The organism is Streptomyces siamensis (assembly GCF_039543605.1).
Lineage (GTDB): Bacteria > Actinomycetota > Actinomycetes > Streptomycetales > Streptomycetaceae > Streptomyces > Streptomyces siamensis.
In genome coordinates, this window is record NZ_BAABKB010000009.1 from 1 (window position 1) to 57,671 (window position 57,671).

The following is a 57,671-nucleotide window of genomic DNA, read 5'->3' on the forward strand; positions in this document are numbered from 1 at the left end:
CGGTATTCCAGGACCTCGGGGAAGTTGTGTCCGGTGTCGACGTGCAGGAGGGAGAAGGGGACTTGGGCGGGGGCGAAGGCCTTCAGTGCCAGGTGGAGCATGACGATGGAGTCCTTGCCGCCGGAGAAGAGGATCACCGGCCGCTCGAACTCGCCCGCGACCTCGCGGAAGATGTGGACGGCCTCGGACTCCAACGCGTCCAGATGCGACAGGGCGAAGCCACGGCCCGACGGGGCCGGCACGGCGGGTGCGGCCCCGGACAGGGTCTGCGTCATACGAGCCCCCTCGCCGAGAGCACCGCGTACACGGACGCCGCGGACTCCTCCGGGGTCTGCAGATCCGTCTCCAGTGTCAGCGCCGGGTCGAGCGGAGGCTCGTACGGATCGTCGATCCCCGTCAGCCCCTTGAGCCGGCCCGCGGCCTGCCGGGCGTACAGGCCCTTCACGTCGCGCACGGAGCACACCTCCACCGGAGTGGCTACGTGCACCTCCACGTACGGTGTCCCGCTCGCCGCGTGCCGTTTCGCGACGGCCTCGCGGCTGTCGGCGTACGGCGCGATGACGGGCACCAGCGCGAGCACGCCGTTGCGGGCGAGGACCTCGGCGACCAGGCCGATGCGCTGGACGTTCGTGTTGCGGTCCTCGCGGGAGAAGCCGAGACCGGCGGAGAGGAAACGGCGGATCTCGTCGCCGTCGAGGACCTCCACGCGGTGTCCCTCGGCCCTCAGGCGACTGCCCAGGACGCGTGCGATGGTCGTCTTGCCCGCGCTCGGCAGTCCCGTGAGCCAGACGGTGGCTCCCTGAGCCCTTGCCGTGGTCGTCATACGTGCTGTCCTCTTCCTCTCCTGGCGTGCGGCTCACGACGCTAGGCAAGGAAGATGAGAAGAGGGACGGAGGAGCCTGAGGGTTCCCTTAGCCACCGTTGATGTTACCGGGATCACACCCGGCGGAGTCCCCGGGTCCCCCGGGCACCTGCGCGAACTCCGCCCCGGCGTCCCGCAGTCGTGCGTGCAGCGCCCTGAACACCGCGGCCGAGCGGGCACCGGGCCAGTCCCGGGGGAGCAGCACGGCGGGCAGCCCAGGGTCGGTGTACGGGAGGTGCCGCCAGGAGTCCAGGGCCAGCAGGTAGTCGCGGTAGGCCTCTTCGGGCGGGGTGTACGTACGCCGCTCCCAGTCGTGCAGGACGCGCGCGTGCTGGTCGAGGAACGCCTCGTGCTCCTTGGCGATCGCGGCCAGGTCCCACCAGCGGGCGACCGCGTCGGCCGTCGCCGCGAACCCCAGATGCTCCCCGCGGAACAGTTCGACGTACGGGTCGAGCCGCAGGCGCTCAAGAGTGTGCCGCGTCTCCTCGTGGAGCCGCGCCGGGGCGATCCAGACCCCGGGGGCCGCCGTCCCGAAGCCGAGTCCGGCGAGCCGGGAGCGCAGTACGTGCCGCTTCTGCCGCTCCGACTCCGGTACCGAGAACACGGCGAGCACCCAGCCCTCGTCCTCGGGAGGCGTCGTCGCGTACACCCGGCGGTCGCCGTCGTCGAGCAGCTGCCGCGCGTCGGGGGAGAGCGCGTACCCGGCCGCGCCCGCCGCCGTGCGGACCGGTTCGAGAAGGCCGCGGCGTTTGAGCCGTGACACCGACGACCGCACGGAGGGCGCGTCGACGCCCACCGCGGCGAGGAGCCGGATCAACTCGGCCACCGGCACGGGGCCGGGCATGAATCGGCCGTACGCGCCGTAGAACGTGACGATGAGGGACCGGGGGGCGTGCTGCTCTGACACGTTGATCACTCTAGTGCGCGAAGATCACTTGGAATCGCCGCCCGCGGGCACGCCACCGGCCGCCGGGGGACCGGGGACCGCGCCGGAACCCGTCCCGGCGCGCAGCCGGAAGCGCTGGAGCTTCCCCGTCGCGGTGCGTGGCAGCGCGTCCAGGAAGACGATCTCGCGGGGGCATTTGTACGGCGCCAGCTCGGACTTGAGGAAGCCGCGCAACGCCTCGGAGTCCCGGTGCGCGCCGGGCCGCAGCACGACGTGGGCGACGACGACCTGCCCGCGGTCCTCGTCGGGTCTCCCCACCACCGCGGTCTCCACCACGTCGGGATGGCGCAGCAGCGCGTCCTCGACCTCGGGCCCGGCGATGTTGTAGCCCGCCGAGATGATCATGTCGTCGGCGCGGGCGACGTAGCGGAAGTAGCCGTCGGGGTCGCGCACATAGGTGTCGCCGGTGATGTTCCAGCCGCCGCGCACGTACTCGCGCTGCCGCGGGTCGGCGAGGTAGCGGCAGCCCACCGGGCCGCGCACGGCGAGCAGTCCGGGCTCCCCGTCCGGCACCGGCTCCCCGTCGGCGTCGACCACGCGCGCGTGCCACCCCGGTACGGGGACGCCGGTCGTGCCGGGGCGGATGTTCCCGTCGGCGGCGGAGATGAAGATGTGCAGCAGCTCGGTGGCGCCGATGCCGTTGATGATGCGCAGCCCGGTGCGCGCGTGCCAGTCCTGCCAGGTCCCGGCCGGCAGGTTCTCGCCCGCCGACACGCAGCGCCGCAGCGACCCGGTGTCATGGTCGTCCAGCTCGGCCAGCATCGCCCGGTAGGCGGTCGGAGCGGTGAACAGCACGGAGACGCGATGCTCGGCGATCGCGGGCAACAGCTGCTTCGGGCCCGCCTGTTCGAGCAGCAGGGAACAGGCGCCGACGCGCATCGGGAAGACGACGAGCCCACCGAGCCCGAAGGTGAATCCCAGCGGGGGGCTGCCCGCGAAGACGTCGTCCTCCCGCGGCTGCAGCACATGCTTGGAGAAGGTGTCCGCGATCGCCAGCACATCGCGGTGGAAGTGCATGCAGCCCTTGGGCCGGCCGGTCGTGCCCGAGGTGAAGGCGATCAGCGCGACGTCGTCGGCCGCGGTGTCGACGGCCTCGTACGGCTCGTCCGGCGCGCCCGTGATGCGCAGCAGCAGGTCGTCCGGGGTGTCCCCGCCGAAGGTGGTGACCTGGAGCCCGGGGATCTCCGCCTTGACCAGGTCGTCGACCGACCGTACGTCGCACAGGGCGTGGGTCACCCGGGCGATGGCGCAGATCGTGCTCAGTTCGTGCTGCCGCTGCTGGGCGAGCACCGTGACGGCGACGGCCCCGGCCTTCAGGACCGCGAGCCAGCAGGCGGCCAGCCACGGCGTGGTCGGGCCGCGCAGCAGGACCCGGTTGCCCGGGACGACGCCCAGCTCGGCGGTCAGCACATGCGCGATGCGGTCGACGCGGGTGCGGAGCTGGCCGTACGTCCACGGCTCGCCGGAGGCCGTGCGGAACACGGAGCGCTCGGGGCGGCCGTGGCCGAGGAGTTCGGTGGCGCAGTTCAGGCGGGCGGGGTAGCGCAGCTCCGGGAGGTCGAAGCGGAGCTCGGGCCACTGCCCGGGGGGCGGGAGATGGTCGCGGGGGAACGTGTCGACGTGGGCCGAGTCCGTCGGCCGCACGGTGTCACCGGCATCCCTGGGGTCCATGGTGGTTCGCCCCCTCGTCGTGGTGGGCTCGCACAAGGAGCGTATCGTGTTGGTGACGACAGTCAACGGTACGCGATAACGTGGAGGCGCGACCCGACCGGCCCCGACGCGCGGGCCACCGGGGGAGAGGGGACCGGCGATGACCGCATTCTCACTCGATCCGGCGCGGACCGCCTGGTGTGCGGAGCTGCGCGCACTGGCCGGCGAGCGGCTGCTCCCGCTCGCCCAGGAGGGCGAACCGGGCCACGTCAACCGCCCCCTCGTCGCCGAACTCGGCCGACTCGGCCTGCTCGCCCGCCTGTTCACCTCCGACGCGCTCGACCTGTGCCTGATGCGCGAGTCGCTCGCCCAGACCTGCACGGAGGCCGAGACCGCGCTCGCCCTCCAGGGTCTGGGCGCCCATCCGGTGCACGCGTACGGAACCGGGGCCCAGCGCGACCGCTGGCTCCCCGGCGTCCACGCCGGCACGACGGTCGCCGCCTTCGCGCTCAGCGAGCCCGGCGCCGGCTCGGACGCGGCGGCGCTCGCCCTGCGGGCGGACAAGGACGGCTCCGGGGCCTGGCGGCTGACCGGCGAGAAGTGCTGGATCTCCAACGCGCCCGAGGCCGACTTCTACACCGTCTTCGCGCGCACCACCGCCGACGCCGGCGCCCGCGGCGTCACGGCCTTCCTCGTCCCCGCCGACCGGGCGGGACTCACCGGCACCCCGCTCGACATGCTCTCGCCGCACCCCATCGGCGCCCTCGCCTTCGACGCCGTGCCGGTCGCCGCCGACGACGTGCTCGGCGAACCGGACCGCGGCTTCGGCGTCGCCATGAACACCCTCAACCGGTTCCGGCCGAGCGTCGGCGCCTTCGCGGTCGGCATGGCCCAGGCGGCACTCGACGCGACCCTGGCGCACACGAGCCGGCGCGAGGCCTTCGGCGGCCCCCTGAAGGACCTCCAGGCCGTGGCCCACCAGGTCGCCGAGATGGCCCTGCGCACGGAGGCCGCCCGCCTGATGGTGTACGCGGCCGCGGCGGCGTACGACGAAGGGGCCCCGGACGTGCCCAAGCGGGCGGCCATGGCGAAGCTGCTGGCCACCGAGACGGCCCAGTACGTCGTCGACGCCGCCGTCCAGCTGCACGGCGCCCGCGCCCTGCGCCGCGGCCACCTCCTCGAACACCTCTACCGCGAGGTGCGCGCACCGCGGATCTACGAGGGCGCGAGCGAGGTCCAGCGGGCGGTCATCGCCAAGGAGCTGTACCGGCCGGCCGGACCGGCCGGGACACCGCCCCCGGGGAACGCCCGGGAGCACAGGCCGCACTCCGGTGCCGAAGGAGAGAGCGAGGCCCCATGACCGCCGAGCGCGTCAACCCGCCCGGACTGTCGCCGCCCACCGGCTTCTCCCACGCGGTCGTCGCGAGCGGCGGCCGCGTCGTCTTCCTGGCGGGCCAGACCTCGCTCGACGCGGACGGGAAGGTGGTCGGCGAGACCCTGCCCGAGCAGTTCGAGCGGGCGCTGACCAATCTGCTGACCGCGCTGCGCGCGGCGGGCGGCGCCCCGTCGGACCTCGCCCGGGTCACCGTCTACGCCACGGACGTCGCCGACTACCGCGCCCACGCGCCCGAACTCGGCCGCGTCTGGCACCGGTTGGCGGGACGGGACTATCCCGCGATGGCCGTGATCGGCGCGGTCCGCCTCTGGGACGAACAGGCCCTCGTCGAACTGGACGGCTTCGCGGTGCTGCCGTAGCCCCGCAGGGTTCAGGCCGCGACGGCGAGCTGCTCGACGAACACCCGGTGCGGCGCGACGACGCTGCCGTCGGGGAGCAGTTCGCCGCTGTCGTCGAAGACGATCGCGCCGTTGCACAGGAGGTTCCAGCCCTGCTCGGGGTGGGCCGCCACGATGTGCGGGGCGATGGAGTCCGCGGACGGGCACGAAGACCGGTGGGAACACATGGTGCACCTCCACGTCGGATGCGATGAGTGTCGGCGGCGGTGTCGTCGCCCTCGCATGGATAGACCATGCGCGCGCCGCGAACTCATCGGAACAGCCGGCCGTGAAGCGTGACAACACGCGGACAACTCTCGGACGGGCCCGGGACGGACGGTGCGGATCCGCCACGGACTCGCCACCGTTGGGGTGACGGTCGCCGCCCCGGGGCCGCCGGGCCGGTACCTGTGGAGCGCCCGTCCCCGCACCCCGCTCCTGGAGGTACCCCATGTCGCTGCGTCATGCCGTAGCCACGGCCGCCGGTGCCGCGCTGCTCCTGCTCGCCGCCCCGTCCGCGCCCGCCCTGTCCGCGCCCGCCCACTCGACCCCGGGCGACGAACTCACCGTCGACGCGACCGGAAGCGTCGCCGCCGACGGCACCATCACCCTGTCCGGCACCTACCGATGCGCGAGCAGCACCGGACCGGTCTTCGTGTCCTCTGCGGTGTCGCAGGGGGACTCCGAGGTACAGCACGGCATCGGCGGCACCGCCGCGGTCTGCGACGGCGTCCAGCACCGCTGGACCAATTCGGAGAAGCGCGAGCCGGGCACCCTCGTACCCGGCCCGGCCCACGTCGCGGCCACCCTCATGGAACTGAGCTCCGGCCCGCTGCCCCTGCCGATCTTCCACGCGATCCTGGAGCAGGACATCACGGTCGTCGCGGACTGACATGGCCGCGAGGGCCGGAGAGAGACCATCCACGGCCCGCGCCGCCGCACCCGTGCGGCGCGGGGTCCGGTCCCCTCAGATGTCCCGGAACGTCTCGATCTGCGCCCCGATCGAGTTGAGACGCTCGGCGAGGTCCTCGTAACCGCGGTTGATGACGTACACGTTGCGCAGGACGGACGTCCCGTCGGCGGCCATCATCGCCAGCAGCACGACCACGGCGGGCCGCAGCGCGGGCGGGCACATCATCTCGGCGGCGCGCCAGCGCGTCGGTCCCTCGACCAGCACCCGGTGCGGGTCGAGGAGCTGGAGGCGTCCGCCGAGACGGTTGAGGTCCGTCAGGTAGATCGCCCGGTTGTCGTAGACCCAGTCGTGGATCAGCGTCTTGCCCTGCGCCGAGGCCGCGATGGCCGCGAAGAAGGGGACGTTGTCGATGTTCAGGCCCGGGAACGGCATCGGGTGGATCTTGTCGATCGGCGCCTCCAGCTTGGAGGGCCGGACGGTCAGGTCGATCAGCCGCGTACGTCCGTTGTCGGCGAAGTACTCCGCGCTGCGGTCGTGGTCGAGGCCCATCTCCTCCAGGACCGCGAGCTCGATCTCCAGGAACTCGATCGGCACCCGGCGCACCGTCAGCTCGGACTCGGTGACCACGGCGGCGGCCAGCAGGCTCATCGCCTCGACCGGGTCCTCGGAGGGCGAGTAGTCCACGTCCACGTCGATGTTCGGCACACCGTGCACGGTGAGCGTGGTGGTGCCGATGCCCTCCACCCGGACACCCAGGGCCTCCAGGAAGAAGCACAGGTCCTGGACCATGTAGTTGGAGGACGCGTTGCGGATGACGGTGACGCCGTCGTGGCGGGCGGCGGCGAGCAGCGCGTTCTCGGTCACCGTGTCACCGCGCTCGGTCAGCACGATCGGGCGGCCCGGGGTCACCGAGCGGTCCACCTGGGCGTGGTAGAGACCCTCGGTGGCGGCGATGTCGAGCCCGAACCGGCGCAGCGCGATCATGTGCGGCTCGATGGTGCGGGTGCCGAGGTCGCAACCGCCCGCATAGGGCAGCTTGAAGTGGTCCATACGGTGCAGCAGCGGTCCGAGGAACATGATGATGGACCGTGTACGGCGGGCGGCCTCGGCGTCGATGGCCTCCATCTCCAGCTCGCTCGGAGGCACGATCTCCAGGTCGACCCCGTCGTTGATCCACCGGGTGCGGACGCCGATCGAACCGAGTACCTCCAGAAGGCGGTACACCTCTTCGATGCGGGCCACGCGGCGCAGCACCGTGCGCCCCTTGTTCAGGAGCGTCGCGCACAGCAGCGCCACACAGGCGTTCTTGCTGGTCTTGACGTCGATCGAGCCGGACAGACGACGTCCGCCCACGACCCGCAGATGCATCGGCCCGGCGTAGCCCAGCGAGACGATCTCGCTGTCCAGGGCCTCACCGATTCGGGCGATCATCTCAAGGCTGATGTTTTGGTTGCCGCGCTCGATGCGATTGACGGCGCTCTGACTGGTGCCGAGCGCTTCGGCGAGCTGCGACTGTGTCCAGCCCCGGTGCTGACGGGCGTCACGGATGAGCTTGCCGATGCGTACGAGGTAGTCGTCTGCCATGGCGCGACCGTATATCGGATGTGAGATAAAGAAAAATGGAGCGCATCCTTCCGGGTGGTGGGGGTCATCGCGAGTCCGTCACACGGGAGTTCGGGCGCTGTGTTCCAGCAGTGCGGCGACCGTGGTGGCGCATCCGGGGCGCAGCCAGTTCACGTCCTGTCCGGTGAGTGCCGCGAACAGGCGCTTCCATGACGATTCGTCGGTACTGAGAAGCTTTGTCGCAAGTCTGGCGATTTCATCCGTAGCCTCCCGCACCGCCGTGCGGACGGGGTCGGGAAGCTCGCGGCGCACCGCTCCTTCGGCCAGGTAGTGCAGCACCCCTGCCGCGCCCGCGGCGCGGTGCACCAGGTCCCCGCCGGTGAGCAGGCCCCGCTCGACGAGGTGGTCGAACATCGCGGTCCGCACGTCACGGTGACCCGTCCGTTCCCGGTGCGCCACGGCGGCGCGGGCGCACTCGGCGCTGCGCCCGACCAGGGCGCGCCTACGCAGCCGCTGCCAGTCCATGCCGGTCGCGGTGACCGCGTCAGGGGCGTCCGGCAGTTCCCCGAGCGCCCTCCACACGGCGGACGGGAACGGCTGCTCGTCGTGCGCTGCGCGGAGTACGTCCCAATCGCGTACGTACGGCAGTTCGAGGACACGGAGTTCCTCGTTGTACGCCTTGCACGACCGCAACCGCGCCACCAGCCGGTCCGCGCCGAGCTCGCGGTCGAGGCGGGCGGTGAGCACCGCGTCCGGGTCGGCCGAGCCGAGCGCCTTCACGGCCAGTTTGGCCGCGGCGGGACTCAGCAGGTCCCGGTCCACGAGCGACCGCAGCTGTTCCGGACCGCCGGACCGCAGCGAGGCGCGTGCGGCGAGCAGATGGTCGAGCTGAGGGCGTCGCTTCCCCCACGAGGCGAGCGCGTGCTCGACGATCTCCGCGTCCGCGGCTTCGAGCTGGATGCGCTGGAGGGGCTCCCGCTGGGCGGAGTGGTACGAGGAACCCAGCAGCTCCCGGCGCAGCTCCGGCGCCAGCGGCAGCAGGTCGTCCGGGCCCGGTGCCGCGCGGCCCTGCGGGCGGCGGGAGAGGATCGAACGGCGCACGTCCATGGAGGCCGCGCCGCCCAGCGCCCTGCCGTACAGGGCGGCGTTGACCTCGGGTTCGTCGAGACCGAGGAGCCGCAGCTGAAGGTCGTGGTCGCGGTACAGCTCGCGCCACGACCGGGCGAGCACGAGCAGTGCCTCGCGGTCGTCGCGGGCGAAGAGACACGCGACGAGCGCCGCGGGCAGATGGCCGCTCGCGCACGCGTGCCCGGTCAGCGCGGCCGCCGCCCCCGGGCCGAGCAGGGGGAGCACGGCCGTCAGCGCGTCGACGCCGGCGTGCAGCAGGAGTCGCGCGCCCGACGGAGTGACGGACGTGGCCTCCGCGCTCATGCCTCCTGTACCGCTCGTGTCTCCTGTACCGCTCGTGTCTCCTGAACCGCCCGTGCCTCCTGAACCGCCCGTGCCTCCTGAACCGCCCGTGCCTCCTGTACCGCCCGTGCCTCCTGTACCGGCCGTACCGCCTGAACCGGCCGTACCGCCCGGACCGGCCGCACCGCCCGCGTCGAGCGCTTCGCCGAGGGGCCGGTTTGCCGTTCCCGCGTCGAGCGCGTCGTCGAGGGGCCGGTCCGCCGCGCCCGCGTCGAGCGCCTCACCGAAGGTCAGGTCGGCCCCGTCCGCCTCCAGCGCGCCGAGGGCGCGCAGCCAGCGCCCGCCGTCGACGCCGAGCCGCTCGGCGACCAGGGCGCGTGCGGCCCGCAGTTGCGGCTCCTCCGCGCCGTGCGTGCGCCACGCCTTCGGCACGGGGTCCATGGCGCGCACGGGTGTCCGGGCGACCATCTCGCGGGGCGTGACGAATCCGTGCCGGTACTCGTCCATGTCGGACAGCGGCCGCAGCGGGGCCTCACGGGGCACCACCGGCTCACCCCCGGCGGCGGAGCCGTGCGCGGCACAGGCCTCGACGAGCCAGTCGGGGCGCTCTATCCCCGGCACGCTGTAGGGGTAGGCGTTCGCCAGGGTGCGCAGCACCTGCCGGTCGGTGGGCACGGGAGCGCCCGGCACGAGCGTGCGCAGCAGATGCACCGCGGGCAGCGCCGAGAGGGGGCCCGCCTCCTCGCGCAGCGAGCGCTCCTGGACCGGCGTGAGGGCGGGGACGGCCGCGACGGACACCGAGGCCTCCCGCACCGCGGCCAGTTCGCGCGCGTCCCGGCGGGCCAGTTCCTCGGCGTCCGGCCGGGGGCCCGCCACCTGCGCGGCCACCTGGATCAGTTCGGCGAGCGTCCCCTCGTACGTCGGCAGGAGGTGCAGCGCCACGACCCATCCTTCGGGGTGGCCGGCCAGATGCTTCCGTACGAGGCCCTCGGCGCTCGCGCGGGCCTCGGCGGCCACCGCGTCGTCGGGCCGGCGCAGACCGGTGAGCACCGCGCGGGCCGGGCGGGCGGTGTCGACCAGCCGCTCGGGGGCGAGCAGCCCGCGCGCCACCATGCGCGCGAACCAGGCCCAGCCCGGAAAGGGCGCCGACCGCAGCCGCCCGGCCGGATCGGCGTCCTGCCCGTCGGCGGCGTCCTGCGTGAACGCCGCCCGGACCGCGTCGTCGACGTCCTCGTGACGCAACAGCTCCTCGACCGGCTCCGGCTGGAAGGGCGTCGCGCGGTGCGCCGCCACCAGCCGCCCGAAGTCGTAGGCGTACGGCTCGTGGACGAGGACCGGCATCAGGCGTCGGGTGGCGTTGCGCCCGCGCGGCTCGGCGAGCAGCGCGGGCAGGGTGTCCGGGTCGTCGAAGGGGTACAGGTCCTCCTTCGGCCCGCCCGGTTCGTCCGTGTCCCGCGCCCTTCGGAGCACGGGGTGGGCGAGGGCCTCCTCGCCGAACAGCCCGAGCAGCCGCCGCACCTCCGTCGCGCCGCCGTGCTCCTGGACCCGGACGACGGCGTAGTGCCGTGCGCGGTCGCTGAGGAACGGCCAGGCGTGGTGCACGAGTTCGGGGTCCCCGCTGGTGACGAGCGGCGTCCGCAGCTGCTGGGGCGTGTCGCCGAGCAGCGCGGTGCGCAGCCTCTCGTCGAGCGGCACCCGCTCCGAGCGGCCCGGGGTGCGCGGGAGACCCGAGGCGATCGCGCGGCGCAGCGACAGCGTGGCCTTCTGGTTCAGGAACACGGCGGCGTTGACGGACGGTTCGTCCAGCTCGGTGAGCCGGCGCAGCGCACCGGCGCCGAGCGAGACATTGCCGCCGACGGCAGCGGCGACCCGGGGATCGCCCGCCGCGAGCGCGGTGTCCAGGGCGTGCGGCGGCAGCGAGCCCTTGCCGAGCAGCGCCGTCAGCAGGTCGTCGGGCAGCCGTGGCAGCAGGGCGCTCAGATCGGCCGGCCCGGCGGCATAGAGCAGGAAGCGGTACGGCTTCGTCAGCGCGGGCGGTTTCGCCGATCCGGCGGGTGCGGTGCCCTCGGCGACGGCGTCGAGCAGCGCGGCCAGCGTGCCCTTGTAGCGGGACAGGGTGGTGCGCAGTGTGGCCCACCGGTCCGGGTCCGCGCCGAGGCGGAGGTGCAGCAGATCCCGCAACGCAGGAGTGACGCCCAGCTCGGTCAGGGCCGCGGCGGCCGCGCGGGCGGGCGCGACGGCGTCCAGCACCACGACGGAAAGGTCGGCGAGAATCGCGGGGGAGGGGGCGGCGGACGGGCCGGTGGCCTCCCCGCTCAGCGCGGCGCAGATCCGGGCCAGTTCCGGGTGGCCGGGAGCGGACGCGGCGGCCCGCACCAGCGCGGGACAGGCGCGGGCCACGTCGGCCACGACCGCCGGGTGGGTGCGGTACAGCTCGGCGAGCACGGACTCGGGGCAGTCGGAGCGGCCGGCCAGGAACCGCACGGCGGCCTCGGGAAGCGGCTCCTCGCGGTGCGCGGCGACGAGCGCGTCCCACTCCAGCGTCCGGCGCCAGCGCGGTTCGGCCTCGCCCGCGCGCAGTCCCGCGATGAGCCCGTGCGGTCCCTCTGCGGTCACGACGGCGTCCCGCAGCCGGTCGCCGTCGGAGTCGAGTGCCGCGCGTGCGAGCTCGGCGACGGCGGGGTGCAGCGGTGCGTGAGCCGCTTCGAGCAGCGCGCGCAGCCGGCCGGGGTGGGGCAGCAGACCCTGCACCGCGCGCAGTTGCTCGGCGCTGGTGAGGTCCGTGCCGCGCACCCGCAGGGCGTGCTCCACGACCTCGGGCACGTCGCTCACGACACCGGCACCCACGAAGTGCGGCACGCCGGGCAGCTCCCGCTGGGTGGCGAGGATGCGTTCGCGCAGCGGTGCGAGGGCCGCCGGGTCGGCGTGCCGCCCGGGCGTCAGAATGAGCCGGCGCATCCACGACCGTGCCCAGCGGTGCTCGTACACGTGCAGGTCGACGACCGGGTCGGGGCGCAGGAGCAGCAGGGCCAGGTCGTCGGAGGTGACGTCCTTGGCCCGGACCAGGGCGCGCCGCACCAGTGGATCGGGGTCCTGGGCGGCGCTCGCGCGGGCCTCGGCGGACAGGGGCACCCAGGTGAGGTGGCGGGGCTCCCGCTCCCCGAGGCGCCGTCTGATCCGTCCCGTCTCGCCGGGCCCGGCCGCGGGCGTGAACAGGGCGAGGAAGTGCGCCCCGTGGTGGTCGTATCCGGTCGTCGAGCCCGCCGTCACGCAGCGCCCCCCGTGCACGTGATCCCCGTACGGCACCGCCGTGGCGGTGACCGACTGCCGTGCACACTTCATCACAGGGGGCGCGAACGCCTGTACGAGAGGCGGGCGGGGGGCCTCAGCTCCGCTTGGCGCGCGTGGTGCGCCGCCACCCGAAGGGACCCGGCAGGTCCATCGACGTCGTCCGGCGCCCGGTGCTGCTGTGGGTGTGCTTCGGCCCGTGCCGGCCGCCGGTGGTGATGGACCACGACTTGCGGTTGATGTTGAGCCGGACCCCGGGAAGTATGCGGAAACTCTTGCGGAACGTGAGCGGCATGCCTGCCTCCTTGCGACGGTTACGCCGGGTGGCTCCCGGCCGACACCGGGTACCCCGCAAGAGGCCGGGCATGACCAGCCCGCGCCCATGTACTAGAGTTATCTCGACATCGAGATATCTGCCGAGGCGCCCCGCAGCCGCCACCTCGGTAAGGGTTACCTAACTTAGCCTTACCTTAGCGGATCGGCCAAGACCGCGTGGCGGCAGGATTGCGGTGGTACGCGCACATCAATGAAGGAGACTGTCGTGTCGGCGAACAGCTTCGACGCCCGCAGCACGCTGCAGGTGGGCGACGAGTCGTACGAGATCTTCCGGCTGGACAAGGTGGAAGGCTCGGCTCGCCTTCCGTACAGCCTGAAGGTGCTGCTGGAGAACCTGCTCCGCACCGAGGACGGCGCCAACATCACCGCCGACCACATCCGGGCCCTCGGCGGCTGGGACTCCCAGGCGCAGCCGAGCCAGGAGATCCAGTTCACGCCGGCCCGCGTGATCATGCAGGACTTCACCGGCGTGCCCTGTGTCGTCGACCTCGCCACCATGCGTGAGGCCGTCAAGGAGCTCGGCGGCGACCCCGCGAAGGTCAACCCGCTCTCCCCGGCCGAGCTGGTCATCGACCACTCCGTCATCGCCGACAAGTTCGGCACCAACGACGCCTTCGCGCAGAACGTCGAGCTGGAGTACGGCCGCAACAAGGAGCGCTACCAGTTCCTGCGCTGGGGCCAGACCGCCTTCGACGACTTCAAGGTCGTCCCGCCGGGCACCGGCATCGTCCACCAGGTGAACATCGAGCACCTCGCGCGTACCGTCATGGTCCGAGGCGGCCAGGCGTACCCCGACACCCTCGTCGGCACCGACTCGCACACCACCATGGTCAACGGCCTCGGCGTCCTCGGCTGGGGCGTCGGCGGCATCGAGGCCGAGGCCGCGATGCTCGGCCAGCCGGTCTCCATGCTCATCCCGCGCGTCGTCGGCTTCAAGCTCACCGGTGAGCTCAAGCCCGGCACCACCGCCACCGACCTCGTGCTCACGATCACCGAGATGCTGCGCAAGCACGGCGTCGTCGGCAAGTTCGTCGAGTTCTACGGCGAGGGCGTCGCCGCCACCTCGCTGGCCAACCGCGCCACCATCGGCAACATGTCGCCGGAGTTCGGCTCCACCGCCGCGATCTTCCCGATCGACGGCGAGACGCTGAACTACCTCAAGCTCACCGGCCGCTCCGAGCAGCAGGTCGCGCTCGTCGAGGCGTACGCCAAGGAGCAGGGCCTCTGGCTGGACCCGGCCGCCGAGCCGGACTTCTCCGAGAAGCTCGAACTGGACCTGTCGACGGTCGTCCCCTCCATCGCCGGCCCGAAGCGCCCGCAGGACCGCATCGTCCTCGCCGACGCCGCCGAGCAGTTCAAGGTCGACGTCCGCAACTACGTGGACACCGCCGACGAGGCGGGCAAGGAGTCCTTCCCGGCCTCCGACGCCCCGGCCTCCTCCAACGGCGTGCCGAGCAACCCGGTCACGGTCACCGCCCCCGACGGCACGACCTACACGATCGACCACGGTGCGGTGACGGTCGCCGCCATCACCTCCTGCACCAACACGTCGAACCCGTACGTCATGGTCGCCGCCGCGCTCGTCGCGAAGAAGGCCGTGGAGAAGGGCCTGACCCGCAAGCCGTGGGTCAAGACCACCCTCGCCCCGGGCTCGAAGGTCGTCACCGACTACTTCGACAAGGCGGGCCTCACCCCGTACCTCGACAAGGTCGGCTTCAACCTCGTCGGCTACGGCTGCACCACCTGCATCGGCAACTCCGGCCCGCTGCCGGAGGAGGTCTCCAAGGCCGTCAACGACCACGACCTCGCGGTCACCTCGGTCCTCTCGGGCAACCGCAACTTCGAGGGCCGTATCAACCCCGACGTCAAGATGAACTACCTGGCCTCCCCGCCGCTGGTCGTCGCGTACGCCCTCGCCGGCTCCATGAAGGTGGACATCACCAAGGACGCCCTGGGCACCGACCAGGACGGCAAGCCGGTCTACCTGACCGACATCTGGCCGACCGAGGCCGAGGTCAACGACGTCGTGGCGAACGCCATCGGCGAGGACATGTTCAACAAGTCCTACCAGGACGTCTTCGCGGGCGACGCCCAGTGGCAGGCGCTGCCGGTCCCGACCGGCAACACCTTCGAGTGGGACACCGAGTCGACCTACGTGCGCAAGCCCCCGTACTTCGAGGGCATGGGCATGGAGCCGGCGCCGGTCTCCGACATCTCCGGCGGCCGTGTGCTCGCCAAGCTGGGCGACTCGGTCACCACCGACCACATCTCCCCGGCCGGTGCGATCAAGGCCGACACTCCGGCCGGCAAGTACCTCACCGAGCACGGTGTGGAGCGTCGTGACTTCAACTCCTACGGCTCCCGCCGTGGCAACCACGAGGTCATGATCCGCGGTACGTTCGCCAATATCCGCCTGCGCAACCAGATCGCGCCGGGCACCGAGGGCGGCTACACCCGCGACTTCACGAAGGACGACGCTCCCGTCTCCTTCATCTACGACGCCTCGCGCAACTACATCGAGCAGGGTGTCCCGCTGGTCATCCTGGCCGGCAAGGAGTACGGCTCCGGCTCGTCCCGCGACTGGGCGGCCAAGGGCACCGCGCTCCTGGGCGTCAAGGCCGTCATCGCCGAGTCGTACGAGCGCATCCACCGCTCGAACCTCATCGGCATGGGTGTCCTCCCGCTCCAGTTCCCGGAGGGCGCCACGGCGGAGTCCCTCGGTCTGACCGGCGAGGAGACCTTCTCCTTCACCGGCGTCGAGGAGCTCAACAACGGCACCACCCCGCGCACGGTGAAGGTCACCACCGACACCGGCGTCGAGTTCGACGCGGTCGTCCGCATCGACACCCCCGGCGAGGCGGACTACTACCGCAACGGCGGCATCATGCAGTACGTGCTGCGCAACCTGATCCGCAAGTAAGCGGTACGGCAGGGCAGTTGTAGCGCGCTCGAGGGCCGCATCCCCGGTGACGGGGGTGCGGCCCTTCGTGGTTCCCGTCCCGCCGCCGTCTGTCCGGTGGGTGGGTCGGGTCCGTGCCGGTGATCCGCCCGTTGCAGCCGTTGTGCGGGGCGGTGCTGGTAGGGCCTCGGTGGGTGTGTGGCGCCGTCTGCAACGGGCATTTGATTCACCGGCACGGCCCCTTCGGTGAGATGGCGACCACGGGTGGTGGAGGGGTGCGGATACGGGTGTGCGGGTGACATGACCATGACATCTACGCTCCGGCCGAGGCGCCGATTACCCCTCCCCGCCCGGCGCAGGGCCCTCTTCCTCGTGCTGCTCGCCCTGCTCACCACCCTGCCGGCCCTGGGGCTGGTGCTCGCCGCCGGCGGTGGCGCTGCGGCGCACGGCACCCCGATGAAGCCGGGCAGCCGCACCTTCCTGTGCCGGCAGGACGGGCTGACCGACACCGGCGAGATCAAACCCGTGAACCCGGCGTGCAGGGCGGCCCAGCAGGCCGGCGGCACCACGCCGTTCTACAACTGGTTCTCCGTGCTGCGCTCGGACGGCGCGGGCCGCACCCGAGGCTTCGTCCCCGACGGTGCGCTGTGCAGCGGCGGCAACCCCGACTTCACCGGCTTCGACCTGCCGCGTGACGACTGGCCGCTCACCCATCTCACGTCGGGCGCCACGGTCGACTTCGCGTACAACGCCTGGGCGGCGCACCCGGGTTGGTTCCGCGTCTACGTCACCAAGGACGGCTTCGACCCGACCAGGACCCTCACCTGGGACGACATGGAGGAGCAGCCGTTCCTCACGGTCGACCACCCGCCGCTCCACGGCACCCCGGGCACGGTCGAGGCCAACTACTCCTGGAGCGGCACGCTGCCGGCGGACAAGTCGGGCCGCCACATCATCTACATGGTCTGGCAGCGCTCGGACAGCGCCGAGACGTTCTACTCGTGCTCCGACGTCGTCTTCGACGGCGGCAACGGCGAGGTGACGGGCATTCACGACCCGGGCAACCCCACCGAACCCCCGCCCGGCACCTGCTCGGCCACCCGCCGCACGACGAACACCTGGTCCGGCGGCTACCAGGCCGAGGTGACCGTCACCAACACCGCAGACGTGCCGATGCTCGGCTGGATGGTCGACTGGACGCTGCCGGACGGGCAGTCGGTCGCCGGCCTCTGGAACGGCAACGCCACGTACGACGGCCAGGACGTGATGGTGCACAACGCCGACTGGAACGGAGCGCTCGCTCCGGGCGCCGGCGCGACGTTCGGTTATGTCGTCTCCGGATCAGGTGACGACCCGTCGACATCCCTTCCCTGCCGAGTGGGATGATCCCGCGCCCTTGCTCAGGGCGGACCGGGTGGGTGGTTCGCGACTCACCCGGTCCGCGAGCCCGGACAGGTCGGGGGAGGCCCGGCCCGGGACGATGCCCCCTGCTCGCGGGAAACCGGGAGCAGGGGGACGTGGCTTGTGCCGATCGCAGTGTGCGACAACGTTGTCGAACGGTCTTCGGAAAACTCTACCGCCTCAACCGACAACGATGTCAAGCCAGTTGAGACGGAGGGGCCTCTGCTGGGCCGTCCGGGGGTGCGACGGACGCGCCCTCCGGGCCGCAGGCGGTCTTCCGTGGTACCCGTGGCGCACGCTACTGTCCCTGCGGCTTGTGCGACCTGTGGTGCGCGACCCGTCCGAAGGAGGAGGGGCCGCGTCATGCGTTTCCGTCCGTCATCCGTTCTGCTGGCCGTCGCCCTGACGGTCGCCGGCGCCACCCCGGCGCTCGCCGCACCCCAGTCCGACCCGCCGGACCTCGTCCGGGACCCGACCACGTACGTCGACCCGCTCATCGGCACCAAGAACGGCGGCAATGTCTTCCCGGGCGCCGTCGTGCCCTTCGGCATGCTGTCCTGGAGCCCCGAGAACACCCGCGGCGACGCGACCCGCACGGCCGCGCCCGGCGGCTACCAGTACGACGCCACCCGCATCCGCGGCTTCAGCCTCACCCACATGTCCGGCACGGGATGCGCGGGCGGCAGCGGCGACATCCCGTTCTTCCCCTACGCAGGCGAGGTCACCTCCTCTCCGGCGAGCGACACCAAGGACGCCGTGTACGCGGCCGACTTCGCGCACACCGACGAGACGGCCGAACCCGGCCACTACGGGGTCGAACTCTCCTCCGGCGTCACCGCCGACCTCACCGCGACCGCGCGCACCGGCTCGGGCCGCTTCACCTTCCCCGCCGACAAGCCCGCCTCCCTGCTGATCCGCACCGCCAACTCCGAAGTGGGCTCGACCGCTTCGGACGTGCGCATCGACCCGGCCACCCGCACCGTCTCCGGCTCGGTCACCTCCGGGAACTTCTGCGGATACCTCGACCCCGAGGGCCGGCGCGCCTACTACACACTCCACTTCACCGCCCGCTTCGACCGCGACTTCAAGAAGACGGGCACCTGGCAGGACGACAAGCTCAGCCCCGGGAGCACCGAGGCGAGCGGCGGAACCGGCGGCTTCGGCGAGGGCGGCCGTCCCGTCGCCGGCAAGGGCGCCGGCGGCTATGTGGAGTTCGAGCCGGGTACCGGCCCGGTGAACGTCAAGGTGGGCATCTCGTACGTCAGCCGGGCGGGCGCCGAGGCCAACCTCGCCGCCGAGAACCCGCCGCGTCGGTCCTTCGCCGCGGTCCGGGACGCCGCCCGCCGTGCCTGGCGTGACCGGCTCGGCGCCATCCGGGTCGGCGGCGGCACCGACGCGTCGCGGACCACCTTCTACACCGCGCTGTACCACGCGCTCCTGCACCCGAACGTCATCAGCGACGCCGACGGCAGATACAGAGGCAGCGACGACGAGGTCCACACGGTGGGCCGCGGGCACGAGGCCCAGTACGGCACCTTCTCCGGCTGGGACGTCTACCGCTCCCAGGTCCAGCTGCTGACGCTCCTCGACCCGGACACCGGATCCGACATCGCGCAGTCGCTGCTCGAACTCGCCCGGCAGAACGGCGGCGTGTGGGACCGCTGGCTGCACGGCGCGAACGGCACGCACGTCATGAACGGCGACCCGTCGGCGCCCGCCCTCGCGGGCATCAGGGCCTTCGGCGGCACCGACTTCGACCTGCGCGGCGCGCTCGACTCGCTGGTGCGGGCGGCGACCGTACCGACGGAGCAGGACCTGTCGTCGGCGGGCAAGCCGGTGCTGTCGGTCGGCCAGCGGCCCTCGCTCGACAAGTACCTCCGGCAGCACTACATGCCCTCGGTGTCCAACGCGTGGGGCGGAGCCGCGGAGACCCTGGAGATGTCCGGCGCGGACTTCGCGATCTCCCAGCTGGCCACGGCGGCGGGGGAGCGGAAGACCGCCGCCGAGTTCGCCCGGCGCTCCCAGTGGTGGCAGAACAGCTTCAACCTGGCCGCCGACCCCAGCGGCGGCTACATCGCCAACCGCAAGGCCGACGGCAGCTGGGTCACCGGCTTCACCCCGGCGACGGGCAACGGGTTCGTGGAGGGCACCGCCGCCCAGTACACCTGGATGGTGCAGCACGACCCGGCCGGGCTGTTCGCCGCGATGGGCGGCCGTGCCAAGGCGCTGGACCGGCTGGACACCTTCTTCCACAACGCCGACGGCAGCTGGGCGTTCACGGGCAGCGGCGGCGACAAGTCGGAGCTGGACAACGAGCCGTCGATCAACGTGCCCTACCTGTACGACTACGCGGGCGCGCCCTACAAGGCGCAGGAGACCGTGCGCGCGGCGATGACCCGGCTGTGGTCGACCGAGCCGGGCGGCATCCCCGGCAACGACGACCTCGGCGAGATGTCCTCCTGGTACGTCTTCTCCTCGCTCGGCATGTATCCCCAGGTGCCCTCACGCGCCGAACTCGCCCTGTCGTCACCGCTGTTCCCGAGGATCGAGATCGAGCGTCCGGGCGGCGCCGACATCGAGATCAGGGCGCGGGGCGCCGCCGTGGACGCCCCGTACATCCGGTCGCTGCGCGTCGACGGCCGCACCGGTGAGCGGCCCTGGCTGCCGGCCTCCTTCGTCCGGGACGGCGGCACGCTCGACTACACGCTGTCCGGCACGCCCGACCGGACGTGGGGCGCCGACGAGGCCGCCGCACCGCCGTCCTTCCGCACGGGCGAACAGCCGTACCAGATCGGTGTGGGGCCGACCACGGCCACGCTCGCGCCGGGCGGCAGCACCACGCTCGACATTCGCGCCCTCGCGCTGAGCGGCGGCGCGGGCCCCGAGGTGCACTTCCACGTGGAGGTGCCGAAGGGCGTGACGGCGACTCCCGCGGAGGGCACCGTGACCGACGGCGCGCAGCGGATCACGCTGTCGGCGGGCGCGGACGCCGAGCAGGGCTTCTACGACGTCGACGTCTCGGTGTCCTCGGACGACACCTCCTACCGGCAGCCGGTGGCCCTCACGGTCGCCGCCCCGGACTCGCTGCTCGCCGCCTACAACAACACCGGCGTCTCCGACGACAGCGGCGACCACGACGAGGCCGACTACGACGGCGGCGGCTGGAGCTACTCCAAGCAGGCCCTCGCCGACGCGGGGCTGACACCGGGCGAGCGGGGCACGGTGGACGGCCTGACCTTCACCTGGCCGAAGTCCCCGGCCGGCCGGCCCGACAACGCCTCGGCGGTCGGCCAGACCGTCGAACTCGCCGAGCCGGCCGCCCGGTTGTCCTTCATCGGCAGTGCGGTCAACGGCAACCAGCAGACGAAGGCGACCGTCACGTACACCGACGGCACCACCGACGCCGTCGACCTGTCCTTCACCGACTGGACCGTCGGCGGCGGAGGCGGCACCGTCCAGTACGGCAACGCGACCGTCGCCAAGGCCGCCTACCGCAACGTCGCGGGCGCCGACAAGGACCCGGTGGCCACGTACGTCTTCGCCACCAAGCCCTTCGAGGCGCCGTCCGGCAAGACCGTCCGCAGCGTACGGCTGCCGGACAACGCCGACCTGCACGTCTTCACCCTCGCGGTGGGCTGACGGCGACGAGAGGAAAAAAGCGGGGCGGGCGCGGAGTTCTCCGCGCCCGCCCCTTCTCCCGTGGGGGGTGTGCGTCAGCTCAGCAGCTCCACCTCCGCGAGGGTCGCCTCACCGTCGAGGACCAGCCGGTAGTGCGTGTACGCGCCCGGCCGTGCGACGGAGAACGCGCGGGTCTGCTTGTCCCAGGCGAAGGACTGGCCGGAGCGCTTGTCCAGGTCCGTCCACTGCGTGCCGTCGGTGGAGCCCTGGAGCACCCAGCCGGCCGGGGCCTTCGTGTGGTCGGAGGACGTCAGCGTGTACTGGACGCCCTTGGCGGACGCGGAGACCGGCAGGTCCACGGACGTGACGGTCGCGTCGGTCGCCGAGGTGTTGTCGAAGAGCGCGCCGTCGCCCTTGAGGGCGTCCGTGCGGGGTGCGGGCACCTTGTCGTCCTGGGTGATCGACACAGGTGCCGCGTCCTTGCCGGTGCCCCACGAGGAGGGCTTGGCGCCCATGTCGAACTCCAGCACCCCGCCGCGCGAGACGACCGAGTGGGGGAGCGAGGTCGACGTCCACTTCTTGCCGTTGACCCGCAGGCCCTGCACGTACACGTTCTTCGCGCTGTTCTTGGGCGCCTTCACGACCAGGTCCTTGCCGTTCTCCAGGTGGACCGTCGCCTTGGTGAACAGCGGGGAGCCGATGGCGTACTCGCCGCTGCCCATCACCAGCGGGTAGAAGCCGAGCGCGGAGAAGAGGTACCAGGCCGACTGCTCGCCGTTGTCCTCGTCGCCGTGGTAGCCCTGACCGATCTCGCTGCCGGTGTAGAGGCGGGAGAGCACCTCACGCACGTTCTTCTGCGTCTTCCAGGGCTGTCCCGCCGCGTCGTACATGTAGTTGACGTGGTGGGCCACCTGGTTGGAGTGGCCGTACATGCCCATCCGCACGTCGCGGGCCTCGGTCATCTCGTGGATGACACCGCCGTACGAACCCACGAAGTCGGGGGAGGCCGTCTCGGGCGTCGCGAAGTACGCGTCGAGCTTCTCGGCGAGGCCGCTGCGTCCGCCGTACAGGTTGGCGAGACCGCGCGAGTCCTGCGGCGCGGTGAACGCGTAGCCCCAGCCGTTGGTCTCCGTGTAGTCGTAACCCCACACGCGCGGGTCGTACTTGGAGGACTCGACGCGCCAGTCGCCCTTGGCGTCACGGCCCTGGAAGAAGCCGGCCTTGGTGTCGAAGAGATTGACGTAGTCCTGGGCGCGGTTGAGGAAGTACTCGGACTCCTCCTTGTACTGCTTCTTGCCGGTCTTCTTGTAGAGGGCCTGGCCCATCTTGGCGATGCCGTAGTCGTTGAGGTAGCCCTCCAGGGCCCAGGACAGGCCCTCGTGGGTGTCGCTGCTCGTGTAGCCGAGGAACGGCGAGGTCGACATGCCCTTACGGCCCACGCCCGACGTCGGCGGGACGACCGTCGCGTTCTTCACGGCCGCGGCGTACGCCGACTCCGCGTCGAAGTCGACGCCCTTCACGTACGCGTCCGCGAACGCCACGTCCGAGGAGGTGCCGGTCATCAGGTCCGCGTAGCCGGGCGAGGACCAGCGCGAGGTCCAGCCGCCGTCCTTGTACTGCTGCACGAACCCGTCGACCATCTCGCCCGCCTGACTGGGTGTCAGGAACGAGTAGGCCGGCCAGGTCGTCCGGTAGGTGTCCCAGAAGCCGTTGTTGACGTACACCTTGCCGTCGACGATCTTCGCGCCGGTGTGGGTGGGGCTGTCGGGACCGGGCATCGGCTGGAACGGCGACGCGTACTGGTACTTCCCGCCGACCTTCTCGAAGCCCGAGTTCGGGTAGAGGTAGAGCCGGTACAGGCTGGAGTAGAGCGTCGTCAGCTGGTCCGTCGTCGCGCCCTCCACCTCGACCTTGCCGAGCAGGGCGTCCCACTGGTGCTGGGCCCGCGACTTGACCTTGTCGAAGGACGTGCCGTCCGGGATCTCCTGGCGGAGGTTGTCCTTCGCCTGGTCGACGCTGATCAGGGAGGTGGCCAGGCGCAGGGTGACGGTGTGGTCCTTGGACGGTGTCAGGCGCAGGTAGCCCTTGACGCCGCTGGAGTCCCCGCCGGTGACCTTCTCGTCGAAGACGCCGTACACGAACAGCCGGGTCGCGCCCGTCGACAGCCCGGACTTCACGTCCGAGTAGCCGGTGACGATGCCGTTGTCCTTGTCGAGGGTCAGCCCCGCCTGCTCGGTGACGTTGTCGAAGACCACACTGGCGTCGTCGCCGGGGTAGGTGAACCGCAGCGCCGCCGCGTGGTCCGTGGGGGCCATCTCGGCCTTGAGACCGTTCTCGAAGGTCACCCCGTAGTAGTACGGGCGGGCGGTCTCGTTCTCGTGCCGGAAGGCCAGCGCGCGGGCGCCGCGCCCGGTGTCCGGGGTGCCGGACGCCGCCGACGGCATCACCTGGAAGGTCTGCCGGTCACCCATCCAGGGGCTCGGCTCGTGGCTCGCGCTGAACGCCTGGATGGTGGGCAGGTTGTCCGAGTTGTTCGCCCGGGCGTAGTCGTAGAGCCAGCTCAGCGAGCCCGCGTTGGTCACCGGCGTCCAGAAGTTGAAGCCGTGCGGGACGGCGGTCGCCGGGAAGTTGTTGCCGCGCGAGAAGCCGCCGCTGGAGTTGGTGCCGCGGGTGGTCAGCGCGTAGTCGGACAGGTGCGCCTTGGGCTTCTCGGGCGCGGCCGTCTTCAGCGCGACGTCGTCCAGCCAGCCCCGGAACTTCGCCGGCCCCTTGGGGGAGTCGTACGCGACCAGGATCCGGTCGACCGTCCTGCCCGCCGCGACCGAACCGATCCGCGAGGCGACGTTGTTCCACTGGTTGACGTACAGCACCTTCGCCGCGCCCTGGCCCTGCGGGGTGAGCGCGAAGCCGTGCTGGTCGACCGCGGACAGGTCGCTCAGGTAGGTGCCGTCGGTGAAGGCCAGGTCCACGGACACGTTCGTGGCGTCGTAGTCCCGGTCTCCGTCGGCCATGGACGGGAAGATCCGGTACGACAGCTGTGTGTCGCGCCCGACCGCCACGTTCACGTCGAAGACCTTGTTGTACGAGTACGCGCGGCTGTCCGCCTTGTGCGTGCCGGCGTAGCGCAGGGCCCGCTTGCCGGTGAAGCCCGCGCCCGCCTTCGCGGTGGGTGAGCCGCTCGGTCCGCGGTCCACCAGCGACAGCATGTCCTTGGGCGTCGGGTCGTCGCTCTTGCCCGTGGAGAACTGGACGTCGGCGAGCTGGAGGATGTCGCCGCCGTTGTTCTTGGTGACGTCGAGCCGGAAGTGCTGGTACTCGGCCGGGCTGTCGAGGTCGTACGACTTGGTCTGGAACCGCTCGCCGAAGGACTCCCCGGTGCGGGTGTCGAGGGTCTTCCAGTCCTTGCCGTCGGTGGACCCCTGGAGGGTCCAGTCCTTCGGGTCGCGCTCGTCGTGGTCGTTGGCCGAGGTCAGCGCGTAGGTCACCAGCTTGACCGGGGCGTCCAGGTCGAACTCCGCCCAGCCGGTGGGCTCGAAGGTCAGCCACTTCGTGCTCGACTCGCCGTCGGCGAGGTTCTCCTTTACCTCGCCCGCGCCGGTGTTCTCACCGCTGGCCCGGACGTCGGTGACGTGGTCGGTCACATTGCCGGGGATGCCGGTGCTGTAGCCGCCGTCGACACCCGAGGCCCTTTTCGACCCGTCTGCGGCCGTGTCGACCGTGTTGAGCCAGTCCGGTGCCGGATCTCCCGATTCGAAGGAGGAGCTGAACTCCCGGTCCGCGGCCGCCGCCTGGGCGGGCAGTGCGACCGCCACCCCCTGCGAGGCCACCACGAGGGAGAGTGCCACCACCCCCAGTGCGGTCGGTGAACCCCATCTCGGCCGAGTCGAAGAACTCCGTCTGTACCGAGCGCTGTGCTGCATGCGCGAGCACCCTCCCTGTCTCTGGCTCGTTCACCTGCGGGTGGCGAAGCCCGTGTCGAGGGTGCGGCGCGACTCGGCCCGGGGGGCCGCGACGCGCTCACATCCTTGACACAGGCGCCCCCTTCGGCTCACTCGCGTGGCGTGGACAACGTTGTCAAATTCGATGCGCAAGGACCATTTGTGAGTCAAGTTGTCAGCGGTGTCAAGGGTGTTGAGTGAGGCATCCGGTGTGAATGCGATCCGGCGAACGGCACATTGCGTTCAATGCGGGAGGTTGCCCCCGACGATCTTCGCGGGGGCGGGGTGTGCGGGCCGCACATTTCCGCGAGGTCTCAACTCGGAAAAGACCGGCGGCCAAACCCGTATTCGATCTTGCTCCGTTGGCGGGAAGTGGACTATACCTGTCGGCGTCCGCTTAGCCGCTCGACGGCCGTGGACAGGCAGGACCCCGGGGGGAAATCGGAAGGCGACGGAGGGTGTCACATACACCTACTGCCGTGCCGGCTCGGTGAATCCCCCACGCACGACCCCAGCTTGACCTAACCGCGGTGCCGGGGAGGATCCGGTTCACCGCCTGAGTCCTGGAGAAGGCGAGGACTTGAGCATGGGATCCACCACCGGCGTAGGCCATCACGATCTCATCAAGCGGAGCGAGACTGCCGCTCCGGCGGCGGCCCCGGCGACTGCTTTTCCGACATCACTCAGCTGATCACCATCGGTGCCGCTGAGCGGCTCCGAGACGACGGCGAAACGCCCCGATGTGCTTCTCCGCCGCCATCTCAAGCGGAGACCCACACCAGAACGCGCTCAAAGAGAAGTGCGGCAAGCACGGGGCCACCCCGGCCCGGCAGCCGAACACGCAGCAAACCGTACAGATCCAATCGATCAGTGAGGATGCGGAAATGACCATTCGTGCCGGCTCTCTCGACAGGCGGACGCTCCTGCGCGGGGCGATCGCGACCGCGGCCATGGGGTCGTTCGCCGTCGCCTGTAGCTCCCCCTCCGACAGCGGTAATGACGACAAGGGGGCGAAGGGCAAGACGAGCGCCAAGAACCCGTTCGGTGTCGCCGCGAACTCCAAGGTCGACGCGGCCATCTTCAACGGCGGCTACGGCGTCGACTACGTCACCTACGCCGGCAACATCGCCAAGGAGAAGAGCAACGGTCTCGACGTCAAGGTCAAGCCGGTCGTCGACATCGCCCCGGAGCTCCAGCCCCGCTTCGTCGGCGGCAACCCGCCGGACCTCATCGACAACTCCGGCGAGGACCAGATCGGCTTCCTCGGCATCCTCGACCAGCTCGAGGAGCTCGACGACGTCCTCGAGGCGAACAACTACGAGGGCAAGAAGATCGCCGACACGATCTATCCCGGCATCAAGGGCCCCGGCACGTTCAAGGACAAGTTCGTCGGGCTGAACTATGTGATGACGGTGTATGGCGTCTGGTACTCGAAGACGCTGTTCGAGGCGAACGGCTGGACCCCGCCGAAGACGTGGGACGAGGCGCTCGACCTCGGCCAGAAGGCGAAGAAGAAGGGCAAGTACCTCTTCGTCCACGGCAAGGAGGCGGCGACCTACTACCGCACGCTCCTGATCGACTCGGCGATCAAGGAGGGCGGCGACGAGGTCCGGCTCGCGCTGGAGAACCTGGAGAAGGGCTGCTGGTCGCACCCGGCCATCCAGGGCGTGATCAAGGTCATGGAGACCATGGTCAAGGAGAAGATGTTCGTTCCCGGCGGCTCCGGCACCCAGTTCCAGAAGGCGCAGGCGATCTGGAGCAACGACCAGAAGGCGCTGCTCTACCCGTCCGGTGGCTGGATCGAGAACGAGATGAAGAAGGCCACCAAGGCCGACTTCCAGATGACCGGCTTCCCGTCGATGACGCTCACCGACAAGCCGAAGCTGCCCTACGAGGCGATTCGCGCGGCCGCCGGCGAGCCGTTCATCGTCCCCAAGAAGGGCAAGAACCCGGCCGGCGGCAAGGAAGTGCTGCGCGCGATGCTGTCCAAGGACGCGGCCGCCAACTTCTCCAAGACGAAGCTGGCCCCGACGATCGTCAAGGGCACCGTGCCCGCCGACGGTTACGGATCGTCCGCCCTCGTCTCGCAGACGAAGATGCTGGAGGCCGCGGGCACCAACATCTTCACCTACAACTTCGTCGAGGCCTACGGCATGAACACCGACCAGCTGGTGCCGTGGAACTCGTTCCTCTCCGGTGACATCGACGCCAAGGGTCTGACCTCGGCTCTGCAGAAGATCTCCGACAAGGTCCGGGAAGACGACTCCGTCGACAAGATCAAGGTCAGCTAGCACTGCGATGAAAGACAAGACCACCATCTCCGACACCGCGAGCAGCCGGCCCGTGCCGGCCGCTCGCGGCGGGCGGCCCCGGCGCCGCAAGCTCACGTTCGACCGGGTGACGTTCTTCCTCGCGTTCCTCGGTCTCCCGGTCGCCATCTTCGTGATCTTCGTCCTGTACCCCTTCGCCCAGGCGATCTTCTGGGCGATGACCAACTGGCGTGGTTTCAGCCCGGATTATGACTTCATCGGCCTCGACAACTTCGTCAAGATGTTCCAGGACGATGTCTTCCTGAAGGCGCTGCGCAATGTCGCCCTGCTGGCGGCCTTCGTGCCGCTGGTGACGTTGACGCTCGCTCTCGGGGTCGCGGTGGCCATCACCCTGGGCGGGCCCAGCAAGGGCCCCGTCCGGGGGATCAAGGGGGCTTCGTTCTACCGGATCGTCTCGTTCTTCCCCTACGTCGTGCCGGCGATCATCGTCGGCCTGATCTGGGCGCAGATGTACGACCCGAACGCCGGCCTGGTCAACGGCATCCTCAGCGGGCTCGGCCTGGACGGCTTCAAGGAGTTCGCCTGGCTGGGCGAACAGGCGACGGCGATGCCGGCCCTGATGTTCGTCATCGTCTGGGGGCTCGTCGGGTTCTACGCGGTGCTCTTCATCGCCGCGATCAAGGGCGTTCCCGCCGAGCTGTACGAGGCGGCCAGGATCGACGGAGCCGGCCGGTTCCGGATGACGATCTCGGTCACGCTGCCGGCGATCCGGGACAGTGTGCAGACCGCGTACATCTACCTGGGCATCGCCGCGCTGGACGCGTTCGTCTACGTACAGGCCATGCTGCCGGGCGGTGGGCCGAACAACTCGACCCTCACGATCAGCCAGCGGCTGTTCAATGTCGCTTTCGCGAAGCAGCAGTTCGGACTGGCCACCGCGATGGGGGTCGTCCTCGCCGTCGTCACCCTGGTGTTCGCGGCGCTGGTGTTCGCCGTCAACCGTCTGACCGGCGGGGGCGAGAGCGAGGGCCGTAAGGAAGCGCGTGGGTTGAAGGCTCGGCGTGCCGTGGCCAAGGGGGGTGTCCAGTGAGCGTCATAGCCGCCGACCGGAAGCAGGCGCGTGACCATAAGCGGGCGAGCGACCAGAAGCTGACGAAAGCCGTCGCGGGCAGCGACCGCAGGTTCGCGGTGATCGCGCACGGCCTGCTGATCCTGTGGTCCGTGATCGTGATCCTGCCCATGCTGTGGGTCCTGGTGTCGTCGTTCAAGACGACCAAGGAGATCCTGTCGTCGCCGTTCGCGCTGCCGAAGCACTGGCATTTCGACAACTACTCGCGCGCCTGGAGCGACGCGAGCATCGGGAAGTACTTCCTGAACTCCGTGATCGTGGTCGTCTGCGCACTGGTCCTGGTGATGTTGCTGGGCGCGATGTGCGCGTACGTCCTGGCCCGGTTCCAGTTCCCGGGACGCCGGCTGATCTACTACGTGATGCTCGCCGGGCTGACCTTCCCGGTCTTCCTGGCGATCGTGCCGCTCTTCTTCCAGCTGCAGAACTTCGGGCTGCTGAACACACGCCCGGGGCTGATCCTCACCTACGTCGCGTTCGCGCTGCCGTTCACGATGTTCTTCCTCTACGCGTTCTTCCGCTCCCTGCCGCACGACGTGTACGAGGCCGCGCTGATCGACGGCGCGGGGGACTGGCGGGCGTTCTTCCAGGTGATGCTGCCGATGGCGCGGCCGGGCATGGCGGCGGTGGCGATCTTCAACTTCCTGGGCCTGTGGAACCAGTTCCTGCTGCCGGTCGCGCTCAACACCGACCAGGACAAGTGGGTGCTGACCCAGGGCATGGCCGCCTACGCGTCCTCGCAGGCCTACGGCATCGACTACGGTGCGCTGTTCGCGGCGATCGTCGTCACGGTGGTGCCCGTACTGATCGTGTACGTCATTTTCCAGCGGCGGATCGCCGGTTCGGTGTCGCAGGGCACCTTCCGCTGACGCCCACCGTCGCGCCGTACGGCCGGCCGGGTCGCTCGGCCGGTCCGGCGGCCGACGTCATCACGTAACCGCTGCTTCACCCGCTGCGCACAGGGGTCGGGCCCCGGAGAGACAACTCTCCGGGGCCCGACCCCTGTGTACGGCGGATGGAACCGATATCTGTCAAGGGCTTGACGCCACAGGTGCATCCAGCGGAGTTTGGGGTTCATAACTTGTACAAGGCTCAGTCACCCGGTGTGACGCGAGCCAGGGGCTAAGGGTGGAGAGTCAATGGAGACTCCGGGGTCGCAGTCGTCGCTGCATCGGGCCAATCTGGAGCGCGTCGTACGTGCGGTGCGCCTTGCCGGTTCGCTCACGCAGGCGGAGATCGCGAGGACGACGGGTCTGTCCGCCGCGACCGTTTCCAATATCGTCCGGGAGCTCAAGGACGGCGGAACGGTCGAGGTCACACCCACTTCGGCGGGCGGCCGCAGGGCCCGCAGCGTGTCCCTGAGCGGGGACGCCGGCATCGTCATCGGCGTCGACTTCGGCCACACGCATTTGCGCGTCGCGGTCGGGAACCTCGCCCACCAGGTGCTCGCCGAGGAGTCCGAGCCGCTCGACGTGGACGCCTCCGCCGCGCAGGGCTTCGACCGGGCGGAAGAGCTGGTCAGCCGCCTGATCGCGGCCACCGGCGTCGACCGGTCCAAGATCGCGGGCGTGGGGCTCGGTGTGCCGGGTCCGATCGACGTGGAGTCGGGGACCCTGGGTTCCACCGCCATCCTGCCGGGCTGGACCGGTGCGAAGCCCGCCGAGGAGCTGCGGGGGCGGCTCGGCGTGCCGGTGCACGTGGACAACGACGCCAACCTGGGTGCGCTCGGCGAGATGGTCTGGGGCAGCGGCCGGGGCGCCAAGGATCTCGCGTACATCAAGGTCGCCAGCGGTGTGGGCGCCGGGCTGGTGATCAACGGCAAGATCTACCGCGGCCCCGGCGGCACGGCCGGCGAAATCGGGCATATTACTCTTGATGAGTCCGGCCCCGTCTGTCGCTGCGGCAACCGGGGCTGCCTGGAGACCTTTGCGGCCGCGCGTTATGTGCTGCCGCTTCTCCAGTCCAGTCACGGTACGGACCTGACCATGGAGGGTGTCGTCCGGCTGGCGCGGGACGGTGATCCGGGCTGTCGTCGGGTGATCGCCGACGTCGGTCGTCACATCGGCAGTGGAGTCGCGAATCTCTGCAATTTGCTGAACCCGAGCCGGGTGGTCCTCGGCGGCGATCTCGCGGAGGCCGGGGAGCTGGTTCTGGGGCCCATCAGGGAGTCGGTCGGGCGCTACGCGATCCCCAGCGCCGCACGTCAACTCTCGGTGCTTCCAGGGGCGCTTGGAGGCCGTGCGGAGGTCCTCGGGGCGCTCGCTCTCGCGCTCAGCGAGATGGGCGATTCGACCCTTTTGGACGGCTCGCTGTCTGCGGCTGCCCCTGCCTTCACTTAGAGAACGCATGGCACCGTTGCCATCTCGTTAAGTATTTACTTCTTGACGTCGCACGTGTGGCCGAGTTGACTTCCAGCCACCTCGGCCGCAACGACGCGGCCTCGTCAGGGAGGTTTCTGAAGTGAACACGCGTATGCGTCGTGCCGCCGTTGCCGTTGCCGCTGGTGCGATGGCCGTCTCGCTGGCCGCCTGTGGCAGTGCCAAGGAGTCCGGCGACAAGAGCGACAGCTCCAGCTCTGCCAAGAAGGGCGACGCGATCAAGGTCGGTCTGCTCCTTCCGGAGAACCAGACCGCTCGCTACGAGAAGTTCGACAAGCCCCTGATCACGCAGAAGATCAAGGAGCTCACGAACGACAAGGGCGAGGTCGTCTACGCCAACGCCAAGCAGGACGCCAGCACGCAGAACCAGCAGGTCGACACCATGATCACCAACAAGGTGGACGTGCTGATCGTCGACGCTGTGGACGCTGCCGCCATCAAGAACTCGGTCCAGAAGGCCAAGGACGCCGGCATCCCGGTCGTGGCCTACGACCGTCTCGCGCAGGGCCCGATCGACGCCTACACCTCGTTCGACAACAAGACCGTCGGCAAGACGCAGGGCGAGGCCCTCCTGAAGGCTCTTGGCTCCAAGGCCAAGGACGGCAAGATCGTCATGATGAACGGGTCGGTCACCGACCCGAACGCCGCTCAGTTCAAGGCCGGCGCCCACGAGGTGCTCGACGGCAAGGTGAACATCGGCAAGGAGTACGACACCAAGGAGTGGAAGCCGGAGAACGCCAACTCCAACATGGAGGGCGCCATCTCGGCTCTCGGCAAGAAGAACATCATCGGCGTCTACTCCGCCAACGACGGTATGGCCGGCGGTATCATCACCGCCCTCAAGGCCAAGGGCCTGAAGGTCCCGGTCACCGGCCAGGACGCCGAGCTCGCGGGTGTGCAGCGCATCGTCGCCGGTGAGCAGTACATGAGCGTCTACAAGCCGTACGCCCCCGAGGCCGACGCCGCCGCCGAGATGGCCGTCGCGCTCGCCCAGGGCAAGTCGCTCGACTCCGTCGCCAAGGACAAGGTCGACAGCCCGACCACCAAGGGCGTTCCGTCGGTCCTGGTCGCCGTCACCTCGCTGACCAAGGACAACATCAAGGACACCGTCGTCAAGGACGGCGTCTACACGATCGACGACATCTGCACCTCCGCCTACAAGGCGGCCTGCGACAAGATCGGTCTGAAGTAATTCCCCGCAAGTCCCTTTCCAACCAATGGAATTCACTCTTGAATTCCGGATCGGGACTTGCGTGACGAAGCCCCTCCGGCGCCCCGCATCAAACAGCCCCGCAAGCTAGGCGGGGCGCCGGACGGAACACCCCCCTCCAAAACTTCTGCACAACCTCCCGCCGGGTCAGGCGGCGAAGGAGATGGTTCACGTGTCCGCTACGCCTGTGCTGGCGTTGCGCGGGGTCTCCAAGCGGTTCGGTGCCGTCCAGGCGCTCACCGACGTAGAGCTTGAGGTCCACGCCGGTGAAGTGGTCGCCCTGGTGGGCGACAACGGCGCCGGAAAGTCCACGCTGGTCAAGACGATCGCCGGCGTGCACCCGATCGATGAGGGCGCCATCGAGTGGGACGGCAAGACCGTCCAGATCAACCGGCCGCACGACGCACAGGCGCTGGGCATCGCGACCGTCTACCAGGACCTCGCGCTGTGCGACAACATCGACGTCGTCGGCAACCTCTACCTGGGCCGCGAGCTGAAGAAGCGCGGTGTCCTGGACGAGGTCGAGATGGAGCGCCGCTCCCGCGAGCTGCTGGACACGCTGTCCATCCGGATCCCCAGCGTCCGCATCCCGATCGCCTCGCTCTCCGGCGGTCAGCGCCAGACCGTGGCGATCGCCCGTTCGATGCTCGGTGAGCCCAAGCTCGTCATCCTCGACGAGCCCACCGCCGCCCTCGGCGTCGAGCAGACCGCTCAGGTCCTCGACCTGGTCGAGCGGCTGCGCGAGCGCGGCCACGCGGTGATCCTCATCAGCCACAACATGGCTGACGTGAAGGCCGTGGCCGACAAGGTCGCCGTCCTGCGCCTCGGGCGCAACAACGGCGTCTTCGAGGTCAAGTCGACCTCCCAGGAAGAGATCATCTCCGCCATCACGGGCGCCACGGAGAACGCCGTGACCCGTCGTGCGGCGCGCAGCAATGGGGAGGCTCAGAAGTGAGCATCGACAAGACCTCCGCGACCCCCGAGGACCACGTCGTGGAGAACCCCGAGGCTGCCGCCAAGGCGGTCACCGCGGTCGACCCCCGACTGCTGGTCCGCGAGCAGGGCCTCGCCGGCTACGTCTCCGAGTTCAAGCGCAAGATGAAGGCCGGTGACCTGGGTTCCCTCCCGGTCGTCGTCGGTCTGATCATCATCTGGGCGATCTTCGCGAGCCTGAACTCGAACTTCCTCACCGCGGGCAACCTCTCCGACATCTCCGTGGCCATGGTCGGCACGGGCATGATCGCCGTCGGTATCGTCTTCGTGCTGCTGCTCGGCGAGATCGACCTGTCGGTCGGTTCCGTCTCCGGTGTCGCGGGCGCCGCCTTCGCGGTGCTGAACGTCACACACGGGATGAACGAGTGGCTGGCCTTCGTGCTGGCCATCCTGACCGGCACGGTCGCCGGTGCGATCCACGGTTTCGTCTTCGCCCGCATCGGTGTCCCGGCGTTCGCCGTCACCCTGGCCGGTCTGCTGTTCTGGAACGGCTTCATGCTGCAGATCCTGGGCAGCAACGGCACCATCAACCTGGACAGCGAGGGCGTGGTCGCCAAGCTGACCAGCTACTACTTCACGGATGTGGCGGCCGCCTACGTGCTCGCCGTCGCCGTGACGGGCGTGTACTTCCTCAACTCCTACTTCGGCAACCGTCGTCGTGAGGCCGCCGGTGTGCCGTCCGCGCCGCTGAGCGAGACCATCGCGCGCACCGCGCTGCTCGCGATCGTCTCCTTCGCCGTGGCGATCATCTACAACCAGTACAAGGGCCTGCCGCTGGCCGTGGTGATCTTCATCGCGGTGCTGCTGCTCACGGACTTCGTGCTGCGCCGCACCTCGTACGGCCGGAAGATCTTCGCGCTCGGTGGCAGCGTCGAGGCCTCCCGCCGTGCCGGTATCAACGTGGAGATGGTCCGGATCTCGGTCTTCGCGATCTCCGGTACCTTCGCCGCGATCGGCGGTCTGTTCATCGCCTCGAAGATCGCCTCCGCCAACCAGGGCGCCGGCGCCGGCGACCTGCTGATGAACGCCATCGCGGCGGCCGTCATCGGTGGCACCAGCCTCTTCGGTGGCCGTGGCCGCACCTGGAACGCCCTGCTCGGTGTTCTGGTCATCGTCTCGATCCAGTACGGCCTCGCCCTCGAGGGCATCGCCTCGCCGGTCCAGTACATGATCACCGGTGGTGTGCTCCTCGCCACCGTCGTCATCGACGCGGTCACCCGCAAGACCCAGAAGACCGCGGGCCGCGCCTAGCGCGACCGGCCCTTCGGGCCACGTACGAAGTGCCCGGTACCAACGGCGGTACCGGGCACTTCCACGTCCGCGTGCGGGGCCGGAGGCATCACGGCGAAGAGAACGCGTGTACGGACGTTCTGCGGCCGAACGCGTGACGTACAACGTGGAGGCCGGGCACGGGCGCCAAAGACGGAACATTAGACTCGACAGGCCCGGCAAAGCTCGAACAGCTCTACTGCAAGGAGGCACGGGTGCCGCTGCTGACCCGCATCAGGGGACCGCGCGATCTGGACCGGCTCAGCCTGGAGCAGCTGGACCAGCTGGCCGGCGAGATCAGGACCTTCCTCGTCGACGCGGTCTCCAAGACAGGCGGCCACCTCGGCCCCAACCTCGGTGTCGTGGAGCTCACCATCGCCCTGCACCGCGTCTTCGAGTCGCCGAAGGACAAGGTGCTGTGGGACACGGGCCACCAGTCCTACGTCCACAAGCTCCTCACCGGCCGCCAGGACTTCTCCCGGCTGAAGATGAAGGGCGGCCTGTCCGGCTACCCCTCGCAGGCCGAGTCCGAGCACGACGTCATCGAGAACTCGCACGCCTCCACGGTCCTCGGCTGGGCCGACGGCCTGGCCAAGGCGAACGAGGTGCTCCGCAAGGACGCCCATGTCGTCGCCGTCATCGGTGACGGCGCCCTCACCGGCGGCATGGCCTGGGAGGCGCTCAACAACATCGCCGACGCCAAGGACCGCCCGCTGGTCATCGTCGTCAACGACAACGAGCGCTCGTACGCGCCGACCATCGGCGGCCTCGCCAACCACCTGGCGACCCTGCGCACCACCGACGGCTACGAGCGCTTCCTGGCCCGCGGCAAGGACCTCCTGGAGCGCACCCCGGTCGTCGGCCGGCCGCTCTACGAGACCCTGCACGGCGCCAAGAAGGGCCTCAAGGACTTCATCGCCCCGCAGGGCATGTTCGAGGACCTCGGCCTGAAGTACGTCGGCCCGATCGACGGCCACGACATCGAGGCCCTGGAGTCCGCGCTGGCCCGCGCCAAGCGCTTCGGCGGCCCGGTCATCGTGCACTGCCTCACCGAGAAGGGCCGCGGCTACCAGCCCGCCCTCCAGGACGAGGCCGACCGGTTCCACGCCGTCGGCAAGATCCACCCCGACACGGGCCTGCCGATCGCGTCCTCCGGCGCCGACTGGACGTCCGTCTTCGGCGAGGAGATGGTCAAGCTCGGCAAGGAGCGCGAGGACGTCGTCGCCATCACGGCCGCGATGCTCCAGCCGGTCGGCCTCGACAAGTTCGCCAAGGCCTTCCCGAAGCGCGTGTACGACGTCGGCATCGCCGAGCAGCACGGCGCGGTCTCCGCGGCCGGCCTCGCCACCGGCGGACTGCACCCCGTCTTCGCCGTCTACGCCACCTTCCTCAACCGCGCCTTCGACCAGGTCCTGATGGACGTGGCCCTGCACAAGTGCGGCGTCACCTTCGTCCTGGACCGCGCGGGTGTCACCGGCACCGACGGTGCCTCGCACAACGGCATGTGGGACATGTCGATCCTCCAGGTCGTCCCGGGCCTCAGGCTGGCGGCACCGCGCGACGCCGACCAGGTCCGCGCCCAGCTCCGGGAGGCCGTCGAGGTCACCGACGCGCCGACCGTGGTCCGCTTCTCCAAGGGAGCGGTCGGCCCCGCCGTGCCCGCCGTGGGCCGGATCGGCGGCATGGACGTCCTGCGGGCGCCCGGCACCGACACCCCCGACGTGCTGCTCGTCTCCGTCGGCGCGCTCGCGCCGATGTGCCTGGAGATCGCGGACCTCCTCGACAAGCAGGGCATCTCCACCACCGTCGTCGACCCGCGCTGGGTCAAGCCCGTCGACGAGGCCATGGCCCCGCTCGCCGAGCAGCACCGCGTGGTCGTCACCGTGGAGGACAACTCCCGTGTCGGCGGCGTGGGCTCGGCGGTCGCGCAGGCCCTGCGCGACGCGGGCGTCGACGTCCCGCTGCGCGACTTCGGCATCCCGCCGCGCTTCCTCGACCACGCCTCGCGGGGTGAGGTCCTGGCGGAGATCGGGCTGACCGCGCCGGACATCGCCCGCCAGGTCACCGGGCTGGTGGCCAAGCTCGACGGCCGGTTCGAGCGCACGGCCGCGCACGCCGTGGACTCCGTGGAGCCGGCGCGCGACTGACCGGAGGGCCACAGGTCCAAAGGGCCGGTTTCAGCACCCTGAAGGGGTGGTGAAACCGGCCCATTTGCGTGATTCTCTCCCGGCCGGGGCAAGCGGCTAACACGCCCCCTCGATCATTTCGAGGACGTCAAGCGTGGAGGTACGCCCGTGAGCAGCACCCTCTTCAGGACGAAGAAGGTCGAACAATCGATCTTGGACACTGAGGAGCCGGAGCACGCACTCAAGAAGTCGCTGTCCGCTCTGGATCTCACCGTCTTCGGCGTCGGTGTCATCATCGGCACCGGCATCTTCGTCCTCACCGGCAAGGTCGCCAAGCAGAACGCGGGCCCCGCGGTCTCCCTGGCCTTCGTCGTGGCCGGCATCGTCTGCGCACTCGCCGCGCTCTGCTACGCGGAGTTCGCCTCCACGCTCCCGGTCGCCGGATCCGCCTACACCTTCTCGTACGCCTCGCTGGGCGAGCTTCCCGCGTGGATCATCGGCTGGGACCTGGTCCTTGAGTTCGCGCTCGGCACGGCGGTGGTCGCCGTCGGCTGGGCGGGCTACATCCGCTCACTGCTGGACAACGCGGGCTGGCACATGCCCGACGCGCTGGGCGGCCGCGACGGTGCGCACGGATTCGGGTTCGACATCCTCGCCGCGGCGCTGGTGCTCGTCCTCACCTGCATCCTCGTCCTCGGCATGAAGCTCTCCGCGCGGGTCACCGAGGTCGTCGTGGCCATCAAGGTGACCGTCGTCCTCATCGTGATCGTCGCGGGTGCCTTCTTCATCAACGGCGACAACTACAGCCCCTTCATCCCCAAGTCGCAGGCGGTGGAGGCGGGCGGCAGCCTCAAGGCGCCCCTCATCCAGCTGATGTTCGGCTGGGCACCCTCCAACTTCGGCGTGATGGGCATCTTCACCGCCGCCTCCGTGGTCTTCTTCGCCTTCATCGGCTTCGACGTCGTGGCCACCGCCGCCGAGGAGACCAAGAACCCGCAGCGTGACATGCCACGCGGCATCCTCGGTTCCCTGCTCGTCTGCACCACCCTGTACGTGGCCGTGGCCATCGTCGTCACCGGAATGCAGCACTACAGCAAGCTGTCGGTGGACGCCCCGCTCGCCGACGCCTTCAAGGCCACCGGGCACCCCTGGTTCTCGGGCGTCATCAGCTTCGGTGCCGCCGTCGGTCTGACGACGGTCTGCATGATCCTGCTGCTCGGCCAGACGCGCGTCTTCTTCGCGATGAGCCGCGACGGTCTGCTGCCCCGCTTCTTCTCCCGCGTCCATCCGCGCTTCAAGACCCCGCACCGGCCGACCATCCTGCTCGGCGTGATCATCGCGATCGTCGCGGGCTTCACCAGCCTCAGCGAACTCGCCGAGCTGGTGAACATCGGCACCCTGTTCGCCTTCGTCGTCGTCGCGATCGGCGTGATCATCCTCCGCCGCACCCGCCCCGACCTGCCCCGCTCCTTCCGCACCCCGTGGGTGCCGGTGCTGCCCGTCGTGTCCGTCTGCGCCACGCTGTGGCTGATGGTCAACCTGCCCACCGAGACCTGGCTGCGGTTCGCGATCTGGATGGTGATCGGCGCGCTGGTGTACTTCCTCTACGGCCGGTCGCACAGCCGCCTCGGACGGCACGAGGAGACGACGCTCGCGCAGGTCACCGGCGAGGGCCCGGGAGGCAAGCAGGTCTAGGTGAACCATCGGTCGTCACCGGCCAGATCGTCCCGGCCCCGTATGTCCCGCTTCGGTACGGACTGCGGGGCCGGATAGCGTGCTTCCCATGCTCGCCGCGCCGCTCGCCCCGCCACGGTCCGCAGTCGTACGGACGGCGTACTGGACGCGGCTGCTGCCGCTGCTCGCGGTGCTGGCCTGTGTCACCCGGGTGCCGTCCTTCGCCCGGCCCCTGTGGAACCCCGACGAGGGGTACCTCGCCGTGCAGGCGCGGATGCTGGCCGACGGCGGAGAGCTGTACGAGACGGTCGTGGACCGCAAGCCGCCGTTCGTGCCCTGGCTGTACGAGGGGGCGTTCGCGGTGCACGGTTCGGAGTCCCTCACGTCCGTGCGCGTCCTGGCGCTGCTCGCCCAGCTGCTCACCGCGGTCCTGCTGGCCTCGCTGGCCAGGCGCCGCTGGGGCGACGGCGCGGGACGCACGGCCGGCGTGCTCTATCTGCTGGTCTCCGTCGGGCTCAACCCCGAGGACGCGCAGGCCGCCACCTTCGAGGTGTTCATACTGCCGTGCACGGCAGCCGCGATGTGGTGCGCCGACCGCCGCCGCTGGGGCGCGGCCGGGGTGGCCGTGGCCTGCGCCCTGCTGACGAAGCAGACCGGCGGGGCGGTGCTGCTGCCCGTACTGTGGCTGCTGCACCGGCAGGGCGCGACGCGCGGCGGGCTGCTGCGGCTCCTCGCCGGAATCGTCGTGCCGGTGCTGTCCGCCGCCCTGGTCACCGACCCGGCGGGCTTCGCCTTCTGGACCGTCACCGGGTCGGCCGCGTACGCCTCCTTCACCGGCTCCGAGCTGCACGTCCTGGCGCGGGGTCTGGTCAACACGGCCATTCTGACGGCGGCCTGCGCCGGTCTCGTCCCGCCGGTCGTCCGGGTCCTGCGACTCGCCCGCACGGGGGCCGTGGACCTGTGGCTGTGGTTCGCCTCCTCCGCGGTCGCCGTCCTGCTGGGCTTCCACTTCTTCGGCCACTACTACCTGCAACTCATCCCGCCGCTGGCCCTGCTGGCGACCGCGGCGCTGCAGATCCTGCCCCGGGAGCGGCTGGTGACCGCGCTGGTCACCTCTGCCTGCTGCTGCTCGGCGTTCCTGGCCTGGGGGCTGCTGGCGCCCCGGTCCGACCTCGCGCACGCCACCCGGCTCGCGGACGCGGTCGCCCGCCGCACGGCGCCCGGTGACCGGGTCCTCGTCTGGGGGATACACCCGGAGACGTACTGGCTGGCCGACCGGACCCCCGCCAGCCGCTATCTGACCGCCGGCCTCCTGACCAACTACAGCGGCGGCCGCAACGGACCCCAGGTGGGCGAGAAGTACGGCGTCGAGGGCTCCTGGCCCGTCTTCCGGGAGGAGATGAGCACGCACCCGCCCGCGCTCGTCGTCGACGACTCGCGCGCCGCGCCGTACGCCCCGGAACGGATCCCCTCCCTGCGCCGGCTGCTCACCGCGGAGTACGAGGTGGCGGGGGAGGTGGACGGGGCGGTGCTGTACGTGCGGGAGACGGGGTCGCGGTGAGGAAGCCGGGCTGCCCGCGGGGCCCGACGGCCGCTGCTCCGGCGCCGCACAGGCCGGGGGGTACGCCGTCAGTCAGGGCGTACGGCGCGCGGGCCCGTCGTGTCGGCGCCGAGGGCGGAGACCCGGCCGCGCAGTTCGCGGTCGGCGGTGACGACGAGGCAGGAGCGGTCCGCGGCCCCGGCCACCAGGCCGACGACGGTGTCGTCACCGCTGCCCGGTGCGGCCACCACGCGGACGCCGGGGACGGACTCCACGCCCTTCGCGGCGCCTTCGACGACGAGGACCAGCTCCACGGGCCCGCCGTGCCCGGGCAGCCCGTCCCGGGCCAGTCGGTCGCGCAGCCGCTCCGCCGCACCGCGCCGGTCGCGCCACCAGCCGTCGGGCACGGAGCCGACGACGTTGGCGCCGTCGACGATGACGAGGAGGGGGTCGCCGTGGTCGTCGTCCATGGACTCAGCGTCGCACGCCGGAGGCGGCGGCCCACCGTGACGTGACGACGCGCACGGCGGCGGCGGCCTCGGCGGCCCGCGCGTCGCTGGAGCGGACGGACCGGGCGAACTCCACGTGCAGGAACGGCACGTCCTCGTCCGCGGCGATCCGACCCTGGACGTTCTCGTGGCCCTCCAGCGGGCACGAGCGGACCCAGGCGCGGCACACCGCGAAGCCCCGGTCGCGGAGCGCGTCGGCGAGCCTGCGACCGTCGGTACGGCCCTCGGAGCCCTTGCCCGTGGAGGCGACGACGTCGTGGTCGGGCGCCGAGTCGTCGGCGAAGCCGTGCAGCTGGACACCCGGGAAGCCGCGCCGGACGAGCTCGGCGCAGACCGCGTGGAACACGGTGTCCCGGCGGTGCGCCACGTCGGACGCGTCCCCCTCACCGGATTTGCGATGTGCTCCAGCAACTATCAGGACGCCGCCCGGTGTGCCGCGCAGGACGCGCACGCCCAGCTGTTCCGTGCCGTGGTCGGCGACCGGGTGGGGGACCTGTACCGACCATCGGGCGCGGTGGTCGAGGTCCACGTAGACGCGGCCCCAGCCGCGCGGGTGGGGGGCCTGGTCGACGCGGTCGTACACCTCTGCGAATCGGCGCCCGGTCGCGCTGTCCACCAGGGTGCGAATGCCGAAGTCGACCTCGGCGAGGCGCTGTTCGGCCTGCTCGCGGTGGCCGTCGAGGAGCAGTGCGACGCCGTCGGTGACCAGTCGCCGTTCGGTGCGCGAGGGGGGCAGGTAGCCGCCGTCCGGCGTGAACCGGGACGTGTAGTCGGCGATGTCGCGCGCCAGGTCGACGCTCCGCGCGTCGCCGTCGGGGCGGCCGGAACCCGTGTCCCGGCCGGTGTCGTGGGTGCCGCGCAGGACAAGCGTTCCCAAACCGGCCAGAGCGGTGAGGAGCAGGAGAAGTGTTGCGATCGTTATCGTTCTGGCCCGGAATGCCTTCATGGTTGTATCAAGATATCCCGGTGACCAGACGTCGTAGCCGCCGCACCCTGCCCGCATTGCTGACCCCGCTCGCCCTCGTCGCCGCACTGGCGGGATGCGGTCTCGTCGGAGGGGGAGACTCGGGCGATTCGTCGAAGGGGGGCGGACGCTCGTTCACGGTGGCCGCGGCCGGAGACATCCTGATCCACCCGCAGCTGATCGACCAGGCCAAGAAGGACGCCAAGGAGACCGGCAAGGGCGTGCACGGTCTGGACTTCGGACCGCTGATGGCCGGCATCAAGCCGGTGATCAGCAAGGCCGACCTGGGGATCTGCCACATGGAGCCGGTGATCGGCAAGCCGAACGGCCCCTTCGAGAGCTACCCCAACTTCCTCGTGCCGCCGCAGATCGCCGGGACGATCAAGGACATCGGATACGACACCTGCTCCACCGCCTCCAACCACTCGATCGACCACGGCTACGAGGGTGTGAAGCGCACGCTCGACACGCTGGACTCGGTCGGTCTGAAGCACACGGGCTCCTTCCGCACCCAGAAGGACTCGCTCACCCCGCTGATCATGGACGTCAAGGGTGTGAAGGTCGCGCAGATCTCCTTCGCCTTCGGCTTCAACGCCCACCAGCTGCCCAAGGTCAAGCCGTGGCTGGTCAACCAGAACGACCTGGGCCGCATCAAGGCCGCCGAGAAGCGGGCCCGCGCCGACGGCGCCGAGGTCGTGATCCTCTCCATCCACTGGGGGCGTGAGCACCACCCGAACCCCTCGACGCCGCAGCTCAAGTTCGCCCGCCAGCTCGCCCGGGAGACGGGGATCGACCTGGTCATCGGGCACCACGCGCACGTGGTGCAGCCGATGGAGAAGGTCGACGGCACGTGGATCGCGTACGGCCTCGGCAACCAGGTCGCCCGGCACGACGTGCCGACGGGGCTGACGGAGGAGGGCGTGATCGGCTGGTTCACCTTCACCGAGCGCGGCGGCAAGTGGGACGTCGAGGCCCGGTACGAGCCGACCCTCGTGGACATCCCGCCGGACCCGGACGTCACCACCGGCGAGACCGCGGTGGAGCCGAAGAAGGGCCAGGTGCAGGACTACCGGCTGCTGGACGTGGCCGCCGAGCTCAAGCGCGACGACCTGACGGACCAGGAGCGGGCCCGTCTCCGGCTGGCCTACGAGCGGACCGAGGGCACCATGCTCAACCGCGGCGCGGCCAAGGACGGTCTGAAGCCCCTCACGGAGCTGCCGGACTGACCGCGCCCGCGCGACGTCCGGACCGCGCCCGGCCCCCGGCACTCCGGCGGGCCGGGCGCGATGTCGACATCAGGTGTTCTTCTTCCGTTTCGCTGCGTGTGTGACCGTATGCCACCCGGACCGGACGTGCGTCGAGGTCCCCGGAAGCGGCCAACTGAACCCGCCCGAAGCGGAATCGATCGCTCATGCCCGAGTGTGATCGCATGAAACCTCGTGTAGCGCAGATCACGTTCAAATCGTGCAACTTTGATCTGCCCTCGCCGGTCTGACGCGCGGAGACCCAGTTTTCTCATCCGAGTCTCCGTGTCACGCCCGCACCACCCGCCCGCACCCGCATGCAGGCCGCTCCATGCGTCCCGCCGCTCGTACAACCGCCTGAGAGGACCCCTCCGTTGGCGCCATCGCCCCCGGCTCGGCAGCACCGTGCCCGCCGCCGAGCCGACATGTCGCTACTCGGCGGCATACGTCCGCCCATCGCGATCCTCTCGGTGCTCCTGCTGTCCCTCGCGGGCATCACCGCCCTCGTGCTCGGCCGGGTCGACGACGCGGCCCTGCCCAAGGCGGTCCAGACGTCGCAGCAGCACTTCGCGGAGGACGGCGCGATCGCCCTGCGGGCGTCCATCGACGAGTCGGTGACCGACCTCAACCGCTCCGCGGCCCTCTTCAGCGCCGGCTCCCCGGTCTCCGGCGACACCGTGCTCGACAAACTGGGCAACACGTACCAGAAGTGGATGGGTACGGCGGTCATCGAGATCCAGTCGGGCAAGCTCGTCGCCACCCGCGGCGAGACCGTCCCGCTGACCTCCCTCGACCGCTCCTCGCTCAGCGGCGAGGACGGGCTCGCGCCCCGCATGGTCCGGCTCCAGAACGGCGAGGTCCGACTGCTGTCCTTCGCCCTGCTGTCGTGGCCGGACAGGCCGCAGCTGCTCCTCGTCGCCTCCAACAGCCTGAAGTTCCCCGGCATCAGCCTCGGCCAGTTCCGCTCCATCGCGGTCGTGGACCGCTCCGGAACGATCCTGAGCAGCGACGGCATCCCGGAGCCCGAGCAGGTGCTCACCGACCTCCAGCGCCAGGAGGTCGCCGCATCGAACAAGCAGCTCAAGGCCTTCGCCAAGAAGGTCGCCGAGAAGGCCGGCCGGCACCCCCAGAGCACGAAGGAGCCCGGTTCCGGCGGCTACCAGGGCGTGAGCGGCAGCCTGCTCGGCGGCCGCTGGCTCAGTGACCGCTCCGTCGCGGGTTACGCCAGCCTCACCGCGCCCGAACCCGGCGAGACCACCACCGCGACCAACCTGGGTCTCAGCGTGGTCTCCATGGTGAAGGTCGCCGAGGACCCCACCCGGACCACCTCGCCGCTGTTCGGCCTCGTCGCGGGCGGCGCCCTGCTGCTGGTCGGCGGCATCGCCGTCGCCGTCCTGCTCGGCACGGTGCAGCGGCCCCTCATCCGGCTCTTCCTGGAGTCCCGCCGCCTCACCCGCGGCGACCTCACCCGCCCGGTGAGCGTCCCCCGTTACGGCGAGGCCCGCCGCATCGGCACCGCCCTGGAACGACTGCGCCGCCAGCTGCTCGGCGAGAGCGCCGGACAGGGCGAGCCCGCGCCGCGCCCGCGTGGCCTGCGCCGCATCGGCAGCCGCGGTCTCCTCGTCGTCTGCGCGGTCCTGCTGCTCGCCTGGTCGGCGCCGCTGCTGCTCGCCCTCAACCGCGCCGACGGCACCGTCGTCGTGCCGCAGCAGATCGTCAACGACCAGCGCGAGCGCACCGACACCCTCACCGACCGGGTCCGCCGGGCGCTCAACGAGGGCGAGGCCGACCTCCAGTCCGTGGCCACCCTGATCGGCGACCGCACCACCCCCGCCGACATGACCAAGGTCCTCGACCGCACCCTCAACCAGCACCTGCGCTACCAGTCGCTCTACGTCGTCGACACCTCCGGCGACGTGATCGCCCGGTCCGGCGGCAAGCCGCACGAGGTCCGGTCCAAGCCCGCCACCGCCGACCCGATCCAGCTGCTCGGCCAGGGCAGCACCAAGCCCCTCGTGGTCGGCACCGCGGAGATCCCCGGACGCGACGGCGCCGCCCTGGTCGGCGAGTTCCGCATCGACTTCCTCAACTCGCTGCTCAAGCGGCCGGGCCTCGGAGTCGTCCGCCTCGTCGACGACAAGAACCATGTCATCGCGGGCAACACCGGATACATCGCCTTCCAGTCGCTGCCCAACGACCGCCTGAAGGACCTGGTCTCCGCGTCCAACCAGAAGGTCGGCAAGTCCGCGCACGCCGCCGGCGTCCTGTACCGCGAGAACGGCGTGCAGATCGCGGCCGCGGCCCCCTTCGTCGGCGGCGGCCCGGCCAAGGCCCTCGGCTGGACCGTCGTCAGCTGGCAGCCCGCCGACCGCCTCGCCATCCCGGAGTACGACGTGCAGCACCGCACGATGCTCGCCGGGCTGCTGGGCGCCGCCGCGGCGGCCGCCTGCCTGGGCTGGATGCACATCGTGGTGGCCCGCCCGCTGCGGGTCCTGGCCGGCCAGGCCGAGGCACTCGCCGAGGGCGACCGCAAGACCGTCCTCTTCCCACGCAACCACGACGAGGTCGGCGCCGTCACCCGCTCCCTGGAGCTCGTCCGCCAGCAACTCCAGGAACAGCGCAAACAGCAGTCGACGCCGCGCCGGAGCTCCCCCGGGGCCCCGCACGAGCAGCACGTAAGGAACTGATCACCGGTGCTCTTCCTCTACACCGTTCTGCTGGTGTGCTGCGTGATCCTGCTGGTGGCGGGCGTCATCGAGCAGCGGCGGCACTTCACCAACCTGGACAACATCCCCACCCGGGTGCTGGTCAACGGCATCCGCGGCAAGTCGTCCATCACCCGTCTGTGCGCGGGCGCGCTGCGCGGCGGCGGGCTGACCACGGTCGCGAAGACCACCGGCACGGCGGCCCGGTTCATCCACCCCGACGCCACCGAGGAGCCGGTCTACCGCAAGTTCGGCATCGCCAACGTCGTCGAGCAGATCGGCATCGTCCGGCGTGCGGCCGCGTACAACCCGGACGCCATGGTCATCGAGTGCATGGCCGTCATGCCGGCGCTCCAGGAGATCAACCAGTCCAAGCTGATCCGCTCCACCATCGGCGTGCTCTGCAACGTCCGCGAGGACCACCTCGCCGAGATGGGCCCCACCCTGGACGACGTGGCCCGCTCGCTGTCCCGGTCCATGCCGGAGGGCGGCATCTGCATCACCGCGGAGAAGGAACGCTTCGCGATCCTCCAGGAGGAGGCCGACTCCCGCGACTGCAAGCTGATCTACGCCGACCCCGACTCCGTCACGGACGAGGAGCTGCGCGGCTTCAGCTGGTTCACCTTCAAGGAGAACGTGGCGATCGCGCTCACCGTCGCCGAACTCCTCGGTGTGGAGCGGCAGACCGCCCTCCAGGGCATGTACGACGCGCCGCCGGACCCCGGTGTCCTGTCCGTCGAGCGGTATGTCACCGAGGACGGCAAGCGGCTGCGCTTCGCCAACGTCTTCGCGGCCAACGACCCCGAGTCGACGCTGATGAACATCAACCAGCTGCTCGACCTCGGCGCCATCCACCGGCCGCTCAACGTGGTCATCAACTGCCGTCCCGACCGCGTCGAACGCAACGGCCAGATGGGCGAGATCATCCCGCAGCTCGACCCCGAGCAGGTCTTCGTCATCGGGCACCCGGCCAAGAGCGCCATCGACGCGATCCCGGCCGCGTACCGCGACCGCGCCGTCGACCTCGGCGGCGACCGCCGCGACCCCGAGGAGTTCATGGGACAGCTGATCGGCAGGCTCGGCTCCGACTCCTCCCTCGTGGCCATCGGCAACATCCACGGCCAGGGCGAGCACCTGCTGGAGCACCTCGCCGAACTGCCCGCGGACGAAACCCCCGACGAGTCCGCCGACCAGCGCGGCGGGCCCACCGACGACGGAACCGGCGCACGGCAGACGCCCGCGCGCGTGCCGGAGCACGTCGAGACCATGCAGCTGTACGCCCCGCGCATCGACCCGTACCAGCCCTATTCCGAGGCGTACGAGACGCGGTACGCGCCCCAGACGGCCGCCGTCCCGGTGCCGCGCACCGCCGAGCACCCGTACCCGGCCCAGACACACCAGCACCAGGCCCAGACACACCAGCACCAGGTCCAGACACACCAGCACCAGTCCCGGACGCACCAGCACCAGGAACCGGCCCACCACAACCAGCCCCAGCAGCACCACGCGCAGGGCGAACCGGCCTCCTGGGAGCAGGGCCGCCGGCAGGCGCACCCGCGCCCCGCGGTCCCCGAACAGCCGCGGCAGGGGTACCCCGAGCGGACCAGGGAGCAGTGGCCCGCGATCGAGCCGGGCCCCGCCGCACTACCGCCCCCCGGCCCCGCCGAACCGCCCCCGTCCCGGGGCCTGTTCGAGCCCCGAGTACCCCCCGCACCCTCCGCCGACGACCAGCAGCAGTGGCACAGCCCGGGAGAGCCCCGTTGATCCCCTCCGTCCTCACCCCCGAGATCGCCGCGATCGGCATCGGCCTGGGCCTGATGTTCTCGCTGATCTGCTACCTGACGACCAACCTCTCGCCCGGCGGCATGATCACCCCGGGCTGGCTCGCGCTCACCCTCATCGAGGACCTCCAGCGCGCCGCCCTCGTCATCGGCGTGACCGTCCTGACGTACGTCACCACCCTGCTCCTCCAGCGCGTCGTGATCCTCTACGGCAAGCGGCTCTTCGCGGCCGTGGTGCTCACCGGCGTGCTGATCCAGGCGACCGTGATCATCGTGCTCCAGATGGAGTTCCCGCTGCTGTACGCCAACCAGACCCTGGGCTTCATCGTCCCGGGCCTCATCGGCTACCAGCTCGTGCGCCAGCCCAAGGGAGCCACCCTGCTGTCGACCGGCTCGGTCACCCTCGCCACCTACGTCGTGCTGACCGCCGGAATCCTCCTCGGCGCCATGCCGACCGCCTGAGCCCGCTGCCCACTCGGAACCTCTGGAGCCTTCACCATGCCGAAGAGCAAAGGCCGCCCCGTCCTGCACGCGGCCACGGTCCTCGCACTGCTCGCGGGCAGCGCGTACTTCACCGTCGAACTCCGCAAGGACGCGGAGGCCAAGGTCCCGGCCGTGCAGTCGGTGACCGACAAGCCCGACCTGGAGAACTCGGCGGGCAAGGCCACCGGGAAGCAGACCTGGGAGCGCCTGAACAACCCGACGCGCTCGGTGCTGCGCGGCAAGGACGGCGAGATCCTCGCCACCTTCACGGACGGCGCCCGCACCGCGACCCTCAGGGGCCCCTCCCGCACCTTCACCGAGCCCGCCAACACGCAGTCCCGGGTGGTGACGGAGGACTGGGTGCGGCTGATGCCGGAGGCGTGGCGCAAGGGTGCCGAGAAGGAGAAGTGGTTCAAGGACTGGTTCAAGCAGTACTACGGCAGCGAGGAGGACGACATCTTCGCGTTCGCCTTCCAGTACGTCCAGGGTGCCCCGGTCAAGAAGGACGACGAGGGCGTCCCCTACGCCGGCGACGCGGTCTTCGGCCCGTTCAAGGAGGACGGCGTCGACCGCCTCGAACAGAACGACTTCTACGACTACCTCGGCATGAACTACACCTTCCGTGACGGCACCACGATGCAGGCCCGCAAGGAGCGCTACCGCGCCCTGGACTGCTCCGGCTTCATGCGCATGGTGTGGGGCTACCGGGCCCGCTACCCGCTGATGGCGACGAACACGATCGGCGACGGGCTGCCGCGCAGCGCGGACGGCATGGCACGCTCCAAGGTGGGCGTCGACATCATCAAGCTCTCCGGCCCCTCCCCCTGGTACACGCGTCCCAAGAACATCGACGTGGTCCAGCCCGGCGACCTCCTCTTCTTCAAGATGGACCACCGCACCGGCAACCACCTCGACCACGTCGCCCTGTACCTCGGCGTCGACACCGACGGCCACCGTGTCTTCATCTCCAGCCGCAAGGAGGTCAACGGCCCGACCATGGGCGACAAGGGCGGCGCCTCGCGCATCGACGGCAACGGCTTCTACGCGGGTCTGCTCCGCAGCGCCAAGCGTCTGTGAGCGGCTTACTCGGGCGGGGGCGGGCCGCCGCGGACGGCCCGCCCCGATTAAGGTGAACCGGTGAACGGCGACTGGCTCATACGCGGCCGCGACGGCAGGCTCAGTGCGTACCTGCTGTCGGAGGCCGCCGTCCGCTGCCGGGCGGAGCGCGGCCCCGGCGGCCCCTGGGACCCCGCGCGCACCGTGGGCGGCGACCAGCGCCTGCACCCCGTGCTCGCCGTCGGCCAGGGTGCCGACGGCTACGCCCACCTCGTCTCCTGGCGCCCCACGGTCCGCGACGAGTCCGGCCTCGTCCACTCGACGCACTACCGGCCGCGTCTCGCCGCCCTCGACTGGCACCCGATCGGGCATCCCGACAGGACGGGCGGCCGGACCGGCCCGCCGGCCGTCGCGGTCGACGCCCAGGGACGCGCCCATGTCTTCGTGCGCAACAAGGGCGGCGGGGTCGGCATGGTCGCCCAGAAGGAGAAGGGCGGCTGGGGCCCGTGGCGCGACCTCGAGGGACATGACGTACGGGACGAACTGGCGGCCGTGACGGGGGAGTCCGGCCGGGTCGAGCTGTACGCCGCCGTGCCGGACGGCATCCTGCACTGGAGCCAGCCGGAGCCCGGCGCGCAGCCGGTCCTGGACGAGGCGCTGGAGGCCCCGGTCCGCCCCGGCACACTCCGCGCGCTCGCGACCTCCCCCGACTCCACCACCGTCTTCTACACCGATGAGTCGGGCGACCTGTGCGCCTGGCGGGCGGGCGGGAAACCCCTGCGGGTGCTCGCCAGTGCGGGGCCCGGCCCCGTGGCGGCGATCCGTTGCGAACTCGATGGCCACGACTGCACGTTGCTCGCGCAGCGGTCGTCGAGCGGACGGGTCGTCTTCGCCGCGTACCCGACGCAGGACGAGGCCGCGGGGGCGTGGTGGACCGAGTCCGGGCCCGCACTGCCGGGGGACGCGGTCGTCTCGCTCGCGGAGGACGAGGACGGCCGTGTGGTCGCGGCGAGCCTCGCGCCCGGCTCCGGCGAACTCCTCATCACCCGCCGCAAGTCCGAACCGGGCCTGGCCCTGGAGGCCTGGCGCCCGGTCTGACAGCCGTCGTTCGCCCCCTCCGCCCCTGCCCGTCCCATCCCCGGGGGCTCCGCCCCCGGCCCCCCGATCGGCCTGACGGCCTCGTCCTCAATCGCCGGACGGGCTGGTGCACTCCGCCCGCCGGACGGCGCAGTCCGGTCTCGTCGCTCGTCGATCGCCGGAGTGGCCGGCTTTCCAGCCCAGGGGGCGGAGCCCCCAGGTCCGAGGACGCCAAGAGCGGGGCAGAACGGCCGGTGCCCCGCACACCGACAGGCGTGCGGGGCACCGGCGCAGGACAGAGCGCTACGCGGGAACGCTGGCGACTCCCGGCTCCAGGAACCTCTTGCCGTTCACCCGCTCGGAGACACCCTCACGGTCCAGGTACGGCGTGATGCCGCCCAGGTGGAAGGGCCAGCCGGCACCGGTGATCAGGCACAGGTCGATGTCCTGGGCCTCGGCGACGACACCCTCGTCGAGCATGAGCCCGATCTCCTGGGCGACGGCGTCGAGGACACGGGCGCGGACCTGCTCCTCGCTGAGGACGACATCGCCCTGCTTGAGGAGCGCGGCGACCTCGGGGTCGAGCTCCGGCTTGCCGGAGTCGTAGACGTAGAAGCCGCGCTTGCCCGCCTTGACGACGGCCGCGAGGTTCTCGGAGACCGTGAAGCGGTCCGGGAAGGCCCGGTTGAGGGTCTCGGAGACGTGCAGACCGATCGCGGGGCCGACCAGCTCCAGGAGCACCAGCGGGGACATCGGCAGGCCCAGGGGCTCGATGGCCTTCTCGGCGATCTCGACCGGGGTGCCCTCGTCGATGACGTTCTGGATCTCGCCCATGAAGCGGGTGAGGATGCGGTTCACCACGAACGCCGGGGCGTCCTTGGTCAGGACTGCGGTCTTCTTCAGCTTCTTGGCGACGGCGAAGGCGGTGGCCAGCGAGGCGTCGTCCGTCTGCTCGCCGCGGACGATCTCCAGCAGGGGGAGGATCGCGACCGGGTTGAAGAAGTGGAAGCCGACGACCCGCTCGGGGTTCTTCAGCTTCGAGGCCATCTCGGTGACCGACAGCGAGGAGGTGTTGGTGGCGAGGATCGCGTGCGCCGGGGCGACCGCCTCGACCTCCGCGAACACCTGCTGCTTGACGCCGATCTCCTCGAAGACGGCCTCGATGACGAAGTCGGCGTCGGAGAAGCCCTCGGCCTTGTCCAGCACACCGCTGACCAGTGCCTTGAGGCGGTTGGCCTTGTCCTGGTTGATGCGGCCCTTGCCGAGCAGCTTGTCGATCTCGGCGTGCACGTAGCCCACGCCCTTGTCGACACGCTCCTGGTCGATGTCCGTCAGAACGACGGGCACCTCCAGGCGGCGCAGGAAGAGCAGGGCGAGCTGCGAGGCCATCAGGCCCGCGCCCACGACGCCGACCTTGGTGACCGGGCGCGCGAGGTTCTTGTCCGGCGCGCCGGCCGGGCGCTTGCCGCGCTTCTGGACCAGGTTGAAGGCGTAGATGCCGGAGCGGAGTTCGCCACCCATGATCAGGTCGGCGAGCGCCACGTCCTCGGCGTCGTACCCCTTCTGCAGGTCGCCGTCCTTGGCCGCGGCGATGATGTCCAGCGCGCGGTACGCGGCCGGAGCGGCACCGTGGACCTTGCCGTCGGCGATGAAGCGGCCCTTGGCGACGGCCTGGTCCCAGGCCTCGCCGCGGTCGATCTCGGGACGCTCGACGGTGATGTCGCCCTTGAGGACGGAGGCCGTCCACAGCAGCGACTGCTCCAGGAAGTCCGCGCCTTCGAAGAGGGCGTCGGCGATGCCCAGTTCGAAGACCTGCTTGCCCTTGAGCTGCTTGTTCTGGTTGAGCGAGTTCTCGATGATCACCGAGACGGCCTTGTCCGCACCGATCAGGTTCGGCAGGATCGTGCAGCCGCCCCAGCCCGGGACCAGGCCCAGGAAGACCTCGGGCAGGGAGAAGGCCGGCAGGGCCTTCGACACCGTGCGGTAGGTGCAGTGCAGACCGACCTCGACGCCGCCGCCCATCGCCGCGCCGTTGTAGTACGCGAAGGTCGGGACGGCCAGCGCCGACAGGCGCTTGAAGACCTCGTGGCCGCCCTTGCCGATGGCGAGCGCGTCCTCGTGCTTCTTCAGCAGCTCGACGCCCTTGAGGTCGGCGCCGACCGCGAAGATGAACGGCTTGCCGGTGATGCCGACGCCGACGATGTCGCCGGCCGCGGCCTCCGCCTCGACCTGGTCGATCGCGGCGTTCAGGTTCGCGAGCGAGGCCGGGCCGAAGGTGGTCGGCTTGGTGTGGTCGAAGCCGTTGTCCAGCGTGATGAGCGCGAAGCGCCCGGCGCCGAAGGGCAGGTCGAGGTGGCGTACGTTCGCGGACGTCACGACCTCGTCGGGGAACAGCTCGGCTGCGCCCTTCAGGAGTTCAGCGGTGCTCACTTCTCGCCTCCGGCGTCCTTGTGGTGCGGGTTCTCCCAGATCACCGTGGCGCCCATGCCGAAGCCGACGCACATGGTGGTGAGGCCGTAACGGACCTCCGGCTGCTCCTCGAACTGGCGGGCCAGCTGCGTCATCAGACGCACGCCGGAGGAGGCCAGCGGGTGACCGAACGCGATGGCGCCGCCGTACTGGTTGACGCGCGCGTCGTCGTCGGCGATGCCGTAGTGCTCCAGGAAGGCGAGCACCTGGACGGCGAAGGCCTCGTTGACCTCGAAGAGGCCGATGTCGTCGATCGACAGGCCGCCCTGGGCGAGGGCCTTCTCGGTGGCCGGGATCGGGCCGTAGCCCATGACCTCCGGCTCGACGCCCGCGAAGGCGTACGAGACGAGGCGCATCTTGACCGGCAGGTTGTGCTCGCGGGCGAAGTCCTCGGACGCGATGATCGAGGCGGTCGCACCGTCGTTGAGACCGGCCGCGTTGCCGGCCGTGACACGGCCGTGGACGCGGAACGGGGTCTTCAGGCCGGACAGGTTCTCCAGCGTGGTACCCGGACGCATCGGCTCGTCGGCGGTCACCAGGCCCCAGCCGGTCTCACCGACCTCCGCGTTGGTGTTGCGCACCGAGATCGGCACCAGGTCCTGCTGGATCTTGCCGTTGGCGTACGCCTTGGCGGCCTTCTCCTGCGAGCGCACGGCGTACTCGTCGGCGCGCTGCTTGGTGATCGTGGGGTAGCGGTCGTGCAGGTTCTCGGCGGTCATGCCCATGAACAGGGCGGACTCGTCGACCAGCTTCTCGCTGACGAACCGCGGGTTCGGGTCGACGCCCTCGCCCATCGGGTGGCGGCCCATGTGCTCGACACCGCCGGCGATGACGGCGTCGTAGGCGCCGAAGGCGATGGAGCCCGCAGTGGTGGTGACGGCGGTCAGCGCGCCCGCGCACATGCGGTCGATGGAGTAGCCGGGCACCGACTGGGGGAGACCGGCCAGGATCCCGGCGGTGCGGCCCAGCGTCAGACCCTGGTCACCGATCTGCGTGGTCGCGGCGATGGCGACCTCGTCGATCTTCTTGGGGTCCAGGCCGGGGTTGCGGCGCAGCAGCTCCCGGATGGCCTTCACGACGAGGTCGTCGGCGCGGGTCTCGTGGTAGATGCCCTTCGGGCCCGCCTTGCCGAACGGGGTGCGGACGCCGTCGACGAAGACGACGTCCCTGACGGTACGAGGCACGATGGCTCTCCTCCAGATGCGGGATGGCACTGCTGCGCGTCGCACGCGACTGAGCGCGCGCTCACCCCCTCATGCTACTTGCGGGTAACCATGCTGCCCAGCCCCGGAGGCGGGAGCGGCGAAGGTCACATCCGTGAGCCGCCCCCGGGCGGTGCCGTCGACCCCCGCGGCGTCAGCACCGGGGTGGGCACCGGGTGCGACGCGGGCTCCTCGCCGGTGATCACGCCGAACAGGGTCCGTGCCACGTCCGCGCCGAAGCCGTGCACGTCGTGGCTCATGGCGGAGAGCGTCGGATGGGTGAGCCGGCACAGCTGGGAGTCGTCCCAGGCGAGCAGGGAGACGTCGCCCGGCACGCTCAGCCCCATCTCGGAGGCGACGGAGAGCCCGGCCACCGCCATGATGTCGTTGTCGTACACGATCGCGGTCGGCCGGTCCGGCGGCGCGGCCGACAGCAGCGAGCGCGTGGCCCGCGCCCCGGCGTCGCCCGAGAAGTCGGTCGCCACCTGCCAGGACCCGGCGAGGTCCAGCGTCCGGGCCGCCTCGTCGAAGGCCGCCGTGCGGATGGTCGTGTGACCGAGGGGTGCCGCACCGCCGACCCGGGCGATCCGCCGGTGTCCGAGCGCCGCGAGATAGCGCACGGCCTCGGTGACGGCGGTCGCGTCGTCGGTCCACACGGACGTGAGGGAGCCGGTCAGCGACGGATGGCCGACGGCGACGGCCGGCATGCCGAGCCGCTCCACCGCGGCGACCCTCGGGTCGTCGGCCCGGAAGTCGACCAGGATCGACCCGCTGATCTGCTTCCCCTTCCACCAGGCCTCCTGGAGACCGACCTCCTCCTCCAGGTTCCGCACGAGACGCAGCAGCAGCGAGCACGCACGCTCGGTCAGCACACCCTCCACCCCGGAGATGAACTCCATGTAGAAGGGCTCGAGTCCGAGCTGCTTGGCCGGCCGGCAGATCGCGAGCCCGACCACGTCCACCCGCTGGCTGGACAGCGACCGGGCGGTGAGGTTCGGCGCCCAGCCCAGCTCCCGGGCCGCGGCGAAGATCCGGTCGCGGGTGGCGTCCGACAGGCCGGGCTTGCGGTTGAAGGCGAGGGACACCGCGCCCTTGGAGACCCCGGCGCGCGCCGCGACGTCCTTGATGGTGACGCGGGGGGTCGGCACTGTCGTCATCGGGTCGGCTCCACGCAGTACAGGGCGGATCGGGCGGCCGTCTCGGCCCGCTCGTCCAGAGTCTCCCAGCCGCGTACGCCGATCGTGACCCGTTCGCCGGGAAGCAGCGTGACCAGGCCGGTGTCGGCCTCGGCCGCCGGGTCGAGGCGGTCCGCCTGGAGCAGCAGGTCCCGTACGAGGGTGTGCGCCGTCACGGTCACCGCGCCCGGCGCGACCGTGACGTCGAAACGGGGACTCGGGTAGGGGACTTCACGGTCGGGCACGGGAAAGTGCAGGGCCCGCAGCCCGTCCGCGTCGGCCACCAGGAACTCCTTCGGCCCGGCCGGCCGCAACTCGGTCGGTACGAGAAGCTCGCCGACCGCGCGTGCGGCGGCGGAGAGGTCGAGCGTCGTCTCGCCCGTCGTCACGCCCTCGACGGACATCCGCCGCAGCCTGACCGTGCCCCGCCAGGGCTGCGCGGACTGGTTGACCGCGGCGAGCACCAGCCCGCCGGTCCGGGGCTGCAACGTCAGGAGCCGGTCCGCGTAGAGCCGCCGCAGCTCGTGGTAGAGCGGCTTGGCGCGTCCGTCGCCGTCGATCGCGGCCCAGGAGGTCACCGGCCAGCAGTCGTTGAGCTGCCAGAGGACCGTGCCGGCGCACACCGGCCAGTGCGCGCGCCAGTGCTCGATCCCGGCGGCCACCGCACGGGCCTGGTTGACCTGGTTGAGGTAGTGCCAGCGGTCGAAGTCGCCCTCGGGCGGCGGGAAGTGGCGGGCGAGTCCGCGCTCCAGCTTGCCGTTCCCGTCGTCGGCCTTCTGGTGGTGCAGCATGCCGGGGGAGTCGGGGGCGAGCGCCTCGCCGGGGAGCGCGCGGCGCAGCGTCGCGTAGGCGGGCGGTGCCTGCCAGCCGAACTCGGCGACGAAGCGCGGGACATGGAGGCGGTAGTCGGCGTAGTCCGTCCTGTTCCACACCTCCCACGAGTGGTGGGTGCCGTGCGCCGGGTCGTTGGGGTGGTGGTCCCAGGAGCCGGACCACGGGCTGCCCGCCGCGTACGGCCGCGTCGGGTCCAGCTCGGCCACCACCCGCGGCAGCAGCCCGAGGTAGTACCCCTCGCCCCATGAGTCCCCGGCCAGCCGCCGTTCCCAGTCCCAGTCCTTGAAGCCCCACAGGTTCTCGTTGTTGCCGTTCCACAGCACGAGCGAGGGGTGCGGCATCAGCCGTACGACGTTCTCCCGGGCCTCGGCCTCCACCTCGCCGCGCAGCGGCTGCTCCTCGGGGTACGCCGCGCAGGCGAAGGGGAAGTCCTGCCAGACCATCAGCCCCAGCTCGTCGCAGGCGTCGTAGAAGTCCTCGCTCTCGTAGATGCCGCCGCCCCACACGCGCACGAGGTCGACGCCCGCGGCGGCGGCCTGGCGGAGCCGGTGCCGGTAGCGCTCAGGGGTGATCCGGGACGGGAGGGCGTCGTCCGGGATCCAGTTCACCCCGCGCGCGAAGAGCCGGACGCCGTTGACGACGAAGGTGAAGCCGCTGCCGTGGGCGTCGGCGCGGCGGTCCAGTTCCAGCGTGCGGAAGCCGATGCGGCGGCGCCACGCGTCGAGCGGACCGTGTGCGTCGCTCAACGTCAACTCGACGTCGTACAAGCGTTGTTCACCGTAGCCGCGGGGCCACCACAGCTCGGGGCCCGGGATCTCCAGCAGGACCGTCCCGGACGTGCCGTCGATCGTCCCGCAGGCCCGCACCCCGCCGGCCCGGGCCTCCACGGTGAGGCCGGCCTCGACCCTGGTCCGCTCGACGTCCACGGCCAGCTCGACGCGTCCGACGCCCCGTTCGACGGTCACCAGCGGCCGGACCCGGGCGATCCGCGCGGTCGACCAGTGCTCCAGCCGCACCGGGCGCCAGATCCCGGCGGTGACCAGTGTCGGCCCCCAGTCCCAGCCGAAGGAGCAGGCCATCTTCCGCAGGTACGGGAAGGGTTCGGGATAGGCGCTCGGCCGCTCGCCGAGCCGGTCCCGCACCGCCTCGGCGGCGCCGTACGCCGAGGTGAAGTGCACCGAGAGCGGGCCGCCGAGCCCGGTGACGTCGAAACGGTAGGAGCGGTGCATGTTCCGTACCGAGCCGAGGAGCTGTCCGTCCAGCCGGATCTGTGCGGCGGTGTCCAGGCCGTCGAAGACGAGGTCGGTCTGTTCGTGGCCGGATGTGGCGGGCAGGGCGACGTCGTAGGTCCAGTCCCGCCGGCCCACCCATGCCACCTCGGTCTCGTTGCGGCCGAGGAACGGGTCCGCGATGACGCCCGCCGCCAGCAGATCGGTGTGCACACAGCCCGGGACCGCGGCCGAAAGTGCGGCTCCCTCGTGCCGCAGGGTCCATCCCTCGGTGAGCGGTGTGACGTCCAGCATGCGTACTCCCTAAACCGGTTGAGGCAGTAGACACCAGTGGCTGCGAAAGATTTCGGAATCGTTGGCGGAATAGTGACTTTACCGGTTTAGCGGCGGCTGTCAGAGTGCCGAACCAGCCAACCGAGGTGAACGGAGCTGGTGCAGATGAACCGCCGCACGTCATTCGCCGGAACACTGCTCGCCGCCGCACTGCTGGCCGCGGGCTGCACGGGGAGCGGAGGCGCGTCGAAGGGCGCGGACGCCAAGGCCCCCGACGACCCCGCCAAGGTGTCCGGGACCATCAAGGTCCTCACCCAGCGGACCGATCTCGTGCAGGACGGCACGATGAAGAAGTACGCAGCCGAGTTCAACAAGACCTACCCGAAGGTCCAGGTCGAGTTCGAGGCCGTCACCGACTACGAGGGTGAGGTCAAGATCCGCATGAACACGGAGAACTACGGCGACGTCCTCATGATCCCGGCCGTGATCAAGAAGGGCGACTACCCCAAGTTCTTCGCCTCGCTCGGCACGGCCGCCGAGCGCTCCAGGAAGTACCGCTTCACGGACTTCACCGCGGTCGGCGGCAAGGTCTACGGACAGAGCCCGATCGGCGTGACCCCGGGCTTCGTCTACAACAAACGGGTCTGGAAGGACGCGGGGATCACCGACTGGCCCACCACCCCGGCCGCCTTCGTCGACGACCTCCGGGCGATCAAGGCCAGGACGAAGGCCGTCCCGTACTACACGAACTTCAAGGACAAGTGGCCGCTCACGTCGTGGACGTCCGCCAACGGGTCGCCGAGCTGCGACACCGGGGCGACCACCGCCCTCGCCGACGGCGACCCCTGGGCCGACGGCGCCGATCTGCGCGTCGCCGACACCCTGCTCTACGACGTCGTCCACGACGGGCTCGCCGAGAAGGACCCGACGACCACCAACTGGGAGGGCTCCAAACCCCGGCTGGCGAAGGGCGACATCGCCACCATGTGGCTCGGCTCCTGGGCGATCACACAGTTCCGGGCCGCCGCCGAGCAGGCCGGCACCGACCCCGACGACATCGGCTTCATGCCCTTCCCCGTCCAGGTCGGCGGCAGGTTCTGCGCCGTGGTGGCGCCCGACTACAACCAGGCCGTCAACGTCCACTCCGCCCACAAGGAGGCCGCCCGCGCCTGGATCGACTGGTTCACCGACCGGTCGGGCTACGCGGACGACAACCTGACCCTCTCCCCGGTCAAGGGAGCGCCGCTGCCGGACGTGCTGAAGCCGTACCAGGACGCGGGCGTGAGGTTCATCGAGCTCGACGACACCGACGGAGCCACCGTCAAGGCCATCGACAACCAGTCCGAGGTCGGCATCTACGCCCCCGACTACCGTCAGAACCTCGTCGACCTCGCCCGCGGCGCCAGGAAGGGCAGCCTCGACGACTTCTTCAAAGACCTCGGCAAGCGCTGGACCGAGGCGGCCGGGACCGTCGGGTCCGGGTCCTG

38 protein-coding genes (1 of these 38 running past the window's edge) are annotated in these 57,671 nt (G+C 70.6%); 23 read left to right on the forward strand and 15 right to left on the reverse strand.

Translation table 11 applies throughout. The features are described 5' to 3' along the window. The 4 genes from ABEB03_RS15950 to ABEB03_RS15965 all read right to left on the reverse strand — a co-directional run. Positions 1-275, reverse strand: a 275-nt coding sequence (locus tag ABEB03_RS15950) for a phosphoadenosine phosphosulfate reductase domain-containing protein (RefSeq protein WP_345648360.1), incomplete at its 3' end; no start/stop codon positions are given. Beyond that, the gene (gene cysC / locus ABEB03_RS15955; protein ID WP_345648363.1) at positions 272-823 is read right to left on the reverse strand and encodes an adenylyl-sulfate kinase; all 552 of its coding nucleotides are present in this window, start codon (positions 821-823) and stop codon (positions 272-274) included. The genes cysC and ABEB03_RS15950, both read right to left, overlap by 4 nt. A gap of 88 nt (positions 824-911) precedes the next feature. Continuing rightward, positions 912-1,778, reverse strand: coding sequence for a PaaX family transcriptional regulator (locus ABEB03_RS15960; RefSeq protein ID WP_345648368.1), 867 nt, complete (start codon positions 1,776-1,778; stop codon positions 912-914). A gap of 15 nt (positions 1,779-1,793) precedes the next feature. After that, positions 1,794-3,479, reverse strand: coding sequence for an AMP-binding protein (locus ABEB03_RS15965; protein WP_345648371.1), 1,686 nt, complete (start codon positions 3,477-3,479; stop codon positions 1,794-1,796). Positions 3,480-3,618: 139 nt separating this feature from the next. Here ABEB03_RS15965 and ABEB03_RS15970 point away from each other — a divergent pair, with 139 nt between their 5' ends. Together ABEB03_RS15970 and ABEB03_RS15975 are read left to right on the forward strand one after the other, a co-directional pair. Further along, positions 3,619-4,818 (forward strand): acyl-CoA dehydrogenase family protein, encoded by a 1,200-nt coding sequence (locus ABEB03_RS15970; RefSeq protein ID WP_345648374.1) that lies wholly within the window; start codon positions 3,619-3,621, stop codon positions 4,816-4,818. Beyond that, positions 4,815-5,213 (forward strand): RidA family protein, encoded by a 399-nt coding sequence (locus ABEB03_RS15975; protein WP_345648377.1) that lies wholly within the window; start codon positions 4,815-4,817, stop codon positions 5,211-5,213. Before ABEB03_RS15970 ends, ABEB03_RS15975 begins: the two co-directional genes overlap by 4 nt. A gap of 11 nt (positions 5,214-5,224) precedes the next feature. Here ABEB03_RS15975 and ABEB03_RS15980 read toward each other — a convergent pair whose 3' ends face one another. After that, positions 5,225-5,419, reverse strand: coding sequence for a DUF5999 family protein (locus ABEB03_RS15980; protein WP_028802216.1), 195 nt, complete (start codon positions 5,417-5,419; stop codon positions 5,225-5,227). 263 nt (positions 5,420-5,682) lie between these two features. On the opposite strand from ABEB03_RS15980, the gene ABEB03_RS15985 reads away from it, so the two are divergent. Further along, on the forward strand, positions 5,683-6,123 hold the full coding sequence (locus tag ABEB03_RS15985; protein WP_345648381.1) for a DUF6299 family protein: 441 nt from the start codon (positions 5,683-5,685) through the stop codon (positions 6,121-6,123). Between the two features lie 75 nt (positions 6,124-6,198). Here the strand turns inward: ABEB03_RS15985 and ABEB03_RS15990 are convergent, their stop codons facing one another. The 3 genes from ABEB03_RS15990 to ABEB03_RS16000 form a co-directional block, all read right to left on the reverse strand. Continuing rightward, positions 6,199-7,728 carry a helix-turn-helix domain-containing protein gene (locus ABEB03_RS15990; protein WP_345648384.1) on the reverse strand — a complete coding sequence of 510 codons (1,530 nt, stop codon included), beginning with the start codon at positions 7,726-7,728 and terminating at the stop codon, positions 6,199-6,201. Between the two features lie 78 nt (positions 7,729-7,806). Beyond that, complete coding sequence (locus ABEB03_RS15995) at positions 7,807-12,387, reverse strand: hypothetical protein (RefSeq protein ID WP_345648388.1); 4,581 nt, start codon at positions 12,385-12,387, stop codon at positions 7,807-7,809. Positions 12,388-12,502: 115 nt separating this feature from the next. Next, positions 12,503-12,700: a DUF4236 domain-containing protein gene (locus tag ABEB03_RS16000; RefSeq protein ID WP_345648392.1), complete on the reverse strand. Its 198-nt coding sequence runs from the start codon at positions 12,698-12,700 to the stop codon at positions 12,503-12,505. A gap of 246 nt (positions 12,701-12,946) precedes the next feature. Here ABEB03_RS16000 and acnA point away from each other — a divergent pair, with 246 nt between their 5' ends. From acnA to ABEB03_RS16015, 3 genes are all read left to right on the forward strand, one after another. Next, entirely contained in the window at positions 12,947-15,661 is a 2,715-nt protein-coding gene (acnA, locus tag ABEB03_RS16005) for an aconitate hydratase AcnA (protein WP_345648394.1), read from the forward strand. A 285-nt stretch (positions 15,662-15,946) separates the two neighbouring features. After that, the gene (locus ABEB03_RS16010) at positions 15,947-17,026 is read left to right on the forward strand and encodes a lytic polysaccharide monooxygenase auxiliary activity family 9 protein (protein ID WP_345648397.1); all 1,080 of its coding nucleotides are present in this window, start codon (positions 15,947-15,949) and stop codon (positions 17,024-17,026) included. A gap of 378 nt (positions 17,027-17,404) precedes the next feature. Beyond that, positions 17,405-20,680, forward strand: coding sequence for a GH92 family glycosyl hydrolase (locus ABEB03_RS16015; protein WP_345648401.1), 3,276 nt, complete (start codon positions 17,405-17,407; stop codon positions 20,678-20,680). Between the two features lie 74 nt (positions 20,681-20,754). On the opposite strand, the gene ABEB03_RS16020 is transcribed toward ABEB03_RS16015, so the two are convergent. Continuing rightward, on the reverse strand, positions 20,755-24,579 hold the full coding sequence (locus ABEB03_RS16020; RefSeq protein ID WP_345648405.1) for a GH92 family glycosyl hydrolase: 3,825 nt from the start codon (positions 24,577-24,579) through the stop codon (positions 20,755-20,757). 902 nt (positions 24,580-25,481) lie between these two features. On the opposite strand from ABEB03_RS16020, the gene ngcE reads away from it, so the two are divergent. The 10 genes from ngcE (at position 25,482) to ABEB03_RS16070 (ending at position 39,204) form a co-directional block, all read left to right on the forward strand. Continuing rightward, positions 25,482-26,888 (forward strand): N-acetylglucosamine/diacetylchitobiose ABC transporter substrate-binding protein, encoded by a 1,407-nt coding sequence (ngcE, locus tag ABEB03_RS16025; RefSeq protein ID WP_345648408.1) that lies wholly within the window; start codon positions 25,482-25,484, stop codon positions 26,886-26,888. 7 nt (positions 26,889-26,895) lie between these two features. Next, entirely contained in the window at positions 26,896-27,957 is a 1,062-nt protein-coding gene (locus tag ABEB03_RS16030; protein ID WP_345648411.1) for a carbohydrate ABC transporter permease, read from the forward strand. Then, a complete protein-coding gene (locus ABEB03_RS16035) occupies positions 27,954-28,862 on the forward strand; it encodes a carbohydrate ABC transporter permease (RefSeq protein WP_345648413.1) in 909 nt (302 codons plus the stop codon). The genes ABEB03_RS16030 and ABEB03_RS16035 overlap by 4 nt, the downstream gene beginning before the upstream one ends. Positions 28,863-29,132: 270 nt before the next feature. Then, positions 29,133-30,332: an ROK family transcriptional regulator gene (locus ABEB03_RS16040; RefSeq protein WP_345648415.1), complete on the forward strand. Its 1,200-nt coding sequence runs from the start codon at positions 29,133-29,135 to the stop codon at positions 30,330-30,332. 133 nt (positions 30,333-30,465) lie between these two features. Then, on the forward strand, positions 30,466-31,563 hold the full coding sequence (locus tag ABEB03_RS16045) for a substrate-binding domain-containing protein (RefSeq protein ID WP_345648727.1): 1,098 nt from the start codon (positions 30,466-30,468) through the stop codon (positions 31,561-31,563). A 181-nt stretch (positions 31,564-31,744) separates the two neighbouring features. Next, positions 31,745-32,536 carry an ATP-binding cassette domain-containing protein gene (locus ABEB03_RS16050; RefSeq protein ID WP_028802202.1) on the forward strand — a complete coding sequence of 264 codons (792 nt, stop codon included), beginning with the start codon at positions 31,745-31,747 and terminating at the stop codon, positions 32,534-32,536. Beyond that, entirely contained in the window at positions 32,533-33,825 is a 1,293-nt protein-coding gene (locus ABEB03_RS16055; RefSeq protein WP_345648422.1) for a sugar ABC transporter permease, read from the forward strand. Before ABEB03_RS16050 ends, ABEB03_RS16055 begins: the two co-directional genes overlap by 4 nt. Before the next feature lie 233 nt (positions 33,826-34,058). Continuing rightward, positions 34,059-35,990, forward strand: coding sequence for a 1-deoxy-D-xylulose-5-phosphate synthase (gene dxs, locus ABEB03_RS16060; RefSeq protein WP_345648425.1), 1,932 nt, complete (start codon positions 34,059-34,061; stop codon positions 35,988-35,990). Positions 35,991-36,137: 147 nt separating this feature from the next. Next, positions 36,138-37,664: an amino acid permease gene (locus ABEB03_RS16065; RefSeq protein ID WP_345648428.1), complete on the forward strand. Its 1,527-nt coding sequence runs from the start codon at positions 36,138-36,140 to the stop codon at positions 37,662-37,664. An 88-nt stretch (positions 37,665-37,752) separates the two neighbouring features. Beyond that, a complete protein-coding gene (locus ABEB03_RS16070) occupies positions 37,753-39,204 on the forward strand; it encodes a glycosyltransferase family 39 protein (RefSeq protein WP_345648432.1) in 1,452 nt (483 codons plus the stop codon). Between the two features lie 68 nt (positions 39,205-39,272). Here ABEB03_RS16070 and ABEB03_RS16075 read toward each other — a convergent pair whose 3' ends face one another. Together ABEB03_RS16075 and ABEB03_RS16080 are read right to left on the reverse strand one after the other, a co-directional pair. Continuing rightward, positions 39,273-39,653, reverse strand: a complete 381-nt coding sequence (locus ABEB03_RS16075) for a PIN domain-containing protein (protein ID WP_345648437.1) — start codon at positions 39,651-39,653, stop codon at positions 39,273-39,275. 4 nt (positions 39,654-39,657) lie between these two features. Continuing rightward, positions 39,658-40,569, reverse strand: a complete 912-nt coding sequence (locus ABEB03_RS16080; RefSeq protein WP_345648440.1) for a hypothetical protein — start codon at positions 40,567-40,569, stop codon at positions 39,658-39,660. A gap of 89 nt (positions 40,570-40,658) precedes the next feature. Here ABEB03_RS16080 and ABEB03_RS16085 point away from each other — a divergent pair, with 89 nt between their 5' ends. From ABEB03_RS16085 to ABEB03_RS16110, 6 genes are all read left to right on the forward strand, one after another. Further along, positions 40,659-41,882 (forward strand): CapA family protein, encoded by a 1,224-nt coding sequence (locus tag ABEB03_RS16085; RefSeq protein WP_425589243.1) that lies wholly within the window; start codon positions 40,659-40,661, stop codon positions 41,880-41,882. A gap of 443 nt (positions 41,883-42,325) precedes the next feature. After that, a complete protein-coding gene (locus ABEB03_RS16090) occupies positions 42,326-44,587 on the forward strand; it encodes a HAMP domain-containing protein (RefSeq protein WP_345648443.1) in 2,262 nt (753 codons plus the stop codon). Positions 44,588-44,593: 6 nt separating this feature from the next. Next, on the forward strand, positions 44,594-46,369 hold the full coding sequence (gene pgsB, locus ABEB03_RS16095; RefSeq protein ID WP_345648446.1) for a poly-gamma-glutamate synthase PgsB: 1,776 nt from the start codon (positions 44,594-44,596) through the stop codon (positions 46,367-46,369). Further along, a complete protein-coding gene (locus ABEB03_RS16100; protein WP_028802192.1) occupies positions 46,366-46,848 on the forward strand; it encodes a poly-gamma-glutamate biosynthesis protein PgsC/CapC in 483 nt (160 codons plus the stop codon). Before pgsB ends, ABEB03_RS16100 begins: the two co-directional genes overlap by 4 nt. Positions 46,849-46,884: 36 nt before the next feature. Continuing rightward, on the forward strand, positions 46,885-47,946 hold the full coding sequence (locus tag ABEB03_RS16105; RefSeq protein ID WP_095937219.1) for an NlpC/P60 family protein: 1,062 nt from the start codon (positions 46,885-46,887) through the stop codon (positions 47,944-47,946). 60 nt (positions 47,947-48,006) lie between these two features. Then, complete coding sequence (locus tag ABEB03_RS16110; RefSeq protein WP_345648457.1) at positions 48,007-49,023, forward strand: PLL family lectin; 1,017 nt, start codon at positions 48,007-48,009, stop codon at positions 49,021-49,023. Between the two features lie 282 nt (positions 49,024-49,305). Here ABEB03_RS16110 and ABEB03_RS16115 read toward each other — a convergent pair whose 3' ends face one another. The 4 genes from ABEB03_RS16115 to ABEB03_RS16130 form a co-directional block, all read right to left on the reverse strand. After that, the gene (locus ABEB03_RS16115; protein WP_345648461.1) at positions 49,306-51,432 is read right to left on the reverse strand and encodes a 3-hydroxyacyl-CoA dehydrogenase NAD-binding domain-containing protein; all 2,127 of its coding nucleotides are present in this window, start codon (positions 51,430-51,432) and stop codon (positions 49,306-49,308) included. Beyond that, positions 51,429-52,655: a thiolase family protein gene (locus ABEB03_RS16120; RefSeq protein ID WP_345648464.1), complete on the reverse strand. Its 1,227-nt coding sequence runs from the start codon at positions 52,653-52,655 to the stop codon at positions 51,429-51,431. The genes ABEB03_RS16115 and ABEB03_RS16120 overlap by 4 nt, the downstream gene beginning before the upstream one ends. 125 nt (positions 52,656-52,780) lie before the next feature. Continuing rightward, complete coding sequence (locus ABEB03_RS16125) at positions 52,781-53,830, reverse strand: LacI family DNA-binding transcriptional regulator (protein WP_345648467.1); 1,050 nt, start codon at positions 53,828-53,830, stop codon at positions 52,781-52,783. After that, on the reverse strand, positions 53,827-56,205 hold the full coding sequence (locus ABEB03_RS16130; RefSeq protein ID WP_345648471.1) for a glycoside hydrolase family 2 protein: 2,379 nt from the start codon (positions 56,203-56,205) through the stop codon (positions 53,827-53,829). Before ABEB03_RS16130 ends, ABEB03_RS16125 begins: the two co-directional genes overlap by 4 nt. Positions 56,206-56,349: 144 nt before the next feature. On the opposite strand from ABEB03_RS16130, the gene ABEB03_RS16135 reads away from it, so the two are divergent. Further along, positions 56,350-57,671: the 5' portion of an extracellular solute-binding protein gene (locus tag ABEB03_RS16135; protein WP_345648474.1), read on the forward strand. The gene runs 1 nt beyond the window's last position; only the first 1,322 of its 1,323 coding nucleotides appear in the window; it begins with the start codon at positions 56,350-56,352; the stop codon is cut by the window's right edge — 2 of its three bases fall inside, at positions 57,670-57,671.

Bases quoted from the DNA above. Each gene is read 5' to 3' on its own strand.
- cysC (WP_345648363.1), bottom strand. From the start codon at position 823: ATGACGACCACGGCAAGGGCTCAGGGAGCCACCGTCTGGCTCACGGGA.
- ABEB03_RS15965 (WP_345648371.1), bottom strand. From the start codon at position 3,479: ATGGACCCCAGGGATGCCGGTGACACCGTGCGGCCGACGGACTCGGCC.
- ABEB03_RS15970 (WP_345648374.1), top strand. From the start codon at position 3,619: ATGACCGCATTCTCACTCGATCCGGCGCGGACCGCCTGGTGTGCGGAG.
- ABEB03_RS15975 (WP_345648377.1), top strand. From the start codon at position 4,815: ATGACCGCCGAGCGCGTCAACCCGCCCGGACTGTCGCCGCCCACCGGC.
- ABEB03_RS15980 (WP_028802216.1), bottom strand. From the start codon at position 5,419: ATGTGTTCCCACCGGTCTTCGTGCCCGTCCGCGGACTCCATCGCCCCG.
- ABEB03_RS15985 (WP_345648381.1), top strand. From the start codon at position 5,683: ATGTCGCTGCGTCATGCCGTAGCCACGGCCGCCGGTGCCGCGCTGCTC.
- ABEB03_RS15990 (WP_345648384.1), bottom strand. From the start codon at position 7,728: ATGGCAGACGACTACCTCGTACGCATCGGCAAGCTCATCCGTGACGCC.
- ABEB03_RS16000 (WP_345648392.1), bottom strand. From the start codon at position 12,700: ATGCCGCTCACGTTCCGCAAGAGTTTCCGCATACTTCCCGGGGTCCGG.
- ABEB03_RS16010 (WP_345648397.1), top strand. From the start codon at position 15,947: ATGACATCTACGCTCCGGCCGAGGCGCCGATTACCCCTCCCCGCCCGG.
- ABEB03_RS16015 (WP_345648401.1), top strand. From the start codon at position 17,405: ATGCGTTTCCGTCCGTCATCCGTTCTGCTGGCCGTCGCCCTGACGGTC.
- ABEB03_RS16020 (WP_345648405.1), bottom strand. From the start codon at position 24,579: ATGCAGCACAGCGCTCGGTACAGACGGAGTTCTTCGACTCGGCCGAGA.
- ngcE (WP_345648408.1), top strand. From the start codon at position 25,482: ATGACCATTCGTGCCGGCTCTCTCGACAGGCGGACGCTCCTGCGCGGG.
- ABEB03_RS16030 (WP_345648411.1), top strand. From the start codon at position 26,896: ATGAAAGACAAGACCACCATCTCCGACACCGCGAGCAGCCGGCCCGTG.
- ABEB03_RS16040 (WP_345648415.1), top strand. From the start codon at position 29,133: ATGGAGACTCCGGGGTCGCAGTCGTCGCTGCATCGGGCCAATCTGGAG.
- ABEB03_RS16045 (WP_345648727.1), top strand. From the start codon at position 30,466: ATGCGTCGTGCCGCCGTTGCCGTTGCCGCTGGTGCGATGGCCGTCTCG.
- ABEB03_RS16050 (WP_028802202.1), top strand. From the start codon at position 31,745: ATGGTTCACGTGTCCGCTACGCCTGTGCTGGCGTTGCGCGGGGTCTCC.
- ABEB03_RS16070 (WP_345648432.1), top strand. From the start codon at position 37,753: ATGCTCGCCGCGCCGCTCGCCCCGCCACGGTCCGCAGTCGTACGGACG.
- ABEB03_RS16075 (WP_345648437.1), bottom strand. From the start codon at position 39,653: ATGGACGACGACCACGGCGACCCCCTCCTCGTCATCGTCGACGGCGCC.
- ABEB03_RS16090 (WP_345648443.1), top strand. From the start codon at position 42,326: ATGTCGCTACTCGGCGGCATACGTCCGCCCATCGCGATCCTCTCGGTG.
- ABEB03_RS16105 (WP_095937219.1), top strand. From the start codon at position 46,885: ATGCCGAAGAGCAAAGGCCGCCCCGTCCTGCACGCGGCCACGGTCCTC.
- ABEB03_RS16125 (WP_345648467.1), bottom strand. From the start codon at position 53,830: ATGACGACAGTGCCGACCCCCCGCGTCACCATCAAGGACGTCGCGGCG.
- ABEB03_RS16130 (WP_345648471.1), bottom strand. From the start codon at position 56,205: ATGCTGGACGTCACACCGCTCACCGAGGGATGGACCCTGCGGCACGAG.